The sequence below is a fragment of the Labrys sedimenti genome, from assembly GCF_034424805.1.
In the GTDB taxonomy this organism is placed as follows: domain Bacteria; phylum Pseudomonadota; class Alphaproteobacteria; order Rhizobiales; family Labraceae; genus Labrys; species Labrys sedimenti.
The window spans coordinates 168,156-224,577 of record NZ_JAXOUF010000003.1; the positions used below are offsets into that span (position 1 = coordinate 168,156).

A 56,422-nucleotide genomic window follows, 5' to 3' on the forward strand; every position below is an offset into this window, starting at 1 on the left:
GTCGTCGGACCGTAGCGTGGCATAGGTGGTAAATAGGACGCCTTCGCCAAGCCGGATGGAGGTCCCCTGCGGGAAACGCGAGAGCGGCGTGACCAGCAGGCGCTCCATGCCGAGGGCTGACCAGTCGCGCTGAGCGTCTTCGAGCAACTTGTCGGACTTCGAAATCCAGACCGCTTTGCGGCGGCCCTGAAGCCAGTTGTCGAGGATGATGCCGGCCGACTGGCGGCCCTTGCCGGCGCCGGTCCCGTCGCCGAGCATGAAGCCCCGGCGGAAGCGGATGGCATTCGGCGCGTTATCCGGCGCGGCGCTAACAAGATCGCCGGTCTCATCCACGGCCCAGGCACCGGCGAGGAATTCGCCATGGGCTTCGCCGGCATAGATGACCGTCTCGAGCTGGGCGTCGGACAACACGCCGTCGGTGACGATCGCGGTCGGAAGCGTCGGGCGATAGCTTGGCTTCGGTGGCGCGACAGACGCCATTGCGGCCGATTGCACCAAATTGGTGGGATGGGGCTGAGCGTCCGGGATGCGGATCGACTGCAGCGCATAGGATTCGTAGATCGAGTCCGACAGGCGGCCACCCTCGGGTGGCGTCCACGCCACGGTCTCATAGTCGAGCGGCGCACCCTCGATCTGCGTAGTGCGTCGGGCGGGCGCGCCCGACGCGGCCCGGGCGAGATAGCCGCGCACGGTGCGCGGCGCGGACTCGGGCGCTTCTTTCGGCAGTGTGACTGCGAGCCGTGGCGGGACATGCCGCTCGATCCAGGCGAGCAGGGTCGCCACATCAGGCGCGATACCGGCGGTTTCGGGAAAGCGGGCCGGAATTTCGGCGGGTGCCTTATCGATGACGGTCAGGCGCGTCTCGATGGTCGTGCCGTGCTTGGCATAGACCGAGCCCGCTATCGCTGCGGTGAACACGACGCGACCGCGTTCCTGAAGGCGGACGAAGCTGTCCCGCCAGGCTGGAAGCTCGGGCGAGAAATTGGCGCCGGTGATCGCGACCATCCGGCCGCCCGGCGCGAGCCGCGCCAGCGCCGACGTCATATGGCGGTAGGCGGCGTCGGCTACGCGCCCCGAGACGTTCGCCATGACCGAAAACGGCGGGTTCATGATGACAACACTGGGGATGGCGCTGCGATCGAGATGATCGTCGATCTGGGCTGCGTCGAAACGCGTGACGGTCGTTGCTGGAAAGAGAGATGCGAGCAAATCGGCGCGGGTCTCGGCCAGCTCGTTGAGGATGAGATTAGCACCGGCAATCTCAGCGAGGACCGCGAGCAGGCCCGTGCCGGCCGAGGGCTCCAGCACCCGGTCGGCGGGTGTGAGCGAAGCGGCGGTCAACGCCGCCAAACCGAGGGGCGTCGGCGTCGAGAATTGCTGAAAGGCCTGGGTTTCCTCGGACCGGCGCGTGTGGGTCGGCAACAGGCCGGCGATCTTGGCCAGCGCGGCGAGCCGTGCAGTCGGAGACGCAGCTTTGCGGAAAAGCGGCTTTCCGTATTTGCGCAGGAACAGAACGGTCGCCGCCTCGCAAGCCTCGTAGGCCGTCTTCCAATCCCAGGCGCCGCCGGTGTCGGACGCACCAAAGGCCTGTTCCATGACGGAGCGCAGGATGGCGGCGTCGATGGGCCGGCCCTGTTCGAGATGCGGAAGGAGATATTCGGCGGCGGCGAGAATGGCGGCGGCCGGCGGCGCGTGGGACGCGAGCGGGAGCGAGGCCGCCGAAGCGGGTTCCTGGATCGGAGCGTGAAGCATGGAAGATACCTCGAAAGAGCGAAAGACGGGCGAGCCGGCCCGGCGCTCTCTCTCGACCGGACGGGCTCAACCCGTCCCGGCCGACCTCTCACTCTGGTGCGGTCGACGCGCGTCGTCATCGATCCGGCTTCCGGCGGACGCGATGGGACGCTAGTCTCAGTTGGGAGAATTGGCCGCGGCGCGCCCTTCGACAGGCTCGCCGCGCCTGGCGAGGAAGGTAGGCGGCATGAAGGGAAGCGTGATCGGCATCATTGCGGCCGGATGCCTGGCAGTCGGATTCGGCGCAGGCTTCGTTCTCCGGCCGGTGATTTCGCCAGTCTCGGCATCGCCGGCCATCGCTGCCGGCGTGGCGCAGCCGAGCGAGGAAGAAGCCACGGCCGCGGTAAGGCGCCATCGCTTGTTCACCGGCACATCGCTGGAGCGGGCGACGCTGAAGCTCGGCGACTGCTCGCCTGGCGGTGTCGGACCCGGCGTGACCTGTATGACGCAGCTTGTCATGGACCCGGCGAAGACCGGTGCGGCTCCGCAGAACCGTCCGATCGGCTTCGCCCGGGTCAACGGCCAGTGGGAGGTCGCGGTCTGGTAGGGCGGCGATCGCGCTCAGGTCAGGCTTCCGGCGGACGATAAAGCTCGAAGGGGTTGCCGTCGGCCAGGTGACCGAAGGGCGTAAGCATATAGTCATCACCCTCGCGCCCCACGGCGCAGATGACGTAGCGCGTCTCGCCGGTCGCGACCTCGGTGCATTCCATGAGCGCCAGGTCACCGCTGGTCGCGGCGTTTAGCAACGTTTCGAAGTTGGTGCGGGCATGAGCGGGGATGCTCATCGGGCATCCCCGTCGGCAAGGCGGTCCGCGAGCCAACGTCCGGTGCTCAGCCACTCGACCGTCGCGCCAGTTGAAAGTTCAAGGACATGGGCGCCCCCGTAGAACCCGTCGACGACAGGGTTGGAGGCGATGGTGGCCCATTGAAACCCCCAGCGCCCGGTCAGCCCAAAGGCTTTGGCGTAGCGCGTCACGAAGGTGATCGCGAGTTGCTGGTCGGCGCTGCCCGGGTCGCGCAGCCAGAGCCGGGCCGGCCCATACTCGGGCGTCAGCGAGAGCACAAACGGCTCGGCCGGCGGGTCCTCGCGGGCGTTCTCGGCCATCAACGCGGTGTAGATGTCGAAGGCGCGCACAGCGTTCGCGGGGGTGCCGACGTCGAGGAGGCAAGAAAAGCGGGTGAGAAAGTCGGTCATGGCGGGCTCCAGAAACGAAAAAGCCCGGCGCTTGGCCGGGCTCGGGAGGGTTCGGATTGTGGTCGGGCTAGTAGCCGAACTGCCAGGACGGCCAAGATTGGCCGTCGTCGGCGGCTCGCACGGCATCGTCGAGATAGGCGGGGTCGCCCTCGACGACGATGGGATCGCGGACCGGCGTCTCGTCGATGACGGCGACGCGAGCAACGAGCCCGTCCTCGACCTCGACATGCACGGGCACGAGATATCGGAAGACGACGCGTCGGGGCGCCGGTGGGGATTGCAACTTGGCGCAGCTCCTTGGTTGGAAGGATAGGCGGAGCGACCGGAGCCGCTCCGCTCTAGCGATCACTCGGCCGCGACGAGGTGGCGTTCGTCGTCTTCGCCGGCGGGCTCCTCGTCATCGCCCGCGAGGAAGTCGGGCAGCGCAGCACCCTCATCCTCGCCGCCGGTCTGGATCTCCGGCGCGGACGCATCGGCCTCGGCGACCAGGCGGAGCGGCTCCGGGAGCCATCCGGTGTCGACCAGCAGGCGCTCGGCCTCCTTGGCCATGTCGCCCTTCTTCAGATGGTCGATGAGCTGCGCGGCCTGCTCGCCGGCGCCCTCACGAACCGCCTGGAGGATGCGGGGCTTGGTGACCCGGTTGAGATAGTTGCCGAAGGTCGGACGCCAGCCGGCCTCGACGAGATCGAGTCCGGTCGCCTTGGTCAGGCGGTCGGCTTGGGTGAGCCGCATGTCGAGAGTGTGCTGGGACACGCCACCGGCGCTGTGCGGGTTCGGCCGCTCATAGAGCGCGTTGATGCCGAAGCTGACGCAATGCGCCAGGAGCGCCATCCGGCTGGCATCGTCCAGGCCCGCGAGCCAGTCCCACAGCGCGTCGTCGTCCTTCGGGATGTCGCCCGCCCATGCGGTATGGCGATCCTGCACGGCGCGCGCGGACGGGCTGTCCTTCAGCCCATCGTCCTGGGCGGGGAAGAAGATGTGCTTCACCCCGGCTTCCATGGCGCCCGTATACATGCGGGTCATGAAGCTGTCCGAGACGAGCTTGTGCAGCAGCGCGGTCATGGCGACGTGGGGGTTCTCCGCGACGGCGTTCCGCAGCGCGAGTGTGCGATAGGCCGTTAGCTCGATCACGAGACGCTCCGGTAGCGGCTTGATGAGGTCGTCCTCCTCGTCCTCCTCGGGTTCGGCTGGCTGGCCGCCGATGGTGATGATCGCGCGCTGAACCGCGGGTTCGCCCGGATCGCCGCCAGCATCCACGCCGGCCTCGCCCTCGGGCTTGATCGGCGCTTCGTCCTCGGCCCGCACGTAACCGCGATCGATGTCGAGGCTGCCGTCATGCGCGATGCTGATGAACACGCCCGCGCGCGCGATGTCGTCCGGCTCGAAACGCACCGGCCGGGTCTCGAACGCGGCGAGAGCCGTCTCGATCTCGCCGAGGCGCTGGTCGACCTCGTCCGGCAGCTCGTCGGCGCCCTCATATTCGCCCTCAAGCTTCTGATATTCGGCGTTGAGCGCGTCGATGGTGGCCTGTTCCTCGGCCGAGATGTCGAGCGGTTCGCCTTGCAACTCGCGCAGGCCCCGCGCGGCGTCATAGGGGAAGCTGACCGCCACTTCGATCCACTTCCAGCCTTCGGCGGCGATCGTCCCTGCCGTCGCCTTCAGCTTCTCGGCGACCAGCCGGTCGAGCAGCGCGGGGTCATGCAGCCAACCGCCATCGTCGGACTGGAAGAGATCGCGCATGATGACGCCGCCAGCCGCCTCGTAGGCGTCGAGCCCGACAAACACGGCTCGCTTGTCCGAAGCGCGCACCGTTGTCTCGGTGAGCATGCGCCTGATCTGGTACGGCTCTTTCGACCAGGAGTCCTTGATCGCCTCCCAGACCTGCTCCTGGCGAACATGGTCGTTCGAGACGGTGAAGGCCATGAGCTGCTCCAGCGTCATGCCATCGTCGGCATAGATGTCCAGCAGCGTCGGTGAGACCGCTGCAAGGCGCAGCCGCTGCTTCACCACCTGAACGCTGACGCGGTGGGCGGCAGCGATATCTTCTTCGGGCGTGCCCTTGAGGCGCATATCCTGAAAGGCGCGGAACTCGTCGAGAGGATGCAGCGCGGCGCGCTCGGCATTTTCTGCGTAGGACACCTCTTCGGCGAGGATCGGATCGTCGACCGGACGGACCACGCAAGGCACGAGGGCGGTCTTGGCGAGGCGCTTCTGCTTTACCAGCAGGTCGAGCGCCCTGAAGCGGCGGCCGCCGGCGGGCACCTCGAACATCCCGGTCTCGTTGCCGTCGCCATCGACCACGGGCCGGACGTTAAGGCCCTGGATAAGCCCGCGCCGGATGATCGAGGCCGCCAGGTCCTCGATTGAGACGCCGGCCTTCACGCGCCGAACATTCGACTGGCTCAGGACCAGTTTGTTGAAAGGGATGTCGCGCGAAGACGACAGGACGATCTTTTGAGCTGCACTAGCCATCGGGATTTACTCCGCGACGGGCGGCCGAGAGCCTCTCTCTCGACCTCCAACCCGTCACGAAATCCCGGCCCTCCTCTAACTCTCTCATCTTCCACTGTCGGCCAGCGGCCGATCGGACGACTTCACGCTCGTCTTGACACCATCGCTTTCGGAGAATGTCGAGCCCGACTATAATAGTCGTCGTAGAGACTGTTCGACGTCACTTCCCTTCGTCGGGCGGGATGCCGACGCTGGAGTTGATCGGAGACCGATAATGAGCACGACGGGCTGTTGAGGACGCGCTAAGGGGATTGCGCCGTTGGTTTGCGAATCTAGTGCAACGAGGCGCTAACCTGAGGCTATCGCGGGTGGAGCGCGCCATGATCGGCGCAAATGGCAAGGCGCTGACGATGTTGGTCACGGCGCTGCAGGCTCGCGGACATCTCAAGGTCGAAGAGTTCGCCGACACGCTGGCTGTGTTCAGCGTAGTGGTTGGGGAGGATAATGACCTTGAAGGGATGCTGCTCGCCGCGTGGGCGGGGATGATGAAGGAGAGTCTTTAGCGTAGAGAATGGGCAACCGGCCACGCGAAGAGACGCCGCGCGTTTGCGCGGCGTCTCTCGATAGGACGTGGAATGTGGTCGGCGGCAGAGGCCGCATTAGCCATCCCTGCGACTGGCGCGATGGGCTGCGTAGAGCACGCGCTCGGCGGCCCGGATGCTTCCGGTCCTTCGCGCCGCCTCGGCCCAGGCGGAGATCGGGAAAAGGCCCTCGAACAGGATGTCGCGCTCGATGCCAAGGCCGAGCGGTAGGCTCACCTCGGCCATTTCCGACAGGCTGAACGATCCCAACTCAGGTTCGCCGAGATCGGCTAGACCGAACAGTGTGTCGCCGTCGGCATCGAGTTCGGTCGCCAGCCATACCCCCTCGCCCAAGGGGTTGAAGAACTTCACCACGGGGATGGGATCAGCGTCGCGATCGCGGCCGTTGGCGAGGAGCTGCTCGCGCAGCTCGGTGGTGAGAAGGATCATGCCGCCCTCCTGTCGATCGAAGGGCCGGCTTGGTCGTCGCCCGGCAGGAAGCCGAGCAGCCAGTCCGCTGCCTTGCTCGCCTGCGATGCGGCGCGGACGATGGCGCGATTGTCTTCGCGCAACACCTCCAGCCACGAGCCGATATAATCGGCATGTCTGACGGTGGGTACGATGCCGATGGAGGCGCAACAGAAGGCGGCGTTCATCTCGGCTATCAACTCTTCGAACGCGTACTTCTTGGTGCCAAAGCCGCCTGACAGGTCGCGGCCCAGCCGCGAGGCGTGGCCGCTGGCGTGACCCATCTCGTGCAGCGCCGTGCGGTGCCAGTTGATCGGGTCGTAGTAAGCTTGCGGCGGCGGAACCTGCACATAGTCGAGCGCTGGGGCGTAGAAGGCGCGGTTGCCGCCGATGCGGAAATCGATGCCGGTGGCCTGGATCAGCGCCTCGACCCGGGGTTCGATCAGGCCCGGCGGCGGGGGAGGAGTGACGATTGCGACATCCTCAGGCAGGTTCTCGCACTGCGCGCTGTTGAAGACCGTGAAGCGCTTCAGGAACGGGATCGCCTGGGCGTCTTCGCCCGTGTCTCGCGCGCGTCGTTTCTCGTCGTCAGGTATGAAGCGGTCGGCGTATACCACGGTCGTGCCGCGCTCGCCCTTGCGGACGTTGCCGCCGAGCGCGAGCGCTTGGCGGAAGGTGAGCCAGCTCTGCCCGGGAAAGCTATGTTCGATGACGGCGCCCCACAGGATCAGCACGTTGATGCCGGAATAGTGCCGGCCTGTAGAGCCGTTCCGCGGCATGGCGAGCGGCGCCTTCGCCGCCGCCGTCCCCCATGGCTGGACCCACGGGACGCGGCCGACCTCCAGCTCGGAGATGATCTTGCCGGTGATTTCGTCATAAAGGCTCGTCCGATCCTGGCCGGCGCGAGCGGATGTGGTTTTTCTGGACATCGCGGATCTCCGCGACGGGCGCCGGGAGCCTTTCTCCCAGTCCTCAACCCGTCACGGCAAAGCCGGTCCGCACTCTCACTCTAGGGGTGTTGCGGGGTGTCCCCGCAGAAGGGGTCGGTCGAGACGAAAGGCTTGGCCCCAGGGGAAGGCTTTCCCCTCCAGCGATGATTACCTCTATGTTTATCTTGTTGGGTAAGCCGAACTTCACATCTTACGACTATTATAGTCGCATCCCTAAGTGTCAGTTGAGTTGGACGGCGACCGTGTTGTTGCATATCCAGAACAAGATATTGCGGATGATCGCCAACAGCGAACCTGTGGCTGACACGGCGCGCGAACTCTGTGCCGACATTGAGACACTGATGTCTGGCGTGATCTGCTCGATCCTGACGGTCGATCAGGCCGGACTTTTGCATCCGCTCGCAGCGCCGAGTCTGCCTGCGGACTATTCTTCTGCACTGGATGGGATGATGGTCGGCCCGGAGGTCGGGTCCTGCGGCGCTGCGGCTTATCTGCGCGAACCCGTCATCATCGAGGATATCCGACGTGATCTGCGCTGCGCCCGCTCCATGGGACTCATAGAAGGCCTTGGCGTGAGCGGATGCTGGTCCTTCCCTGTCGTCAACGCGGGCGGTGACGCCATTGCCGTCATCGGCTTCTACAGCGAGCAAGCGCGCTCGCCGAGCGCTTCTGAGCGCGCGCTGGCGGACGCCTGTGTCGATCTCTGTGGTCTCGCGCTTCAGCGGCATGAGCGAGCCGTCGACCGCGAGCGCCGCGCGAACATAGACGCGCTGACCGGACTTCCCAACCGCTCGGGCTACAACGTCGCGATGGCGCAGATTCCGTGTGACGTCCCGGGGGCCTGGGCCCTCTTCATTATCGACCTCGATAATCTGAAGATCGTAAACGACACGTTCGGCCATCTGGCCGGTGATGCTCTCATCAAGGCGGCGGGGACCCGGATCGCGCGGGCGATGGCGCCGGACGTCAGCTTCCGGCTGGGCGGCGATGAATTCGCCGTCATCATTCAGAACCCCGGCTCACTCGCCGATCTGAATGCGGCGGCGGAACGCGTGCTGACAGGATTGGAGCGCAGCGCCGATTGCGAGGGGCATGCCGTGGCGCCTCGTGCGACGATCGGCGGCGCGGTTCTGGGTGTCTCCGAACGGAGTGCCATGGCGGTCAACGAGGCCGCGGATTTCGCGCTCTATCACGCCAAGGAGACCGGGCGCGGCGGCTTCGTGCGCTACTGGCCGGGAATCGGCACGCGGATCACGCGGCGCCGGGACGCGATACGCGATGTGGCCGATGCGCTCGCCGATGATCGCATGGAAACGCATTACCAACCGATCGTCGGTCTCGATACGGGCGAGATCGTCGGGCTCGAGGCGCTCTGCCGCATGCGCACCGTGACGGGTGAACTCGTCAGTGCCCTCGCTTTTCGGGAAGCGACCAGCGACGCCCATATCGCTGCGGAGCTTACGCAACGTGTTGCGGTGACGGTTGCGCGGGACATCGCCTTCTGGCGGGATCGGGGTCTGGTTGTCCAGCAGGTCGGCCTCAATGTTTCGACCGCCGATTTCTATACGGGCAGCCTGGCTCAGAAACTCGAAGACGCCTTCGGTCGCGCTGGCGTCCCGCTCGGCGGTTTGATCGTCGAAGTGAGTGAGGACGCATGTATCGGCCGAAGTGATCGCGTCGTAGCACGAGAGATAGAGGCATTGCGCGCTGCAGGCGTCCGCGTGGCGCTGGACGATTTCGGTACTGGCCACGCGTCATTGACGCACCTGTTGAATATGCCGGTCGACATCATCAAGATCGATCAGGCGTTTATCGGCCGTCTATGGCCGGACGATCCGAGCTTGGTGATCGTGGAGGGCTTGATCGATATCGCCCGCCGCCTCGGTATCGAGATCATCGCCGAAGGGATCGAGACCGAGGTGCAAGCAAGCCAACTCTGGTCTATGGGCTGCAAGATCGGCCAGGGGTACGCCTTCGCGCGCGCCGGTGACCGCGATGCGACGGCGACCCTACTTCGCCGCCACGCCAACGGCGTTGAGGGCGCGACGCCTCTTTTCGCCTATGGTTCGGCGGACAGCACGCCGCAATCAAGGCGGCGCGCCGCTGCATCGTGAACGCCGCAGTGCATCGTACGTCTAGCGAAGGCGCGCGGCGTGTCGTCGAAGGATGGATGTGAAGGCGACGAGGCCATGGCGTTCGAGCGCGTCCACGAATTCGGTAACGGATGGCGTCGTGCGCCTGAGGTTTTCCCGAGCCCGCGCGATACTACTGAGAAGGGCTTTCGGATAGGCTCGGTGCAGGGCCGAAAGGAAGGCGTCGGGCGACACTGCGGCGATTCCGTGAGGGGCGATCTGCGGAGCGGGGAAATCCTTCAGGTTCCAAGTCACGATCGTCTCGGCACCGCCAGCGATCGCGGCCGCAAGCACATGCCGGTCATCCGGATCGGGCAAGGAAAGGCTCGGGATCAGGCTCCGATGGTTGGCGACATTGGCGTCAGGCAGGACGGCTTTCATCATGTCGCGGGTGGTCTCGAAGCGCGCGACCGGTGTGCCGGGGGAATTGGCGGCCAGATTGCGTATCCATTCCGCGTGAATGTCGTCGGTCCAGCGCGCGGCAACTAAGCCATCGAAGGCGCACTGGATCAGGACGTTGCGCAGATGGAAGGGATAGAGGACGCAGGCGTCGTAGACCGCGATGGGCGGTCTAGAGGCCATGGTTGACGACAAGATCCTCTGTGTCCTCAGCCAGGGCGTCCATCGCCTTCTGGCGGGCGTCCAGCGTCTCCTTCAAGGCCAGCACGTCCTTCAGCGATGCCCGGCGGTGCTTTCCGACGTAGCGGAACGGCAGATCGCCGATGTCCATGCGATGGACGACGAGCGGACGCGAGATGCCCAGGATCACCGATGCGTCGGTCGGGCTCAGCTCTTGATCTTCCGTGAGCACGGCGACCCTCTCGCCGTTCAGCAGGCGAGACAGCAGCGTCTCGACGGCGCTGATGGCGGCCGGCGGAAGGGACAGGGTCTGCTCCCGTCCATCGCGACGCCGCACATGCAGCTCCACGTGATCGCCCTCTGCCAAGGTTGGCAGAGGCGTCACGGTCTTGCGGTCGCGGTCGGACAGACCGGCGAACTGAACCACTTGGCTGGCCATGATCGTGTCTCCTGACCATCCAATATAAGGGGTGCGGGGCTTAACTGCAATAACTGAAACCCCCATCGCGCGATCAAGCTGCAAGCAACTGCTCCGCGTCCTCGGCCGTGTCCTGTTCCGTAGCGGCGGCCTTCTGGAGGAACCGCGCAAGGGCGGCTTTCCGTGAGTCGCGGTCCAGGGCGTAGGCCGTCTGTTTGAACTCGATCCCATCCAGAAGCCCCTGAATGTAGCCCGAGATAGTGTCGGCGGCCATGATGAGCGCGGTATCGAGCGTATGGATGTAGTTGCTCGTGACCGATCCCTTCGCATGCCCCACCAGCGCGGCGATCGTGACTTCGGTGAAGCCGAGATCGTTGGCGATACTGGCGAAGCTGTGCCGCAGGACGTGTGGGGTGATGTCGGCGAGCGCGGTGTCCGCGAATATCTGCTCCCAATGGTTGGGGAAGCTCCCGAACGCATTGTCATCGCCTTGGCCGGGGAAGACGTAGGTGCCGCTCCGCTCTTTCCGGCGCGCTTCGAGATACTCTACGACAGGTAGGCCGATAGGGCGGATCGAGCTTCCTTCCTTGCTGTCGATCAGGCGGAGGCAGCTTGAATCCGTATCAGCCTCGGTCCAAGCCAAGGTGATCATTTCGGTCCGACGGCATCCGGTCAGTGCGAGCTGCCGGATGATGTCGACCGACAACTCATACTTCTCGTTGGCGGCGGCTTTGGTCAGGATGTCACCGAGCAGGCGATATTCGGCTTCGGTCAGGCGCCGTCCGCGTACATTGTCCTTCGGCCGCCGAACGCCGTGGACGGGATTGATGTCGATGATGCCTGCTTCAACCGCGTAGGTGAGGATGCCGCCGAACAGCCCGATCGTGCGGGTAGCCGTTCCGGCGCCGCCGCGTACGATGGCGCGGCCGCGCAGCTTCTTCGTCTTGACGCTGCAGCGGGTCTTGCCGGCCATAATGTCTTTCAGGGCCTTCGTGATGTCGGCCTTCACGAGGTCCTTGACCCTCCGAGTGCCAAGCAAGGGCACGATGTGGCGCTCGATGCGTCCTGTATCCGAGAGGATCGTGCTCGCCTTCTTTGGCCGGCCACCCTTACCCAGGATGAGGCCAGCCTTGAGATCAGCGACGTAGAGGTCACACAGCTCCTTGACGGTGATCGCCTTGTTGTCGAGCTGCTTCTCCTCGGCGGGATCTTCACCCTGAGCAATGCGGCCCAGTTGGACCTTCGCTTCCTGGCGCGCGCGCTCGGGCGTCCAGATGCCATGCAAACCGATGGTGAACCGACGCGAACGCTTGCCGAGGCGATACTGGATGACGTAGCTGCGCTTGCCCGACGTGAAGACGCGGAGGCCGAAGCCGGGGAGTTCGTCGTCCCAGATGACGTAATCTTTGGAGCGGCTTTCAGCGGCGTCAACGACTCTTTTTGTGAGCTTAGACATGGGCTTTCTCCGACCCAACAGCGCTCTCTCGCGTAAGCACCACGTAAGCAAGCGGGCGAAAACTGTGGCGAGACAAAGCGTACCTCCGGCGGAAGGCGAAAGCAAATTCTTTAGCGATTACAGTGAGATAGGCGGTCATCGGCGGTTCCTGGCGTTTATTGGCGGAGCCAGCGATAATCCCTCCGAAGGCAAAGGTCGCACGTTCGAATCGTGCTGGGTGCGCCATTTCTCCCTTTCGCGATGATCTGCAGCCGCTCGAGACATTCCCGGGCGGCAAGGCTTGTTGATTGCAGGCGATGCGGCGAACCGTCGGCTCAGCCCGGATTCATGGCGGCGAAGACGGTCCCGTAGCGGCCGTCCCGCTCGGCCCAGCGGCGATCGCGATCGCGTTCGACCAACACCTCGCCTCGGGGATGGTCACCTTGTTCGAGCAACTGCATCACCTCGGCGACATAGGCATCGACGGGCATCGCGCGCGGATCGGAAGCCTGCTGGCTACCGGTGAGCTCTGTCTGCACATAGGGCGGCGCCAGTTCGAGCACCTCAACGGGCACCTTGCGAAGCTGGTGGCGCAGGGACTGGAGCCAGGAATGCAGGAAGGCCTTGCTGGCGCAGTAGGTCGGGAAGTCGGCGCGCGGTACGAAAGCAAGATTGGAGCTGGTCGCCAGGATCGCCGCGTCCGCCTGTCCCTTCAGGATCGGCAGGAGCGCCGCCGTCACGCGCAACACGCCCAGGATGTTGGTCTCCACGATCGCCTCGGCATCGCCGGCGTCCCAACCGTCCGCCGCCACGTTCTCGGCGCGCGAGACGCCGGCATTGGCGATGAGCATGTTGAGCTCGGGAAAGCGTCCGCGAACCTCGCTCGCGAGGCGTGACAGGGAGCCGGGATCGGCGAGGTCGAGCGGCAGCCCCACCAGGCCGGGCCGGCTTGCCGTGATCCGGTCAAGCAGGTCTTGGCGCCGCCCCGTCACGATGACGCGGTTGCCGCGCTGGTGGAAGGCTTCGGCGAGTGCGCGGCCGATGCCGCTGGTGCCGCCGGTGACGAGGATGGTGTTGCCGGTCATCTTCATGGGTACTCCGTCTCCGTTGAGCTGGGGGCACGGAAAAGCTGCCGCCGAGCCCGCGGGCCGCGTGCGATCCCGGGCAGGCATCAAGCATCGAGGCGAGGCTGGGCCGCGCCGGGATGGATGCCCCGGACGAGTGCGGGAACGCGAAGCAGGAGAGGGATGGCATGACCGTGGCGCCCTGTTGAATCGAGATCTCCCTGCTGGGACCCTCTCGACAAAGGACGCGTTGGATGACGGTAACGCCTACGGCAGCGTCATGACTGTGGCTGCAAGCCTTCCCCTAATATGACGCGTCGCAGCGGTCAAGGCGCCTCAACGCGAGTCGCGAGCGAGGCCGTTGGTCCTGGGGTCACCAGGCGTTCGGCTCACGCACCATGTGGACGATATTGGCGGGGTTGGTAATCCAGCCCCCCTTGAACCCGTCCGGCAGGGGCTCGATAGCGTCGCAGCGGACCACGCCGGCGCGGGACAGATGGTCGGCCGCCGTGTCGAAATTGTCCGTGAACAGCTCCAGCCAGATCTCGGCCTGGCTCAGCATTGGCGCCTCGTCGAGCCACAATTTGTTGGGGCCGAGTTCGAAGCCGATGGCGGGTGCCTTGTCGGTGATCGGCTTCAGGCCGACCACATCGCGATAGAACGCCACCGTGGCCTGATATTGATGAGGTGGGACCTTCATGGCGATGTCGATGCCGCCATAGATGTTCGCAGCCATGCTTGCTTCCTTTGTCTTGTCAGGGGGATGTGCAGCGCGGCTCGCTCGCCGGCACGCCGGCCAACTCGCTGCGATAATAGCCCTCGCGCAAATTGATGCCGTGTTCGAGGAACGCCTTCAGGCAGCACAGCATCTGCGACCATCCCTCGCAGTTGATATAGGAGGCGCGCTGGCCCTGGGCGTCCTCGCGCCAGCCCGTCTCGGCAATGGTGACCAGCGTGGCGTCGTTTTCCAGCGCCTGGAAATTCATCTCGATATGAGTCTTGTAGAGCACCACGCCATCGGCGGATTTGGGCCCATCCCAGCGCAATACGATGCGGCTGTCGGCCACCACTTCGTCCACCTCGACGGGAACCTCGCCCCACCACACCACCGTCGCGCCGGTCACCAGCGGCGCGCTGGCGCCGCCCACCGTGGTGAAATAGGCGCTGAGCTTGCCGGGGTTGACCACGGCGTCGAATACCTCGCGAACCGGCCTTGAGATCCGCCCGGAGACCCTGAATTCCGGCTTCATCGCGTTTCTCCCTGTTGCAGGAGGCGACAATATGTTATAAATTTATAACATGTCAAGCGAACTCAAAGAAGACCTGGTTTTCAAGGCATTGGCCCATCCGCGCCGGCGGGCCATGCTCGACCACCTCAAGGAGGAGGCGCGCACCACCGGCATGCTCTGCGAAGCCTTTGCGGATATGGATCGCTGCACCGTCATGCAGCATCTCAAAGTGCTGGAGGAGGCCGATCTGGTCATCGTCAGGCGGGAAGGGCGCGAGCGCTGGAACCACCTCAACGCGCTGCCGATCAAGCGCATCCACGACCGCTGGATCAGCGGCTATGCCACCCAAGCCCTCACCATTCTCGACAAGCTCAAGGCCGATCTGGAGGGGTGAGCTTGTGGCCGCAGATGCGCCCGCCGGCCTTGAACGTTATCCTCAAGGCGAGCGCGGGTCGACGAATGAGCGGTCGCTCAAGACGGCGCCGTTCTCTCAGCCTGTCGGGATGCCAGGGGCAGGTCGATTTCCAGGCAGGCGCCGCCCGTGCGGTTGTTGGATGCGGCGATATGGCCGCCATGCAGGCGCACGATCTCGCGCACGAGGTTGAGACCGAGCCCCGCGCCGCGACCGTCCTGGCGCAGGCGATGAAACGGCTCGAAAATCCGTTCGGTTTCCGCAACGGGAATGCCGTCACCTTCGTCGCAGACCTCGATGCGGCCGCCGCGGTCGACGCGCACGCTGATGGTGCCACGGCGTCCGCCATGATCGATGGCGTTCTGGACGAGATTGGTCAGCGCCCGCTCGAGCGAGGTCTGGTCGCCGTTAATCAGGATCGGCCCGTCGTCGGCCTTGAAGTCCATCTCATAGCCGGCGGCAAAGGCCAGGGGGGCGAGATCGACGATCACCCTTTGGGCGAGCGCGGCGAGATCGACCGCCGTCGTCGGCCTGTCCTGCTGGTCCAGGCGCTGGAAATCGAGCAATTGCCCCGTCAGCACAGCCAGCCGATTGGCATCTTCCAGAAGCCGGCTTTTCTCCGCACCCGACGGCAGCGAAGCGATGCGGGTGGTCAGGATGGCGATCGGCGTTCGCAGCTCATGTGCCGCGTCCGCGAGAAAGCGCTGATGCCGTTCATAGCCATTGTCGAGGCGAACCAATGCGTCATTGACGGCCTTGACCAGAGGCAGGATCTCGGCGGGCACGCCAGACAGAGGCAGACGGACGCCGCGCTGGGCGATGTCGATGCGCTCGGCCTGCATTGCCGCCGCGCCGAGCCCCTTCAGCGCCCGTCGCACCACGATCGGTGTGACGATCAGGGTGACCAGCGCCATCAGCACGAAGAGCGGTCCGATCACGGTGGCCGAACTCAGCGATACGCCCCAGAACAGATGTTGCCAGGACATATGGCCTTGCGTGCCCGTGAGGATCTGCACGCGGCCGGCGGCGCTCTCGACCCATTTGAGCACGGCATCCGGCTTGTCGATGCCGGGCTGGTCCTCGCCGAGCCGCATCTGCTGGATAAGGCCGATGTCGGCCACGATCGCGGCGTAGTCGGCGGGAACTGTGCCTTCTTTCAGTTCCCGGCCCTGCTTGTCTCGGATGACGAACCACAAATCGGGGGCATCCTCCCGCAATCGTGCCAAATCGCCGGTTTTCGCCAGAGCGAGCCCACCATCCGCCTGGCGGACCACGGCATCGCGAAGCACATCAAGGGCACTGTCTTCATAGGCATCTACAATGCGTGCCGTACCCCAGACCGCAAAGACCAGGATCACCACGATGAGTGTGAGCATGACGGTCTGGAAGGCAACCAGCCGTTTGACCAGGCGCCAGCGCAAAGAGGGCGGGGCGGTGGCGATCATGGCGTCTCGCGCAGGAGATAGCCGACGCCGCGAATGCCGTTGATGGTGACGCCGGCGTCGGCGTCGGCAAGCTTGCGGCGCAAGCGTGAAACATGGGTATCGAGTGCGTTGGACTGGATTTCGTCATCCATGCCGAACACCGCTTCCATCAGGAAGGAGCGCAGCACCATGCGCCCCGTGCGTCGCACCAAGGCTGCCAGCACCAGCAGTTCCCGCCGTGGCATTTCCAGCGGGATGCCGGCAACGCTGGCCTCCTGATGAGTGAAGTCGAAGCAGAGCCGCCCAACCCGCACCACGTGGGACTGCAGATGGGCGGGGCGGCGCAGCAAGGCCCGCAGCCGTGCCAGCAATTCCTCGAATGCGAAGGGCTTACCAAGATAGTCATCGGCGCCGTGTTCCAGCCCGGCGACACGATCGGGCAGGTCGCCCCGGGCGGTCAGCACCAGTACCGGCAGGGCATTGCCGCTGGCGCGCAAGGTGGGAATCAGCGACAGGCCGTCACCGTCCGGCAGCTGACGATCGAGCAGCATGGCATCATGCACGCGATCGGAGAGCACGCCTTCGGCGGCGGCAATGCTCGAGACATGGTCGACGATCATGTCGTGGCGAACCAGGGCGGAGCGCAAGGCCGACACCATCTCCGGTTCGTCCTCTACCAGCAATACCCGCATTGTCCGTTCCGCCTTTTCTGTTCCGTTCATATCATTTCGCGCAGAAGCACATTACGCCGCCAGCATTGCATCAACCTTGCAGAGAAATCTCGCGCCCCCGGCGGACAACGGACCGGAAGCGCCCCGGCGACAGGCTCCCGCAACCCAGGCATGGGACCAGTTGGTAATCGATTCGGTCACCTGAGAACCCATCGGAACCCCCTCGGCCGGTCGATCGCCCGTTCATTGGGAACGGGAACAGTCCTCATACCGTGGATGACCCGAGAATGTTATCGAGATTGATCGGCCGACCCGTCGCGCAGAGCTTCGATCCCGCCGAGCCTCTCCTGCCCAAGGGAGATCATGATGCCGGTTTCTGACGCATTGCCATTCTTCCGGGCCTGGATCAGCAACCCGCTTCGCGTGGCTGCCGTGGCTCCCTCCGGCAACGCCGTGGCCTCCCTGATGACGCAGGAGATCACGCCAAGGACCGGGCCGATTCTGGAGCTTGGCCCCGGCACGGGCCCCTTCACCCAGGCTCTGCTCGAGCGGGGTGTGCCGGAGCAGAACATCACCTTGGTGGAATATGACGCGACCTTCGCGCGCCTGCTCGGCCGCCGCTTTCCCCTGGCCCGGGTGTTCCACATGGATGCGGCGGAACTGGCAACGACCAGTCTCGATGTCGGCGCACCGGTTGGCGCTGTGATCAGCGGGCTCGGCATCCTGGCGATGCCTTCGGACAAGGCTTCGGCCATTCTCACCGGCGCTTTCGCCTGCATGGCTCTCGGCGGGGCCTTCTATCAGATCACCTACGGTCCGCGCTGCCCGGTTAGGCGGGAAATTCTCGACGGCCTGGGCCTCGAGGCCGAGCGTACCGGCTGGACCATACGCAATCTTCCACCAGCGTCTGTCTATCGGATCAGGCGGCGCCGGTCCCTACTGCCGTCCGGGCTGTGAACCGGTCATGGAGATGTCTCCCGCCATCGTCGCGATGCTCGGTTTCGGCCTCGCCGGCATTACCTGTCTGGCCATCGCGGAAAAATTCCTGCCGGTCATACCTTCCTACATATTGCTGATGTTTCTGGGCATGGCAGCGCGCGATGGCCCCGCGCTCGCGGCCATGGTGATCGCCACCACGGTCGGGTCGACGATCGGGTCCGTGGGCTGGTATGGATTGGGCCGAACTCTCGGCCCGCACCGGGTGGAAACCCTGGTGGCCGCCTACGGACGTTTCGTTCTGCTGCCGCTGCCTTTGTATCTGCGTCTGGTCGAGCGCTATCGGCGCAATCAGTTTTGGGCAACCCTGGTCGGCCATACGATTCCGACCGTCCGCGTCTATCTCGGCCTGCCTGCTGGTGTATTCCGACTTGAACTGCGTCGGTTCATCCTGGCGGCCCTGCTCGGCAGTCTGGCCTGGAATATCCCATTCCTGAGTTTGGGCTTCATACTGAAGGGCAGCGACCGTGATCCCCTCAGTCTAGGCCTTCTGGTCGCAATCGTGCTCGTCGGCGGTGAGTTCGCCATCCTTTGGGGAGTACGCCAGGTGCGACGGATGGAGCGCGTCCGGCTCGAACGGCTCGATGAGATAAGGCGTAGGGCGGATCATGACCGGCCAGCCCCTGCCCGCGACGGGCGCTCTTAAAAAAACGCAGCGCCGGCGATCATGCAAGGCTCCTGCAATTGAGGGCCCGGAAAGTCGGTGTCGCTCCCTGCCAGCCCCCGCGCTGCGGAGGGCTGTTGCAGCGTTCCCGAATGCGATGATGATTGCCCCTCCTTCACGGCGCCCCGCCTCCCGCCGATCATCCCTGGTCACCGCACGCCGGTCACACCTGGTGGTGTTTCTGGCGCTGGCTTGCCTGCTTGCCGGGTGCGCAGCACCGGATACGCGGCCAACCAATACACCGCTCGGACTCGTCACGGGCTCCATCCCGGCAAGCAGCCCAGCGCGGGGAGGCGATGTTGCAATCGTGCTCACCATTTCCGGTGGTGGCGCCCGTTCGGCCTCTTTCGGCTACGGCGTGCTCGCCAGCCTCGCCCAAACGCCCTCGACCGTCGCCGGCCGTAGCCTGGCCGATGATGTCGCCGTGGCGGCGGGCGTGTCGGGAGGCGCCATGCTGGCTTCCTATTTCGCTCTGCATGGGCCGGCGGGATTGCCCGGCTTTCGGCGCGATTTCCTGGCGCGCAATGCCGAGGCCTCGCTGCGCACCAGCCTGAGCCCGACCAATCTGCTGCGCGGTTATCGCGGCGGCGTCAACGATCGCAACGGCTTGCCGCCATGGCTGGATGCCAATCTCTATCATGGCGCCACGCTGGGGATGCTGGATCGACCTGGCCGCCCCCGATTGGTGATCCATGCCACCGACCTCTACAACCGTGCGCCCTTCATCTTCGACCGAACATCCTTTGCCGCCATCTGCAGCAATTTCGACGATTACCCCCTTGCCTATGCGGTGGCGGCATCCGCGGCGGTACCCGTTGCCTTTGCGCCCATCACGCTGCGCAATTATCGTTCGAGCTGCCCGGCCGATGCCGAGGTTGTCCCGGCAGCCGGCGCAAAGGCGGACATCCGTGCCCAATCGTTGGTTGAGCAGCAATATCGGGAGGCGCTCGATCGCTATCGCAGTGCCGGGGATCTCAACTTCCTCAAGCTCTATGATGGCGGGCTCGTTGACGGCATCGGCACGTCGGCGCTCCTGCATCTCCTGAACCGGGGGGCACCTGAACCGCTGCCGGCGGAGACGGCGAGCCGGGTTCGGCACCTGCTGTTCATCGTCGTGGATGCCTCCACCCGTCTTGGTGGCAATCTTTCCGAGACGTCGGACAGCCCCTATGCCAAGGACGCGATCGTGGCGGCGACCGATGCCCTGATGAACATTCCCAATCTCCAGAGCTTCGACGAACTACGCCGCCGCCTGCCGTCCTGGCGGCGGGAACTGATGAGATGGCGTTGCCGCGGAACAACTCACCTCACCTGTCGCGACCTCGATGTCGCGATCATCCGGGTCACCCTCGCGGATGTTCAGGAGCCTGCCATGGCGCGGCGAATCCTCGCCTTGCACAACACGCTCGCCCTCAAGCCCGAGGATACGGTCTTCCTGAGCGATCTTGGCAGCAGCCTTCTCGCCCGGCAGCCCGGCTATCAGCGTTTCCTGGCACGTCTACGCCGGCGGTCGAATTCGGTTGCTCTCGCAAGCACCGATGCTGATTTGTCGCCGTGACAACCCTCATGACCTCGTTGTCGCCCGGCTGAGGACCAGGGCGACGACGATGGCTGCGATGGCCGCCACAATGACGAGCAGGCCGGCCGATCGCCAGCCATAGGCATCGATGAGCCCACCCACGGCGACCGACCCCGCCACTTGGCCGAGGCTGCTGCCTTGCATGGCGAGGCCGACCACGATGGGAGCCAGGGATGTGGCGGGCGCCACGACAGGTGCGGAGGACAGCAATGTCGCCGGGATGATGCCGCCCACGGCCGAGAACAGGATGCACAGCAGCAGCGTCGGGCCGTCCGGAAAGATCTGCAGGAACACGCTGGGCGCGGTGATTCCCATCACCAGGCTGGCGCCCGCGATCAGGATGGCGCGGCCGGCACCACGTGAAAGGAGAAAGCCTGCCGCGAGATTGCCGATGATGTTCGATGCGCTTGCCAGGGCGCTCAGCATGCCGGCGGCACCGTAACTCAAGCCCATATGCTGCATCAGCAGCACAGGCAGGAAACTGAACAGGGCAAAGAACATCAGGCTGTAGAGAGCAAAGCACAAGGCAAGCAGTGGGGCCCCGCCGGCCGTCACCACGGCAAGGACATCCCGGCCGAGGTGCTGCGGCGGAGGCGCACTCGACTGCTGTCCGCCCGGCACGGTGAGCAAGGCCGCCACGATAGCAAGGCATGCGATGATCGCACCGGACCACCAGATGGCACGCCAGTCGCTGAAAAGCGGGCCGGCGAGCATGGCGAGGGCCATGCCGGCCGGCATGAAACAACTCCACACGGCAAAAGCGAGATCGCGCCGCCCGACCGGGCAGATCCGGTTCAGGATGGCGGGACCTGCCACCGTGACCATCAGGAACCCGAGGCCTTCGACGATGCGTGAAGCGACCAGTGCACCATAGTGGGAGGCAAGGGCACCGAGGCCGCTGCCGGTTGCGATGGCGCCCAGGCCCAGCAAGAGCACGCGGCGATCCCCGAAACCTGTGATGATCGCACCCGTCGGTACGCCGCCAACCAGGCTGAGCAAGGCAAAGATCCCGGCCAGCCAGCCAATGGCGCCAAAGGTAAGGCCGAGATCGGCCTGCAGCATGGGCGTGGCGATCAGCGCCTTGCCGACCTGCAGCGAGGCTGCGATGCCGCAGGCGACCACCACCACCATGGCCGGCCAGGCCGTGGTGGTGCTGGGCAGCGGGATGGTCGTGACCATCAGGCCGCCTCCTGGAGCCGCGCGGCAGCAAGGGCCCGGGCGAGATTGGCGACATGGCGCCCCTGGAAGCGCGCGCCGTCGAGTTCGTTGGCGCTGGGTTCGCGATTGCCGCCGCGACCGTCATCGGCCAGCGTCGAAGCGCCGTAGGGTGAACCGCCAGTGATCTCGTCCATGCGCGACTGGCCCTGGAAGGTATAGGGCAGGCCTGCAACCACCATACCCAGATGCAGCAAGGCGATATGGGTGGACAGGATCGTGGCCTCCTGCCCGCCATGTTGGCTGCCGGTGGAGGTAAAGACGCTGCCGACGCGCCCGACCAGCGCGTTGCGCGCCCACAGCCCCCCGGCTTGATCGAGAAAGTTCTTCATCTGCGCCGCCATCATGCCGAAACGTGTCGGCGTGCCGAAGATGATGGCATCATGGTCGGCCAGTTCGGCAACGTCGGCAATTGCTGCGCGCTGGTCTAGCTTGTAGCCGGCGCGGATGGCGACGGCGTTGGGCACGATTTCCGGCACCCGTTTCACCATGGCGCGTGCGCCGGTTTCACGCACGCCTTCGGCCACCGCATCCGCCATGGTCTCGATATGGCCGTAGGAGGAATAGTACAGCACCAGCACGGACGTCATCGTCAACTCCTCGTCATTTCCTGGATGGCGGGAGAATGGCATTTCTGGCTTATCGATCGGAGTGATATAATTGGCATCAAACTGATCGAAAGAATTGATCATGATCGATGCTCTTACCTTGGATCAACTGCGCACCTTCGTGACGGTCGTTGACAGCGGCAGCTTCCGCTCTGGGGCTGTCAGGCTCTCGCGCGTCCAATCGGCGGTGAGCCATGCCATCGCCAATCTGGAGGCCGAACTCGGGCTGGCCCTGTTCGATCGCACCGGTCATCGCCCGGTGCTGACCGGCGAGGGCAAGGCGCTGCTGGCCAATGCCCGTGACATCCTTCTGCGCGTCGACGCCATGCGTGCCCGTGCCCGAGGATTGGGCGAGGGGGTGGAACTCGAACTTTCGCTGGTGGTGGACACGCTGTTTCCGGTTGCCTGGGTCGGCGAGGCGCTCAGGGTGATGCGACAGGACTACCCTTCTGTCGCGATCCGCCTGGCCTTCGAGCCCCTGGGTGGCCCGCTCACGGCCCTGCTGGCCGGGCGCAGCACGCTGGCTGTGATCACCGGTGAGAATTTCCGCGATCCGCGCGTGGTGCTGCAGGGCCTCGCCTCGATCGAAATCGTGGCGGTTGCCGCGGCGGGACACCCGCTGGCCACTCGGATCGACGAGCAGGCGATCGAGGTCGCCGAACTCGCCGATCATCTGCAGATCGTCCAGGTGGATCCAACCACCCTGACACAGGGGCGGGATTTCGGCGTGTTGTCGCCGCAGACCTGCCGCGTCGGCAGCCAGGACACCAAACACGCCATGATCCTGGCGGGATTGGGGTGGGGGCGCCTCCCCTCCTGGCAGGTGGAACGGGATCTGCGGGAAGGCCGTCTTGTGCGGCTGCACACGAAGGATCTGGGTCGCCATGCCAAAGTGGGCACGCAGGCCTATCTCGCCCATCGTCTCGATGAGCCGCTCGGGCCGGCCGCCCGCGCCTTCGGCAGGGCGATCGAGCTCATTGCCGCAGCGTAGGGCATCATGCCGAAAGGTGGCTGTCGGCTTTCGGCAAAAACGATGCGGCAGCCATAGGCCGTGGCGCCGGCATCGATTCCGGAGCCGGATTCGATGTGGCAATGCCTGCCGAAACGGCAGCCTGTCAAATCAGCGGTATGTACATATTCACGACAAGAACTATCAGTGTGTGCAGGCTGTTTCAGTTTGAATCATTTGTCGGATTGCCTATGCCGCGTCCCAAGTTCATTGTGCTGCTCCAGGGACCAGTCGGCCCCTTCTTTTCCGAGCTTGCGCAATCGCTCGTGGCGCGTGGCGACAGAGTCCTCAAGATCAATTTCAATTTCGGTGACCGTATCTATTCGAGGCGGATTCCGTTTGTCATGTTTTCCGACAGCCTGTCGGCATGGCGGGGCTGGTTCTCGCAGTTCCTGCTTGGCCAGAAGCCGGACAAGGTGATCCTGTTCGGCGATCAGCGGCCCTATCACCAGGTGGCTGTGGCGCTGTGCCGGGAGCTGGGCGTCGATGTGTGGTGCCTGGAGGAAGGGTATCTACGCCCCGATTACGTGACCGCCGAACGAGAGGGCAACAATGCGGCTTCCCTGCTGCCGCGGGTCCTGTCGGCCTATGACCACAGCAAGGCCGCCCCCGTCGAGGCGCCGGTGACGATCCCCGCCACCAGCTTCAAGCCCATGGCTTGGTGGGCTTTCAAATATTACCTGGCGATGTCGGCCGGCAGCCTGGTGTTTCGGCAATATTCCCATCATCGCGAGCGCTCCCTATTGGGCGAGGCGATGCTCTGGAGCCGCAATGCCATGCGCAAATACACCGATCGCTGGAACAATGCTAAAAAGATCATCGACCTCGTTGACAATTTCGACCGTAAATATTTCGTCGCTGCCTTGCAGGTGCATGATGACCTGCAATTGCGGGTTCATGGCGCAGGCTGGACCATGGAGCGCATGATCGAGGCCACGATCCGTTCCTTTGCCAAGCATGCCCCGTCTGGTACCCGCCTTGCCTTCAAGGCTCATCCGCTCGACCGTGGGCACCGGCCCTATCACCGCTTCGTGGCGCAACTTGCCAAGCTGGCGGGCGTGGCCGATCGGGTCTCCTTGATTGACGACGGGCCGACCGGGCTGTTGATCCGCCATGCCCGTGGCATGATTACGGTCAACAGCACAACGGGAATTCTGGCGCTGCAGCGCAATTGCCCGGTCTTCGTGCTGGGGAATGCGCATTACGCCATAGACGGCCTTGTTGCCCATGGTGGCGAAGACAAGCTGAAACAGTTCTGGAGCGCGCCTTTCCTGCCCAACGCGGCAGCAAGGGATGCCTTCGTCAGTCATATGGTGGCGGAGACGCAGATCAACGGTTCCTATTATCTGAGCCGTTACTTCGATCTGACCATCCACAACCTGATTGCTCGTATTGACGACAATGTGGTGGAATTGCCGAAGAAAACCCCTGCGCGTGTGCCGAAATCGGCTTGAAATCGCTCTATGGAAGTCTGAGGACAACCAGTCCTGTCAAGCCTCCGAAGCGAAGTGCGCTTAGACTGAAACGCTTTTTTGCTCTCGCGTCTTGGTTCGGCGCGTCTTCGCAGTTCTTGACGATTCCGTCACATCGCAAGGCGTCTTGAAGTCCGGCGGCGAAGGGCCTGCATCTGGACGGGCGGCGCGGCAACGCAATGGCTTGCAGCCCTTAATTAAGCCGGCTTATAAGACAGGCTAGCGCTGCCTCATCGGTCGTTGCAGAGCCGGCAAAAAAACGGGGGCAAACCTGCCCCCGTCGATGCAATGAGATCTGAGCAGCAGCGCGTCGGATCAGAACTTGTAGTTCACACCCAGACGCACGGCGTGGAAGTCCGGCGAGGCCTTGGAGTGAAGGGTGCCGCTGCCGCGCACCGTGTAGCTGCCGAAGTTCACATACTGATATTCGATGCGGCCCGAGAGATTGTCGGTGAAGGCATATTCGAGACCGGCACCGGCCGTCCAGCCCACCTTGGTATTGCTGTCGCTGAACGAAGCGCCGTCATAGCTGAGCTTGTAGTCGATGTTGCCATAGGCCAGACCGCCGGTGGCGTAGATCAGGAAGCGGTCATAGGCATAGCCGATGCGCGGACGCAGCGTGCCGTACCACTTGATGTCCGAGCGGGCACGACCGGGAGCGCCGGCGACCACACCATGCACGGTGTCCTTGATCTGGGCACCCTGGAAGTCGGTTTCGATACCGACCACGATGTTGTCGAACTGGTAGTTATAGCCGGCCTGCAAGCCGCCAAGGAAACCCTTGCCCGTCAGCTTGCCGATGTCGCCGAGGAAATCCGGATCGTGGATGCCGACCGTGTCGCGGCCGCCGAAAGCATAGCCGACGTTCGCACCAGCATAGAAGCCTGTCCAGGAGAACGGCAGGACAACCGGTGCCACAGGCTCAACAGGTGCGGGCGCGAGATCGGCAGAGAAAGCTGCCGTCGACGAGAGCAGAAGAGCAATTGCTGCTGCAGAGATTCTCATATGCATCACTCCTAAAGGCGAAATCACCATGCCAGCTTTCGAAACACGAGTCTGTAGCTTTGATGCAACAGGTATTTGGAAAATAACACGTTCAATTGATAGGAACCATAAGGTGCACGACCGATTTGAGTTTTTGCACGATAAGATGATTTGGCAATGATCACAAAGAAATTTTATGCAAGCCTGATGTTATATAGTAGAAAATAGTATCGCGAATGGGGAAATGTCGTTAAGTTAGAGAGTGTCAGTCGGCGGTTCGCCTCAGGCGGGACTCCTGCTGGCGAAGTTGTTTTTTGAGACTGCATGCTCGAAGTGATCCCGCACGACATCGAGGGCTTGCTGCACATGATCCCGCCAGGTGGGGAGGGCGGCACGGGTGCTGAGCTCGAAGCGGTCCGAAGCCAGTGCCGTCACCGCACCCATCCATTGCGGCAGGTCGATGGGATCGACCAGGCTGATGCCATGATGGCCTGCGAGTTCGGCCACCTCGCGATGGGCGGGAATGTCGGAGGCGATCACCGGCACGCCGAGGGCATTGGCTTCCAGGATCGGCAGTCCGAAACCCTCTACCAGTGATGGCTGTACCATGCCGTGCGCGCCGGCGATCAGGGAGGCGACGGCGGGGTCGCTGAGGTCGGCGACTTCCACGACATGGCGGGCCAGCGGGGCGGCGTGGGTCAACAGGTCCAGGACCTGGTCGACCTTCCAGCCCCGCCGTCCTACCAGCACCAGGCGCGGACAGGCCGCGCCGAGCTTCTCGGCAAGACGGCGCCAGAGCAGCAGCAGCAAAGCATGGTTCTTGCGCGCCTCGATGGTGCCGAGGCAGACGAAATAGGGGATCTGCGAAGAGGGCGGGCGCAGGGCGCTGCGCGTAAGGAATTCGTTTTCGACGGCCAGCGGCACCACCACCACGCGCGGCGCGGCAGGCCGATGCTCGCCGCGCGGGATGGCCGCCGCCAGCCAGGCGGTGAAGCGATCGCGCGAATAAGCCGAGTTGGCGATGATCAGGTCGGCATGCTGCAGCAAGGAGAGCATGCGGCGATGATGTTTGGCGGCCTCGCCTTCACGGCAGAACTCCGGGAAGTCGACGGGAATGAGGTCATGCAGCATGGCGACGATGCGTGCCCCGCGCCGCTTCATTTCCTGAATTTTGAGAGTGTTTTCCAAGCCCGAATGGGAAGTATTGAGATAGACCGATCCGCGCAGATTGAGAGGCAAGTCTCGCGTACCGAAGACTTGCCGCATGCCGGTGAGCGCTACCCGTGCGGCGGAAGGTTCCGTCCGGCTGGCTTCGGCCAAGCGCCGGCAGCCGCGTTCGGAGGCCCACACCGGCCTGGCGAGATAATCGGCCAGATCGGTGTAGATCCGATCCTTTTCGACATCGGCTCCTTGCCAGGCTGAATTTTCCGTGGGCGGGAGAAGCTTGTCGACGCGCCGCAAACCGTTGAAGCCCGGCATCTTGGCGACGAAGGAGACCTCGCCGGCCAGATCGGGCAGGAGCCGGATATAGGCGGCATCGACCCGATCGATGCCGGTGGGAGTGGTGCGGATGAGCCGGCGCAGATGCCGCGATACGTCAAAAAGAAACTGCATTGCGGGGCCACCAACGTATGATTCGGCGCAAGGGGCTGGTTTTGCCGGCGGGAGCCTGGCGCGCTGTGCTCAGCCAGTTCACCGCATCTTCGGCTTCCATCGGCAGCCCCCGGACGGGGTGCAGATAGCTCGGATAAAGGATGAGGGCGGCAGCCACCAATTCATCGAGCGTGCGGCGCCGCGTGCGGCGGGGTATGGCGACGCGGTCGGTCGTCAGGCCCCAGCCGGCAAAGAAGGGGGCTCCGTGGCAGGTCACGGGCTTGTTCCGCAACAAGGCTTCGAACCCCGCCAGCGAGGTGCGCACATGCACTTCGTCGGCAAAATCGATCCAGGCCGCGGCATCCCCCGACACCGCCAGATGATCGGCCAGGGCGCCGGCGGTGGTCGGGTCGCTCAGGCCGGGCCGTTTGCCGGCCACCAGATCGGGATGCTCCTTGAAAATGATGAAGGCGTCGGCGCATTCGCAGCGGACGGCACGCAGAAAGTCGAGATTGCTGGCCTGGCTGGGCAAGCCGAGCCTGAGGGATTGGTCATCGGGCACCTGCCCGGCCACCAGTACGCGCCGGCGTCCTCCTGCTTGCCGATGGACCTCGTCGGGCACATCGCTGCGCAGATTATATTTGGTCAGGCCCGCCTGCAGGATCGCCTGGCGCAGCCGTGTGGCGCGCTCGGTGAGGTCGGCGGGAAAAGTGCCGGTCTCCAGAAGAGTCTCGAGATCGCTGGCGGTGGTTGCATCATAATAGATGCCGCTCGCATCGAAGCACAGCGAGATCGGGACGGTGCCGGGAAAGCCGAGTCCGACCGATCTGAGGAAGCCGTCCTCGACCGCGATCACCGCCGCCGCGCTGGCGGAAGAGGGCGACAGGCCCCAGCTGAGCTGGCGCGCCTTGCCGGACGCCGTGGCGCTGAAGCGAAGCGTGGCGCCCGGGGCGGTGCAATAGCGCCGGAGTATCGGCCGTTTGTGCAGTTTGATGGCGACAGCCTCGGTCTCCCCGCGCCACCGGTCGGCATGGGCACGCCAGCCCTGCAGCCTTGCGATCGCCTGTTCAGGGCCGGTGGCGCGGCCGGTGATCGGATCGGCGTAGAGTGGGTAGCGGATCAGGGCAGCGTCGACGAGGTCGACGATGTCGAGCCGGTTCCCGACCCGCGCGTGGCGGCGAGCCAGGGCCTCGCGCGCGCCGGCCAGCACCGGCCGGTCCTCGCTCAATCCCCACCCCGCATAGAAGGGCACGCCATAGCACCGCACCGGCAATCCACGCAGAAGGGCGTCGAAGCCGAGCTGGCTCGACACGGTCCAGACCTCATCGACTTCATCGAGCACGGCGTGGGGCGAAACAGCATCGTCGAGCCGGCGCAGATGGGCGGCGGCCGCGAGGCCGGCGAAGCTGCCCTGGGCCCGGCCCGCCATCACATCCGGGTGCGAGCGGATGATGATCTCGGCGTCCTGCAACGCAAGGGCATCGGCCAGCATGGCGGCAAAGCTCGTCCTGTCGGCGCAGGCGCCGGCAATCGACAGATCGCCTGCGACCTGCTCGACCAGCAGGATGCGGCGATGCCCGCGCGGCCCGAGCTCCAATGGCCTGTCGGGCAGATGGTTATATTTGGTCAGCCGCCGATGCACGATCTCGTCACGTAGGGCGGTGGCGCGTGGCCGGGTCTCGTGAAAATTCCCCAGTGCCAGTTCGTGCTCGAGCCGCGACGGCGTGCGGGCGTCGTAATAGACGCCGAGGTCGTCCATCACCACCGAAACAGCCGCCGCCCCGGCCTTGCCGAGGCCGACGGAGCGCAGGAAGCCGTCCTCCAGGGTGAAAAAGGGGCGGGCCAGCCGGGCGGCTGCATGTCTGGCCCAGCGGGCCGGCAGCTTGCGGCCCCAGCCGGCGACGGCGTCAACTCCACGTCCCGCCTGTTCCAGAGCCACCAGCCGGTACTCCGGCAGCAACTCGCCGAGATCCGGGAAACGCAACAGCGTGACCAAGGGCAGGCCGATGACGCTGCCGGGGCGTGGCAACCAGGACCGATCCATCAGCATGACCCCGGAGAAGGCATGGCGAACCTGGCGTGCAAGGCGCCGGAGATGGAAGGCGGTCTCGAAGATGGTTGCAGGGGCGCCTGCATCAGAAGATCCATGGCCTGGATCGATGACCTTGATCGGGAGATGGACCTGCAAGACGCGGCGTGTCGCCGTTCCAAGCGGAAGGGAGCTGCACAGGCTTGCGGAAACGATGACGGCAAAGAGAGGTGCCCTAATACTAAAGGAGTAATCTTTGTGTCGTCGGCAGACTTTGAGCCGTTATGGTTCTCAGTCGCGGTGTCCCTCTGGGGAGTTCGAGCAAAAACCTCGTCACCAATTATCAGTATATTGTAAGAATTCCTTTTTTTACTTTTGATAAAAGTGGAAAAAATTAGGTGGTGAATTAAAGTGAGTTTCTCACAAGAGAATCTGATGTGTAGATTTCGTGACGATATGGTTGCCGGCGGCGGCGCAATTTCTGTTGCATTATCACGGAAATTTTGCAAATTGGCGCGGGCTGCCATGCAGCCTCCTTCGGTTGGCACTGCCAGAGCCCTCCGCCAATCCCTATGGTTCCTACTTACCTTTCGGGAGACCGAAACGGAAGTGAAAATATAGGAGCGATGGAAAGCGTGGAGTGTGGGTTAGCCCGAGCGAATGAGGTCTCCGTGGTGGGCTGGATGGAAGTCGATTCGGGTCCGGAGTCGTGACGTTCATTTCATCGGCACTGGCGAGAAAAGTTCGGCGGAAGCGGATGTTTGGACAAATGTTACCTCTTTCTGACTAGAGATCTTTACCACGAAAAGCATCAAGACTTGTTCCGGTCCGTCAGTGATGGGAAAAAAGATATGGTGCCGTTGAAAAGCGAGTGATGCCGAAGTGTTGCGTATTCCAATCATTCTCCTGATCACCACCAGCCTTGCGGCGTGTTCTAGCCTGCCGAATGCTGGTCCCACGGCCAAGACCATTCTGAGCCGTCAGCAGAATGGCGGTGCGCAGTCGCGCGGCGTCGCCAGCCCCTATTCCATCTTCGACGTCAACGCCGGAACGGTCGCGGTGCTGTCGCGGCATCGCCCGACCGGCTTCCTTGGCAGCTTCGCCGCAGGTGGCCCGCCGTCGAGCGGGACGCTGGGTATCGGCGACATGGTGTCGGTCTCGATCTTCGAGGCGAGTTCGGGCGGCCTGTTCGGCACTGCCGATGCCACCGGCAGCGCCGGCAGCAAGAGCGTGCAGCTGCCCGCCCAGCAGATCGATCGCGGCGGGCGCATCAACGTGCCCTATGCCGGCAGCGTCGTCGCCGCCGGCCGTACGCCGGCCCAGGTCGGGCAGGCCATCGTCAGCGCCCTGTCCTCCAAGGCGATCGAGCCGCAGGTGCTCGTCACCCTCACCCAGAATGCCGCCAATCTCGTCACGGTCTCCGGTGAGGTCGGCCAGGGCGGCCGCTTCCCCCTTGCCGTCAAGGGCACGCGCGTGCTGGACGCGATCGCCCTCGCCGGCGGTCCACGGGCCGCAGCCCACGACCTCTTCGTCCGCCTGACGCGCGGTTCGCGCACGGGCGTGGAAAGCCTGACTTCCCTGGTCTCCAATCCGCGTGAGAACATCTATATGCGCGCGGATGATCAGCTCTTCATCTATCGCGAGCCGCGCACCTTCACGGTGCTCGGCGCCACCGGCAAGAACGACACCATCGAGTTCACGAGCGACAGGGTCACCCTCGCCGAAGCCATCGGCAAGTCTGGTGGCCTGAACGATTCGCGCTCGGATGCCAGCGGCGTTTTCGTGTTCCGCTATGAGGATGCGGCCGCCTATCGCGAACTCAGGGGCGGCGTGGCATCCGGCGGCTATCGCTCGGGCAGCGTACCCGTGGTCTATCGCCTCGACATGAAGAACCCGGGTTCCTTCCTGTGGTCTCAGCGCTTCCTGATGCGCAACAAGGACGTGCTCTACATCTCGAACGCACCGTCGACCGATCTCGCCAAGTTCCTGCAGATGATCGGTGGGGGCGTGGGCATCGTCAGCGCCGGCGCCAATCTCTCGTCGATCGGGCGCTGAGTCCGCCGTCTTACCGACAGGTCCTTCTTTTGCACGCCTCGCCCGAAAGGGCGGGGCGTGTTTGTCTTGGAGGCGAGGACCCGTTTGCTGCCAGGCCGCAAGGCATGCGCACGCCATTCGTGCGATAGGGGACTTTCGACAAAGACATGGCGATCCGGACAGCCGTCCCGCATGGGTGTCACCGGCTGTCGGCGGCAATGCCGTCGGATGTGCCCGGGTAACCCGGCAATGGCAAGACTGCCGCCAGATCCTGCGAATTCCGGCGGCGAGGCTGCTCGCGGCTTCTGGAAAGTGTTCCCGCCCGTCAGTAACCGACGGTGAAGCGCGCCCGGCTATGGGCCGGCTTTTCGATCTCGTCGGCCAGCGCGATGGCATAGTCCTCGAAGGAGATGCTGCTGCCCTTGTCGTTGGTCAGAAGCTGGTCGCCACCCAGGCGGAACTTACCGGTACGCTCGCCCGGCACGAACAGGGCCGAGGGGGAGAGGAAGGTCCAGTCTAGCTCCTTCTCGCCGCGCAGAATGGCGAGGAATTCGGCGCCCTTGGTAGCCTCTTCCTTGTAGATGGCGGGGAATTCGGGCGTCGACACCAGGGTAACACCGGGCGCGACTTCCAGGCTGCCGGCGCCGCCCACCACCAGATAGCGCTTCACGCCGGAGGCGCGCACCGCCTCGATCAGGGCATGGGGATCGCTCGCGCTGAAATGCACGCTCGAAACAACGGCGTCATGGCCGGCGAGCAGCGTGGCCAGGCCGGCCTTGTCGTGCACGTCGCCCTTGCGGGCCGTGACCTTCGGATTGGCCGGCACCTTTTCGGGGTGGCGCACGATGGCGGTGACCTCGTGGCCGCGGCTGACGAGTTCGGCGAGGATGCGCGAGCCGGCATTGCCGGTGGCGCCGATCAGGGCGATTTTCATCTGGCTTTCCTTTCGGTTGAAGAGTTCTTGGCGTGAGGCGGGGCGGTCAGCCCCATTTCATCTCGCCCTTGACGACCTTGGCGCTCAGGTCGAGCGAGTCGAGGCCGCCGAGCTTGGGATAGAGCGCCTTCATCGCCTCGATCAGCGCCGCGCTGTCCTTGGCCTTGTCGGCCTCGCGGTTGAAGGCGGCGATATAGTCGTGGGTAAACTTGACGGCGGCCAGGCCCTCCGGCGCGCCCTCGGCGTGATGGGCCGGCACCACGATCCCGGGTTTGCGGGCGGCGATGGCGTCGAGCGCCCGGATCCAGGCCTCGCGGGAAGCGGCATCGGCATTATCGGCCAGCCAGACATGGCCGCCGGAACTGACCAGCACGCCGCCGAACACGGCCTTGAGGCTGGGCACCCACAGATAGCGCCGGTCATGCATGTCCGGCACTTCGACGATCTCGATGCGATGGCCCTCGAGATCGAGTGCGGTGGCCTCGGACGGGGCGGGGATCACCACCTCGACCAGGCTGCGCGGACCGTTGTCGCCGAGCTTGGGGCCCCAGACATCGAGCTTGCCCTGCACGCTGGCCTTGATCGAGGCCACCGTCACCGGCTTGGCGATCACCTTGGTGGCGGGGAAGGCCTCCACCACCGGGCGCAGCGAGAAATAATAGTCCGGGTCCGGGCAGCTTACATAGATGGTGGTCAGCGTCTTGCCGCTCGCCTTGATGGCTTCAGCCAGCTTGCGGCCGTCCGAAAGGGTGAAGCCGCCGTCGAGCAGGATGGCTTCCTTTCGGCCCGTCAGCAGCACCGGCATGCGGGAGAACCCCGCCTCGTCGGCCTGGAAGGCGCGCCAGGCGAGCTTGCCGCCGGCGGCATCGGCCGAGGCCTGGGGGAAGAGGGCGCCGGCGCCGAAGAGGGCGGTGAGCTTGATTGCGTCGCGTCTGTTGATCACGGGGCGTGTCTTTCCGGTCGATGCCGTCAGGCGTTGAGGTGGGAAACGAGATTGTCGAAACTGCCGAACAGGGCATTCGAGGCGATCAGCCGCTGCTGCCCGTAGCGCTGGGCGACGAGGGCCGGCACGCCCTGGGCGCCGAGGCTGGCCATCAGGGCTCGCCCTTCGACGATGCGGGCGCGGTTGGCGGCGAGTAGCGCTTCGTCGGGCGTGGCGAGGCGGTCGGCAGCGGCCGTGAAGCCCGCGTCGCGCAGGATGGCGACGAGGCAGGCCAGGGATGTCGTGTCGCGGCCCTCGACATAGCGCCCGGCCTGGAGGACCGCGAGGGCGTCGAGTTCGCGCTCGGGTTCGGCCAGGACCACGGCGGTCAGCGCCAGCGTGGCCGGCCCCGAATCGAACAGGCTGTCTTCGGCGTCCAGCACCTGATTGCGATAGGCTTCGGTAAAACGCTGGCCGGTGAGGCGTTCGATGCGCTGGTCGTTGGACCAGGCATAGGCGGCAAAGCCCGCATCCATCGGCCGGGCGCCCGACCCCGTGAACAGGCCGGTCGGGACAGGGCTGACGGCGACGCCGGCGGCGCGCAGGCGCTGCAGCATCGGGGCAGCGCCATAGCACCAGCCGCAGAGCGGATCGAACAGATAGGTCACGACTTGCCCATTGGCAGTCTGGCTGGAAGGAAGCGGCGTGGACATCGAAATTTCCCTGCCGCGAAACATGGCCTGCCGATTTCTCGAGAAAAATCCCGAACAATTTGACAGAGTGTCTGATTGAATCGGACAATAAGGGTGATCGAACTTGCGTCCCCTTCGTCCGCCATCAGCAAGGGGGGGGAGCAGATATTCAGGTGCAGGAGGCCTATGTCCGAGCTTCTCAATCTCAACCGGCTGGCCTTCTTCACCGCGGTGATCGAGACCGGCTCCTTTACGGCGGCGGGGGAGAGGCTCGGCGTCGCCAAGGCGGTGGTCAGCCACCAGGTCGGCAAGCTGGAGGAGGAACTCGGCGTCACCCTGATCCTGCGCACCACCCGTCGCCTGCAGGCGACGGAGGCGGGGCGCGTCTTCTATGATCGCGCTGCCCTGATCCTGCGCGAGGCCGAATCCGCCTTCGGGGAGATTTCCAGGAACGCGGCGGAGCCGACCGGCACTCTCACTCTCGCGGCGCAGATCGACTATGGCGGGGCGGTGGTCGCGCCCGCCATCGCGGCCTTCCGCGAACGCTATCCCCATATGCGGGTCGAGGTCGCCTTCGACGATACGGTGGTGGATCTGGTGGATGCGCAGGTCGACGTCGCCGTGCGCGTCGGCTGGCTCACCGATTCCTCGAACCAGGCCCAGCGGCTCGGCACCTTCCAGCAGCATCTGGTCTGTTCAGCGGCGCTTGCCGCGCGCCTGCCGGCCGATCTCGACCCCAAGGGGCTGGCGGGGCTGCCCTTCGTCGCCAACCATGCCTTGCGCATGCCGACGCGCTGGCTGTTCTCGCGAGGGGACTGGGAGCGGGAGACGGTGGAGGTCACCGCCGTCGTCGATGCGGACAAGACGCCGACTTCCTACGCCATGGTGCTGGCGGGGGCTGGCCTGTCGGTGTTTCCGGATTTCCTGGTCGCCGGCGACATCGCCGCGGGCCGGCTCGTCCGCCTGCTGGCCGACTGGACGCTGCCCGCAGGCGGCATCCATGTCGTCTACCCGGCCGCGCGCTTCCGCCCGGCCAAGGTGCGCTTGTTCGTGGAGATCCTCAAGGGTCTTGAGCGGGCTCGGAGTAAGCCCTGAGGATTGCGCCGCTCATGCCCGCGCTGGCTTGTCCTCGGGCAGGATCATCTGGCTGGGGACGTTGGCGCCGCCCCGGGCCAGGGCGTAGTAGACCACCGAGGTCACCACCAGGCTGACGATCCAGGAGATGTCGGCATCGTCGAGCATCTTGGCAATCGGCCCTTCATAGAGCGCCTGGTTCAGGAAGGGGATCTGGATCAGCACGCCGAAGAGGTAGCAGCCCAGCGCCGTCCAGTTATAGGCGCCGTAGCGGCCCGAGGCATCGTAGAGGGCGGGAACGTCCACCTTCTCCTTGGAGATCAAATAGTAGTCGACGAGGTTCACCGCGCTCCAGGGCACGAACACGGCCAGCAGCAGCAGCATGAAGTTCTTGAAGGCCGAGAGGAAGTGGGCGCTGGCGAACAGGGCGATCGCCACAGAGCCGGCCACGAACAGCACGATATAGGCCATGCGGGCCGCCTGCGAGACACTGCGCTGGCCGGCATAGGCGCTCACCGTGGTGAGCAGGGTCATCGAGCCGCCATAGGCGTTGAGGCAGTTCACCGTGAGCTTGTTGGTGACGATGACGATATAGACCAACACGGCCACGCCCGGCCCGGCGAGCTCGCCGAGGAAACCGACCTGGTTGGCCAGGAACTTGCCGCCCAGGGCCGCCACCACGGCGCCGAAGGTCATGGCGATCTGGGCGCCGATGGCCGAGCCGAGCAGGGTCGACCAGAAGGTGACCGAAGCGGGGGTGGAGGAGGGCAGGTAGCGCGAATAATCGGCGACATAGGGCGCGAAGGTCAGCTGCCAGCCGGCGCCAAGCGCAATGGCGAGCAGGAAGGTCGCCATGGTGAAGGGCTTCTGGCCGAAAGCGTCGGCGACATTGTACTGCCCCAACAGTTTGAAGGTGAGATAGGCAAAGCCGAGGATGCCGACCACCGTGGCGATCCGGCCGATGATGTGGATGAGATTGTAGCCCACCACCGCGACGATCACCGTAATGACGCCGAAGGCGACCATGCCGAAGGCCGGGTTCTCCACGCCGAACATCAGGTTGATGGCCTGGCCGGAGAGCACGGTGCCGGTGGCGGCGAAGCCCAGATACATCACCACGGTGAGAAGGAGTGGCAAAGTGGCGCCCTTCACGCCGAACTGGGCACGCGAGGAGATCATCTGCGGCAGGCCGAGCCGCGGGCCCTGCGCCGAATGCAGCGCCATCACCGCGCCACCGAGCAGGTTGCCGATGGCCAGGCCGATGATGGCCGTGAGCGCTTCGGCCCCGAACACGATCGAGAGCGCGCCGTCGACCACCGCAGTGATCTGCAGGTTCGCGCCGAACCACAAGGTGAACTGGTTGAAGGGGGAGCCATGCCGCTCGCCCTCCGGAATCCGGTCGATCGTCCGCTTCTCGATCGCGCCCGTCTCTGCCGCCATGCCGCCCCTCCCAAGAGCTGATGTGCAAACGCTATGGTATAATATGTATATACAAGTTATTTCAATGCGCGCGAGAAAAGGGAGAGTCAAGGGGGATTGTGCGTGGGTTGTCGCGCGGAGAAGCGGAGGCCGGCAGCGCTTGGCACGCAAGGACGGCCTTCAGGACATGCACTCGTGGAGCGAAGGTCCGGGCGGCCGTCAGCGCCGGCGGGCGACGACAAAGGGGCGGTGATCGTTGCCCTTGCCGGCGTGGTTCTCGCAGGCAAGGACCTCGAAGCCGGCGGCGGAGATCTGCCGATCCAGCTCGGCTTCCGTGAACACGCCGGCATAGGGGGCGAGGCCGATCAGGCGCATTGCCGGCAGCAGGGCGAGCCGGATGAGCACGTTCATTTCCCCGACACAGGGGGTTTTGGAGATGAACAGGCCTTCCGGCGCCAGCAAGGCGTGGATAAGGTGCAGCGTGCCGGGCAGGTCGCGGACCAGATGGAGATAGTTGAAGCCGAGCACGGCGTTGAACGGCTCGGCTCCGGGTGCGAGGGCTTCAGCCGTCGCGGCGCGGAAAGTCAGCGCCGGGACCGGAGCGGCGGCGTATTTTTCCTCGGCGATCGCGATCATGCCGGCGGAAATATCGGTGGCGAGATAGTCGCGCACGCCATCAGCGAGCCACAGGGCTGTCGTGCCCGTGCCGCATCCGAGTTCCAGCACCCGGTCGCCCGGCTGCAGCAGGGCCCTTGTCCGTTCCAGCGTACGCTCATAGCCGGCCGGGTCCGCGACCGGGCTGGCCGCATAACGGCGCGCGGCGCGGTCCCAATAGTGCGCACTGTCGACGGTTCCGACCATGCTGCCCCTCTCTGCGCCCCGATGGAGCACAAGCGCGGTGATTTGAAACGGCCGATCGTGGCGGAAGCGAGGTGGGGCAGCCTTCAGGCCGGCTATATCCTCCCGGCAGGCACGACGCTTCCCTGCCGATCTGGAGATTGGCGCGCCGAACCAGATTTCCAATCAGGAGATCCGGGCCAATCGGCCCTGGCGGCCGGGAACGATAAAACGAAGAACGATGTCTACGCGATAGCTCTCCAACATTAAGGTCGCCGCCGACGTCCATCCCTGGTGGGAAGTTTAATGGTTGATCATAAGTTGTAGAACTGCAAAACTGGGCGATATTTCCATGTTATACTTGGCAACCATGTCATCGACATACAATCCTACCCGTCGGAACCGTAACATCGGGACGCCCAAGCAAGGCTACGGACAAAATAATCGGATGGTCATTCCGCAGCTTTTCGCTTCGAAACACGGGAGCACTGCGCAGATCGGCTCTCATGAAAAACTGATCCACGAAGTGAATGGAAGAAAGGTTACATTCATCGTCGAGCATCCTAATAGAGGCTTCCTACATGCCTGCTCAGTTGAAGACGTGCTGTTCATGCTTTCACACATTCCCAGTACCGATTGGGTGGGCCTAAGTACCTTTGTCTTTCGGCAGTCGACTCGAAAGACGCGAATAATAAATCCTGCATGGGGGAGGCTTTATTATCTTGCTGAGTTCACATTCAGTCCCCGGCGTGGCCGTTGGAATGGGCCTGCAATATTTCTGGAAGCTTGCAAGGTCAGTGATATATTTAAATGGCCCATTAGTCTGGGTCGGGAAGACCGGAATGAACTCGAGAGGCTTCGCGCCGATGGTCATGGCATCGAGCGGATAGGTCGAAATCATATAATCTCTAGCCGAATTGAGGCTGTACGCTCCACACAGCTATATCGAACCCTTCTGCATGAGATCGGGCACTGGGTTGACTGGTTGGAACAAGTAGAAACGCGGGACGGAGATTTTAGCGAGCTTCTCGACCTATATTTTGCTCGGCCTAAAAGTGAGCGTGAGGCATTTGCTGATCGCTACGCGGATCATTGGCAGGAAATCCTGCGCAACAAAGGAATTATACCGTTCGATAGGAGGGGCTGAGGCGTGACAAACGAGAATGTCGAGCACGGGGCGTTCCAAACCACGGCCGTGCCGGCGAGTTCCACGGGCGCAAGCTGGCCCATTCTGAATGGCGCAAGTCTGCAAGACATGACCAGGCTGTATCGAACAGGCGCATGGAGGCGTTGGTTTACTGTGCTTCCTGGTGGCGGGCGCTAATACCGCGCGAGGGAGGCAATCAGTGAACGAACCGAGACATGGTTGGCGGGCCACGCCCGACGAAGATGAGCACTACGTATACGCTATAGCTCTCTAACGCCGCACGGTGCGACTACTTCCAGTGCTAATTGTCGCAGTTCATCAGCGGTTTTGGCCATTTTCTGAGTGGCCGGGTCTTGGGATTAGACAACCAGCGGCTTTTGGAACCCGAACATGGGATAGGAGCCAATCGCTAACGGTAGCGATTGGCTCCGTTTAGCGTCGCGGGGGAACGCCCGCGCGTTGGTCTCGATATTCCTTGGTGTGAACGTCGCCGTTCATGGCGTCATAGCCTTCCGGGCCGCTGCGAAGACGTCGCGTGCGGACGTTGTCCCCGCTACGTGCTCTGTTCCCTCGACGCCGAGGTCCATCCATCCCGCATTCACGGCCTCGTACATTTCTTCGGCAGGTCCGCTGTGGCCCTTCGGGATGCCGAATTGCTCTAACGCTTCCGCCCACCCTGCACGCGGGATTGCAAAGGCTTTCACGTCGAGATTCAGGACTTCGCCCAATTGCTCCGCGACTTCATCAGCAGTGACCATCGAACCAATCTCGACGATGCGCTGCCCTGACCACGCTGGCCCGGTCAAAAGGGTTGCGAACTCCGCGCCGATGTCGTTCGTCGCGACCATGGTCGATTTCCGGTTTGTCGGATTGTAGAAGACCGGTAGCGTTCCGCCCTGCGCGACCTGCAGGCCGAAAAGAAAGTTTTCGAAGAATCCGCCTGCGCGCACAAATGCGACTGGCGATATCAGGTCGCGAAAACCTTGCTCCAGAAGCGACAAGGCCGTGATCACCCCATGCCCGCTGGTTCTGTTCGCACCCATTGACGAAAGCGCAACCACTCGCGGCGGCGCTGCCTTGGTGAGTGCCTCGACATAGTTTGCAATCACGCCCTTTGCTTCCTTGTAATCGGGCGACGGCGCCCAGACCGGAGGCAACATGACGAACGCGCCTTCGACGCCTTTGAGCGCTCGCTCGATGGCTGCCGAATCATTCCAATCGCCGTCAACCAGCTCCACGCCCTGGTTCGCCCAGTTAACCGCCTTCTCGCGATCGCGGACCAGTGCGCGCACCTTTTTGCCTTGCGCTAGCAAATGCCTTGCCGTCGCGCCGCCCACGTTTCCCGTGATTCCCACTACTAAAAACATGCGTTTTCTCCTGATGTTGAGGGACAGAGCACTGCCCCGGTTGGTTCAATGAACGAGCGGTAGAATGGCCCGGATACGGGGATCGCGCAGATAGAGGCCGCCCCAAGTCATCGCGCCCAGAAGCAGAGAAATGATTTCCGGCGGCGACCCCAGCTCACCGATGCGGACATGGGCGCAGATCGCGCCTCCCAAAAAACCCGTCACCAGGATCGCGCCGAGGACGGCGGTGGCCGGGATGGCGTAGAGGATGGCGCAGGCGAGTATGAACGGACCGACAACTTGGGTCAGATCCATCGCGAACCCGGTTTCCTGCAACATGCTCGCGATCTGCGCCGGCGCGAAAAGCTGAATAGTGCCGTCTGCCACCAGAGCGATAACGACAAGCGCGCTCATTATCCGGCCGGCCCACAGGGCACGATGCAACGTCACAGCTTTCGGCACCTGATGCAGTTTCATGGTTTCGGACACTTTCTCCGATGGAGACCTCATATTCCGGAGGCTACTGTGTCTCTCATGTATGATAAACAACGCCAAAATGAACGCACTGTTCTTTCTGCGTGAAATAATATTAAGGCGTGAAAATGCAAAATCTAGAACCCATCCTCATATTCATAACGGTCGCCGAAATGGGGAGCTTCACCCGCGCGGCCGATAGCCTAGGCATCCAAAAGGGGCGGGCCTCCACGGCGGTCCGGAAGCTGGAAGAAGATGTCGGTGTTAGGCTCCTGCACCGGACGACGCGCAGCGTGCAGTTGACGGAGGACGGGCGCGCATTTCATTCCCGTGCCCGCGATCTGCTTGCTGAAGTCGATGACCTGCACTCGATGTTTGCAGGCGATCGCGTGGCACTCCGCGGGCGTTTACGGGTCGATCTTCCGACCGAGGTGGCGCGCACAACGATCGTGCCGGCCTTGCCTGACTTCATGGCCGCTCACCCCGAGCTGGAGCTGGAAATCTCGAGTACGGATCGACAAGTCGATCTGGTTCAAGAGGGGTTCGACTGTGTATTGCGGCTTGGCCCCATCAGGGACGAAACGCTGGTTGCCCGCCAGCTTGGCCTGTTGCGTATGGTGAACGCTGCCAGTCCCGCTTATCTGGCGCGCTATGGCATCCCTCGATCGCTAGAAGATCTCCAGCGTCAGCAGCATCGGACAGTTCATTTTTCGACGATGCTGGGCGCAAGACCCCATGGATGGGAATATCCAGACGGCGACAGCTACGCGACGCTTCAGTTGCCAGGTGCGCTGCACGTCAACAGCGCGCAGACCTACGACGCTGCTGCCCTCGCCGGCCTTGGCCTGATTCAGGCGCCGCTCTTGGGGATTGGCCAATACTTCAGGAGCGGAGCGCTTGTGGAAATCATGCCCGATTTTCGTCGCCGGGCGCTCCCCGTGTCCCTCATCGTAGCACACCGGAGCAATCTGTCGCGCCGAGTGCGCGCATTCATGAAGTGGATTGAAGAGGTGCTGACGCCATATCTGGAATAGCAGGACGAGATCTTAGTGCTGCCCTCGAAATCAACGTCCTGAAGTTGTGCCGGCGTCGACGGTCCAGCGAATGCAACACTGTCGGATTATCGCAACCCCTGCATCGGACGACAACAAACGGCCGCTATCAGGAGCCGTCGATGCCCGCCAAACGGCAAGAACTAGGCGATTCCCGCCCTTGCAGCAGGTCGGCGTGTTATTGGAAATGCTGTTGGCCGGCCATGCGGCAATCGGCGGTGAATGAGTAGTTATCGCGCAGAATATCGCGCCATGGCGTAGAATCGGCGGGGCTGGCGGGCCACGCCCGACGAAGATGAGCACTACGTCTACGCTAGCCTCCCAAGCAATGGGAGCAATCGCCGTCACTCAATCTCTCTTCCCACTTGCCGTGTTCGACACCTTCCGGCTGAAGATTGCAGCGCCTGCGAGGAATAGAACCGCCGTACCGAGGTTCCACCCGAGAACCATCGCGGTGGCATCAAGCGGATGGAACATCGACAGGGCCGTCGCGGTGATCGCCGAGACCGCGAGGCTTCCCATCAGAATGACCGATGTGGGCCGTAGTGCCGCCGCGTAGCGCAGCATCGCCAGCATCAGCAGCGACAGAGGCAGGCTGGTCAGCACAAGCGTGGCGAGGCAACCGGATGCGGCCTCAACGGTGACTGCGCCTGGCGGCACAGGCACCCAGCCCGCGAAGCACTGATAGCCGATCGTCGACAGCCAGACGACGAGCGCCGGGGCGGGCAAAAGAAGCCATCGACGGGACCGGTCCGGCAAGCTGACGAAGAAAGTGGCGATTGTCGCAAGAACGCCGGTCATGAGCGACGAGATCATGTTGATGGCGAACACGGCATCCTGCATGCGCTCGGTAAATTGCGGCCGCACACCGTGGCTGACCGTCATGAGGCCCATGATCACGGCGGCAAGAAGGAGCCATCCAACGGCGCGAACCAGCGGTGGACGAAGGCGTCGGACCGGTGGGGCGTTGGTGGCGAGGGAGCGGATCAGATCAGACGTGTCCATCAAGAATCCCTCCGATCCGAGAGCAAGGTCCGCAAATTGCGGAGCGCCCGATGGGTCGCCATTTTCAGCGACGCGATGGACAATCCTGTCGCATCGGAGGCTTCCTTCAGCGACATTTCCTTCAGCTTGAGGAGATCGACAGCCGTCCTTTGGATCGGCGGCAGGCCACCGAGGGCCTCGTTCAGGCGATGCTTGTCGAGCACATTCTCGTTGTCGTCGGACGCTGTGGCGGTTGCCTCATGCTCGGCGGTAAGCGGCGCCTCGCGTAACGCCTGCCGGCCACGTCGACGCAATCGATCTATGGCGCGACGATTGGCGATGCCGACCAGCCAGGGACCGAACGGCCGTGCGGGATCGTAGGTGTGCCGGATCGAATGAAGGGTCAGCAATATGTCCTGCACTGTATCTTCGATGTCCCAATGGTCCTTGTGCCATCGCCTGACCAGTGACCTGAGATAGGGTGTAATCTCCTGGAGAAGGCGCAGGTAGGCGACCGTATCGCCGTCCTGGGCGCGCGCCATGAGAATTGTCCAGTCGAGATCACGCGAAGAAGCAGCCTCCGAATCCCGCGGCGTGCGCTTCGCTTTTTCTCCTGTCGCCTCGCCATCCGAGGCCACCAGTGTCAGACGCCGCCGCCCATCATCTTGCATCGCGCCAACTCCCGAAGGCTGCGGATGCAAGCAAACAATCGCCCTGGGACCCGATATGGAGGTTGCGGTCCATTATCATCTTGCCCCCGGCGAACAAAATCGAACATCGCGTTTAGAGATCCAGCGGTCAATGGAGACTACACCAGGACCAATGGCCAGGATACTTGTTGCCAAAGCTGTCCAGTACAAGTGGAAATTGGCCCAGCCGTCGGGAAACACCAACTGGATCACGCCCGTCATGACCAGCAGGCCGAGCGCGGCAAGGCGCGTTCCGAGACCGATGATCAGCAGGGTGGGAAGCACGATCTCAGCGATCGCCGTTGCCAGCGCTAACTGGTCAGGTGCTGGAAGCGCATACTCTCCCCCGAAGACATGCAGCTTGAACTGCTCCTCGAACAGGAATTGTGTTCCCAGCGAGAGGGACAGGAAGCCGTCCCATCGCGTGAGGCCGGAGCGAAGGAAGGGAAGCGCCAAGGCAATGCGCAACAACGGAGGCGCGATGTGCCGCGCAATCGCTTCGATCCGGACAAGCACGTAACGGACAATTGCAGCAGCTCCGCCCAGCGGTGTCGGTCTCGTGTTCATGCAACCTCCATCGATGGGGCCGGCTGCATGTTGTAGCCGACGATCATGTTTGCCTCGACCATGCCTCGCAGCGCATCCGCGAGATCGAAGCGCGGGTTGGCAATCAGCGCCTCTTTCGCGGCGTCTACGATTGATGAACTCGCCTGCAGGGCCTCGATGAATGCAGAGGCGCCCGCCGGCAGACGCCGAATCTCGACCTCCGCCTCGGGACGAACGACAAGCGCGTCATCTTCGCTGTCGTCGAGATCGATACTGCCGACGCTGTTGCCGTCGGTGTTTGCCTGCCAGATGCCCACGATGGGAAAGACAGATCTTACGGTGCGGACGGACGGATGCAGGACGAGCCGCAGCGCAGGGACATCGCCCGGCGGCACGCGACCGAGGGCGGACGACGGCAGCGGCGATGCTTCGGCCGCGTGATAGGCCTCGACCCACGCCCGCTCGAGACGCGCGACATCGGGGAGATAGGCAAGCACGGCGGCAGGCTCGAAGCGCCCGATGAAGGTGGGAAAGCCGGCGCCATAATCGAGCATGATCGGGGAGGCCGGCGGCTCCGTCATCACGTACAGTCGCGCCATGGCGGCGAAAAACTCCTCGCCGACCAGGCGATGAACCACCGGATAAGCGGCCTTCAGGGTCTCGATCAGCCCGACGACGACATTGTTGCGATAGACGGCGAAACGCATCTCGCTCGGCCGTCCGTCGGGACCGACCAGACCGGCGGGAGCCGGCTTGTGCGGGTCAAGGAGCGCCCTGACGAAGTCAGCCTGTCGGTCGGCGAACCCGCCGACGGCGGAATTTGTACCAATCGAGCCGATCATGGGCGATCTCCTCGATGGGGACGCTGAACGACGTTGGTCCAGAAGGCGCGAAGGCTGTCGACGCCGCCGGCCGTCGAACTCCAAAGGGTCGCGTCGCCAACCAGCAGCGTGCCGGCAAACGTGTCGGGCTTCGACTGCAGCAGTGCGTCGAAAGAGGTGCGGCCGTCAGCCGTGAAGGGATGGGGCGGAGCCGCAAGATCGATCTTCTGGCGCGCCAGCACGTCGAGTTTCGTGATCGCCTCGCCCATGCGCTCGAAGTGCGGCAGGTGGGGGTGAAGATTGAAGGTGCTCACGCCCGAGAGCAGATGAAGGCGGTCAAGAGAGGCATCGGCGTCGATTGGCGATGGCCTGCCATCCGGTTCCGAGGCGGGGCGCAGTCCGAACCTGTTATGAACGGGGACATCCAGGCCGGCGAGCAGAGAACGTCCGAAGCCGCCAAATCCCTGTCGCGGCGGAATGGTCTTGTCGCCATGATGTAGAAAGTCGGCGACTTGCCGCGCGACTACCTCCTCATGCGAGTCCGCCTCTTCTTCGCCGATGTCGTGATGCGGGCCGACGAATAGGAGGTGATCCGGCGCGGAGAGAAACGAGCGGACGAAATCGATTTCGACCTGGCTCGCCTGCTGATCGGTCCGCAGCGAGTCGAAACTGATGATAAGGAGCGTGTCGATGTCTTCGAGGACCTCGGACCCGAGCGGGACGAGCCGGCCATCGCCGCCGACGCGCTCAATCTCGACAACCGGATGCCCGGTAATCGCTTCTCCCAGATTCGCGAACGCAGCGAAGTTCTGCTTCATGATGTGATCGAGGAAACCCGCGATGCCCTGCTCGAAGCGTGACGGATCGCTCAATTCCTCGAACCGTGGAAAGAGCATACGGCGGCTCTCGAAGAGCGCCGGAAACCGGTTCTCGATGATGTCGAGCGGAGCTCCGGTCTCATCCGGCCGGCTCCAAGCATAATAGATCGCAACTCTCCGCGCCAGCATATGAGCTCCTCCGAGAATTAGCGTGCGTGGATCAGGGCGGGTGCCCGGCGCTGCACGCGATCGATGTCGACCATCATCAGTTCGGCGCGCTCCGCCTCGGCCTTCAGTGTCGGCCAATCAGGTAGGTTCGCGTCCCACTCGATCAGGGTGGGAACCGGACCGATGCGCGCGATCGTATGGGCGAACAGCCCCCAGACGATTTCTTCGACCGGTCGGTCATGGGCATCGATCAGGAGGGGACGTCCTTCCTCATCGGCGTCGGGCGCGAAGCCGGCGAGATGGATTTCCTGCACATGGGAAAGTGGATAGGCGTCGAGGTAGGCGATCGGGCTCCATTCCTGATTGGTGCAGGCAACGTGGACGTTGTTGACATCCAGCAGCAGGCCACAGCCGGTTCGCCTTACAATCTCGGCAATGAAGTCGGTCTCTGACCAGGTACTCTCGATGAAGGCCAGATAGGTGGATGGATTCTCCAGCAACATCTGGCGTCCGAGCACGTCCTGCACCTGGTCGACATGCTCCACGACGCGCACCAGAGTCTCGTCCGTATAGGGCAAAGGAAGCAGGTCGTTCAGGAAGCCGACGTCATGGCTGGACCATGCAAGATGCTCCGAGAACAGCGCCGGGGAATAGCGATCAATCAACTGTTTCAGGCGCGCCAGATGGCCCTGGTCCAAAGGCCGATCCGCGCCGATCGATAGGCCGACGCCGTGCAGCGAAAGCGGATAACGCTCGCGGATCGCGGTGAGGTAGCGATGCGGCGGCCCGCCCGCGCCCATGTAGTTCTCGGCATGGACCTCGAAGAAGCCGATATCGGGGGACTTCTCCATGATCGTCCGGTAGTGCTCGGCCTTCAGGCCGACGCCGGCGCGTTTCGGCATCGTTGTCTGCGAGGATTTGAAGGTCCGTTCTGGCATGGCGTTCACCTTGACCGTTTCAGGGGACGGCCGGGCCTTTGAGGCCCGGCCGAGCAGCAATCAGGCCTTGGGCTTGAGGCTGCCCATTCCGTTCGGCGTGGAGACGGTCGTGCAGGTGCCGGTCGGCACCAGCTTGAACGCATTGCCCTGATAGTTGGCGGTGCTGGTGCCCGCGCAGGTCGTGCCGGCGCCCGCATAGCAGTCGTTCTGGCCCTTGAGCGCGACGCCGAAGCAGGGCTCGACCTTGCCGGATTTCACCTTCACGGTGTTGTCGGCCTGGATTTTCTTCTGCTGTGCCGAGAAATCCTGCGCACTGGCGGGAGCGACGGCAAGCGTGCCGAAGGCAGCCGCGAAGGCACCGGCTACCAGCGTAGACATCAGACGATCGGACATGTTGGTTCTCCTGAAAGTTAAGCCAGCACATCCGTTGTGGCTGGCGGGATGGCGGCCGCTTTGGCGCGCCTGTAAGGTGGTTCGTTGTGATGTCCTCCGAGGTAACCCTGCTTCGGAGGAATTTTTGTCAGGCGGTCTGAGCGCCTTGATCGGGCGAGTGACGTTGAGCAGCCGCTTCTGGTTATCGACGGCACATTCCGCTGGCCGACCGCGAACAGCGGTTCAGGTGGAAGGGCCCTTTGAACTCAGAATCCCGTCCCGCTCAGGCTGCCGGCTTCGACGCGACCACCGCGCTCGGATGCAGCTCGGGCTCGGCGGCCAGCAGTTCGGGGACGGTCGCGAAGATCTGGCCCGCGGCGCTGCCAGACATGTGGGCGCTCAGGCTTCCTTCGCTGTCGAAGAGGTCCACGAGGAAGATTTTGTCCGCGTCGGCGTTCGAGCGCAGGACGAGCCAGAGCGTCGTGCCGGCTTCCGCCTCGACCGCTGGCAGTGCGGCGGCGATTCTGTTGGCTGCTTCCTCGCCCAGGCCAGCCTTGGCCTTGAACACGACGACACCTGCTACTCTTGTCATGGATGCGTTCCTTTTCGTTGTTTGGAGTGCTCGCCTGTCAGGCTTCACGAATGAAGGTTCGCTATGGAGCCCGGAGAGGTAACGCGACAATCAGACGATCAGGCTGGTTTGGTCTTTCGCTTCATGAGTCAGGAGACCACCTCGGCTCGCTCGCCGGACCGGTCGCCGTTCCCGATTCAGATTTCGATTGCCTGCGCACTCGCAGATCTGCGGCTGGCCAAGACGCGACGCTGCGATCAAGCCCAATCATATCGGGCTGTAGCGTAGAATCGGCGGTTCGCTGAGCCGCTTGGTGTCGTGCGGCGATCGGCGGAGATCAACGGCTTTGGCGTACCAACGTGGCCATGTCGTACTATCGGCGGGATGCCGGCCATGCGGGGTATGGCGCGGTGGGATCTCGGAGCTTCGGATCGCGCGCCTGTCCAGCGTTGTCCACGCTAACGGGTTCGAGGGACGGGAGCACAGGAATCGGTGGCTTTTTTAACCGTCTTGGGCTACTGCTTTGAAAGCTTATATCGAGTGTTGGGCGCTTGACGCACATTCAAGTATAGCGAGGCCGAATCGAAGAAAGGAGGCGAGTATGTCCACGAAGCATTTTCTTGCTCTCCTTAATTCGCACATCGACGGGGATGAGGACCAGTTCCTCTCTATAGCTCTTCAGGTCGCCGCTCAGGAAGCTCGTCAGGGGCGCACCGACGAGGCCGACAAATTGAAGCGTCTTGTTCAGAAAGCCCGCGATCAGCACCGGGTCGGGAAGCCGGCCGGCGGGCAAACGCCGATCCCGTTGGCGCGGCCGCGTGGCGAACTACAGGGACTGGTCGAGAGCGCCTATCCGAAGGTCACGCTGTCGAGCATGGTGCTGTCGGATGACATCGACAAACGCCTCGCGCGCATCCTGCGGCAGCAGCAGGAGCGCGTGACTCTGCGCGAACATGGTCAGACGCCGGCGACTCACATGCTACTCGTCGGCCCGCCTGGAACCGGCAAGACCATGACGGCCTCGGCATTGGCCGGTGAACTGCACCTTCCGCTCTTCACTGTCCGCCTGGAGGCCTTGTTCAGCCGATTCTTCGGTGAGACGGCCGGCAAGATGCGCCTGCTGTTCGACCAGATCGCCCAGACACGCGGCGTCTATCTGCTCGATGAGTTCGACGCGATTGGTGCTCGCAGGGGCGATCCCAACGATGTGGGCGAGATTCGCCGTGTCCTGAACTCCGTTCTAGCGTTCATGGAGGAACCGAACTCCACCGACAGTCTCGTACTGGCGGCGACAAATCATGTCGAGATTCTGGACGAGGCTCTGGCCCGACGATTCGACGAAGTGATCGAGTACACATTGCCCGATGCGGCCTCTGCTCGGGCCATCGTCGAGCGCCGCCTTGGTAAGTTCAAGTTCGCCGCTAAATCGTGGGCGGCGCTTGAAACGGTGCTGGAAGGTCTCAGTCAGGGTGAACTGGTGCGGGCGGCGGATGCCGTCGTCAAGGATGCCATCCTTGAAGGTGCACCCAAGGCTTCGCCCGATGCACTTCGCGGCGCCTTGGAGAACCGCCAGACGCTGAAAGGAAAGTTCCGTCGTCAGTCCGGCCGATAGGCAGGCTCCACCGATCGGATCGAACGGAACGCGCATGAATAAGTAGGGACATATGGCGGAGCCTGATAATTACGACACGAGAAACCGTCCGCATATCCCGATCGATCTCTTCCGTGAGACAGCGGCCTACACCTATCCGGCGCGCAATCAGGATCGTAAGCCGCTTCGCGGTAACTATGCTGCGCACGCCGCCCGGCTTCTCGACCAACTTGGAGCTGCTCTAGGCGAAACGCCACAGGCCGGGGCTGATCTCCGTCTGTCTGTCCAGGGTCTGAAGCAAGGAACGATCGTCGAGATTACGACGGTTCCGCCTGCCGAGGATTCCCGAACCAAGGCCGTCAAAATTCCAACGGCGCTGGAGTTTCCTACGCAAGACGTGGTCGTGCTTCGTTCCGAACGGAACGCTGATCGCTCGGAAAGCGCCTTGCTCTTCGTGCCCGACGATGCGCGGAACTTTCTGCAAGGCCGGATCGCCGACTACGGTCGCGATCCAGGCAATCAGCGTCGCCCCGATGTCGAACGCTTCGAGGTGATTGAGGAAGTCCGCGCGATAGACACCGGCTCGCTGTTCACCGGCGAGGTGGACCTGACGGCACCGGACATCATGTGGTGGGAGCTATGGGTCCGCCAGCCGGTCGCGTTAGCGGATCGCATCGCCAATGCCGCACGCGCTGCGAACGTCGATGTCCATGGCGACCGCCTCCTTTTCCCTGACACTACGGTCCTCTTCCTTCATGCGTCCGCCGCGAACGTCTTGGCCTTCGCGACAAGGGTGCCAGGCGCAATCACGGAAATTCGCCGTGCAACGGGGACGATCGAACCGTTCCTTGATCGTGGCGCGACAGGCCTTGGCCAGCACGAATGGGCCGACGAACTGGCGCAACGGGTCGAGGAACCGGCAGCAGGTACGCCCGTCGTCTGCACGCTCGACACCGGCATTGCCGCCGCCCATCCCCTGATCGCCCCCGGCCTTCGCGGCGCGTGGGCTTACGATGCGGCCTGGGGGGCCGACGATGATCAGCCGAATGGCGGCCACGGTACACCGTTTGCGGGCCTCATCCTCTATGGCGACCTCGAACCGCTCATGAATGACGCGCGCCCAGTGGTGCTGACGCACGGCGTAGAATCGATGAAATTGCTGCCGCCGCACGGCTTTCCACCCACCAAGCCGCCCAGCTATGGCGTCGTGACGCAAGGCGCGGTCAGTCTGGTCGAAGTCGAGCGTCCCGACGTGCTGCGTAGTTTCTGTATCGCGACCTCCGCGACGGATTTTCCTCCGAGCCGGCCGTCGACCTGGAGCGGCGCGATCGACCAGATCGCCGCCGGGGCCATGCCTGGCGACACGGACGATAAGGTGCCCGCAGCCGGGCGGCCCAAACGCTTGCTCGTCGTAGCAACCGGAAACGTGTCGGGTGGAATGGCAATAGATGTTCTGCCGTCCCAGCCGCTGGAAGACCCTTCGCAGAGCTGGAACGCCCTGACCATCGGCGGTTTCACCCGAAAGGAACAATCACCAGCGCCGCCGCCCGTGCTGAATGCGGCCGTCCCGGCCAATCATCGCAGCCCATTCAGCCGCGGATCGCAATCCCTTCCCGACGACCTGACACCCATCAAGCCCGAAGTTCTGTTCGAGGCCGGCAACATGATGTCCGACGCCACAGGATTTTGTGGTTGGGACCCGTCGGTATCACTCCTCTCGGTGGGGTCGGATGTGGCGACGGAGCCGCTGGTGCCGTTCTGGGCAACCAGTGCGGCGGCAGGCATGGCGGGTAACTTCGTCGGCCGGTTGCAGGCGGCACGGTCCGATCTCTGGCCCGAAACGCATCGTGCGCTCACGGTGGATTCCGCGCGCTGGCCGGAACCAATCCGCAAGAAGTTCATCGGACGCGGCGCGCATTGGAAAACCGGCTCCAAAGCTCAGAAGCAGCAGCATCTTCGCGAGTTCGGGTATGGCGTGCCCGATATCGAGCGCGCGATCATGTCAGCACAGAACGATGCCACTTTGGTTGCACAGGCCGAGATCCAGCCATTTGCCATCGGCGCGGACGGCAGGACCGGCGTGTTCAACGAGATGCACTTCTATGATCTGCCTTGGCCAAGGGCCGCGCTGGAGGAACTCGAAAACGAAATCGTCACGATGAAGGTCACGCTATCCTACTTCATCGAGCCGAACCTGACCGGTAAGGCCGCGACAAGGCCCGATACCTATCGCTCCTTCGGTCTCCGCTTCGATATGAAGAAGCGCACCGAGACAGACGCCCGCTTCCGCAGCCGCATTTCCGCCAGCCAAGCGAAGGACGGCACAGAGGCCGACGGCGAGACGAGTTGCTGGCTGCTGGGGCCGAAGGCCGTGCAAGCCGGTTCCTTGCATTGCGATCTCTGGCGCGGGCGAGCTATCGACTTGGCTGGACATGATGCCGTTGCCGTCTATCCCGTCGGCGGTTGGTGGAAGTCGCACATCGGGCAGAAGCGCATTGCCGACAAGGCACGCTATGCGATGGTGATCTCGATTTCCGCACCGGGACATAGCGTCGATCTCTATTCGGAAATCACCACGCTCGTCGAAGCGAGGGAAATCGAAGTGCTGCTCGGCTGAAGCTGTTGACCTAAAACATGCACAGTCCGGACGATTAACCCTCTAATACCGCCTGCGGGAGCACACACGACGAACTCAAACGGGGGCTTAAATGGGTTGAAGGCGGTTGGGATGAAGGAAGCGGGTTCCGCCGGCGTCTACTGTCGGCAGCTCAAGCTGGTGGCGTGAATTTCTTTTGCGGCGCAAGGATCATCAACGTGTGCGTGGCGCGCGTGAGCGCAACGTACCAATCCTTCCTGTTCATATTTGGCGAATGCACGACGACAGCATTTGCGAACTCCAGCCCTTTTACCAGCAACGTGCTCCCAACGCTGCGATAAGCAATATGACGTCCCGCGTGGCGGATACGGTTCTGAACCTGCCAAATGGCATCGAGAAGATCCGGGCTTTCACCTGCAATCTTCATTCTAAACGCCGACTGCATTGCAGAGAGCATTTCCCGCCTAAACACATAGCTGGTCGAGCGTACGCTGAAGCCTTGGATCAGCGCCAAGCAAATGTCGTCCCCGGCGCCCTCTTGTAGGGCAAGCCCGATGTCGATCAGAGGCCCGAACTTCGCCGTTCCCAGGGTTCCGCCCCCCTTTCGCGATGCCACGGCCTTGACAAAGTCCGAGCGACCAACCCCTGACATACATTGTTCAAGCATGTCGAGCGTACCGTCGAACCGCTTCGAGCCGGAGTTAGCTTTGAGCTTTTTCGCTGCTGCGTACAGGCTCTTGCATTCGACCGGTTCGATATTCGAGAAGCCCTGCTTGGCCAACCGTTTCGCAATCAACGCTCGGCCGGCGAGATTAATCGGGTCGCCAATGACAACAAGATTGCCGTCACGCGCCATGGCCGACAGACATGTTCCAACGATCTTGCCTTGGCGCGGGCCGTCCTGATCGGGAAGCCATTCCCACGTGACACATGCTGGTGTTTGGCGGAAGTCAAGCGGCTGGCCAGCTTCAAGAGCGGACCGGGCCCTTTCGAGCCAGTCCGCCATCTCTACGTTGCCGTGCTTGTGCCAGCGATGCGGCTTGCTCAACGTCCGCACTAGCGGAAATCGTTGAAAAACCTCTGTTTGCCAATCAACAGGCGTCTGCCCGTTGAAGTCGAAGATCGCCTGTAGCGGATCACCAAATACACATACTGGCAGCACCGACGACAGCGCAGCGACCACGTTGTGCTGGAGGGCGCCGCAATCTTGGTATTCATCGACGAATAGACCACAATAGGATGCGCGTAGAACCCGGCTCACTGCACCGCTCGCAATCAGTTTGATTGCCGAGCCATACACGGAGGCCCAGTCCTGTTCGCCCTTCGGCTCGGTAATCGTCAATCCCGATCGGGCAGGATATGACGACCCGTAACGAAGACACCAGCCGGCGATCGTGTCGATGGCGAACAGTGTCGTAGATACACCGTTGTCCTTGAGCCGCTTGCGCAATGCATCAACGCCGGCATGTGTATGCGTCAGAATCAGGCGGCGACCGCCGCCCCGCGCCGCCGCTTTGACGATCTGTTCAGTTTTTCCGCATCCCGCCGCCGCGACCACGCTGGCGGCCTGCAATGAGCAGATGACTTCCGCCAAATCATCATCAGCCTCGTCATGCATCAACCCACCCACGAATGATCGCGAGGTGCTGTGCCAGCGGCGTGGCGGAAATCTTATCGAGGCACGGATAAATCAGCGTTGCGACATGCTCGCCATAGGTGATGCCTTTGAACCAAGCCTTTTTCTTCGCCGTCGCTCCGAGAACGATGCGTAAACCATCGGATTCGAGAGACGCGGGCAGCGTGAGGTCAGCTAACGAGGGGATCTGAGCCGTTTTGCACGCAGCATTCGTCGTGGCGATGATGCTATCGGCGCTGTGGCATTCAGCGGCATAGGCGACCAATGCCCGCAGCGTGTCCCATGGCACATCCAGAAAGATGCGTTCGTCGGTCGAGCAATCGCCAGGCCACAGGAGAACTGTCCCGCCAGCCGCCTCAGCCTTGGATACCGATGCGGCCGAGGGCGGCTCATCAGTGTCCAGCAAAGCAAGGCACTCGTATCCGAGATCTAGCAAATGTTGAGCGAGGGTCACGGCCCTCGGCACGCCCCCACCGTCGATCGCCACCACACCACGCAAGGCGAAGGAATCCTTGCCGCTGCTAGCCCAGCAAACGTCCAGTCCTCGTAACAAACCGCACTCGGTTCGGCCTTCACCCACTAAGATGCGGCGCGCGAGGAAAGACTCAGGCGATCCGCGCAAATGTCCTTGGGCGACATCTGTGGTCTCGGCAGTTAGTGCAACCGATCGTACCTTCGTTTCACCGTTATGGGATCTCACGGCGTGGATGTCCTGAGCACGAAGTTCGCGGATCACGACCTCCGAATGCGTCGTCAGAAAGATTTGCGGCGTGATGACGGTGCCGGCAGCCTTTGCCGACTGATGGTCGTCATCGTTGACGGGTGGCGCTAAGAGGTATTTGAGCAGCCTCGCGATACGATGCGGTTCAAGGCCGTGTTCGATCTCATCGACCATCGCGATATGGGAGCCGCTCGCGTTGTGCTGAAGCGCCGATACGATCAGGCGCGACGAGCCTGTCCCGAGCGTTCGGAGCGGCAGATCTCCATCATGGAGCGCAACGCCGCCGGATGTGATCGCCGAACCTTGTATGTCTAGTTCGGCAGTGAACGCCTCGCGAACTCTCACAGCGAAATGCTTGCCCAGCATCTCCGCACGCGCGGTTGGCACCGCGAAAACATCCTTGTTACTTGTACGAAAGGCAGCTCGGGCAGCGCGGCTCGCGGCCGCGAGTTGCTCACTCATCCGCCCCCCTTCGCCGATGCGGTTGAGGATGGACTGTCGGCCCCAGCCTAGATGGCGTTCCGCATAGGGGCCAAGCCTGGTAGTCGCTAGTTCCCTCGCATCCTTGAACCTCAAGGACGGAGGATCGGCGTCTTTGCTCAGGCGCTCGTTAAAGATCGACCATCGACCTTCAAGCGACTTTGCGTCAATCTCAACACGAATGGACAGGGCTTCGGAGAGGCCATCGGCTGGCTCGTCAAAAAGCGTCCGCGTGCTTTCGTCCCAGCCGCGAAGTTGAAGACCATAGCGATTGTCCGTGCAAAATTCGTCGGGAATGCCGACGAGCGTGACGGTCACCGTAATAGAATTCGTAAAATCCAGATTGTAAAAATCAGCATCGTCACCGAGGTAGTTCGTCCGCGGATTCAATGTCAGCTCAATGGCATCGAGCACAGTGGTTTTCGTGGAATCGCCTGGGCCGATCAAGCAATTCATCCCTGGCGACGGACTCCAGTCGAGGGTCTTTATCCCTCGGAAATTTCGTATTTCGACATGAACGATCCGCACGACAACCTTTCCGACGCTATGCGTCTTCTTCGCCTGAGCGAGAGGTGTCGCCCAGCGCCAACGGCCTTGGCGCTGTGATCTCGAAAAGAGGGGTCTTGCCGGCCGACGCTTAGTTTCCTCACTGCACGGGTGGCAATCGCCCACCGAAGCATTTCAGTGGATTCTGTACCTGCGGCCTGCGTTTCCTATCCCTTCGCTGAACAACCGACGGCTACAGCATTTTCCCGCAACGCTAGAGTCAGAAGTGATTCTCTGCAAGCACACCTCAACCGGCATGAGCACCACGAGCGTTAATGATCGCGAGTCTTGGTTGGCGACGTAGCGTCGGGGTCTCAATAGCTGCGGAGACCAGCGGTGATCGGGATGCACGGTTCTCCGGTTTATCGGCTTTGCACATCCTGATCTGTTCCTTGTGCCCGGCTCCCGCTGACGCTCACGCCGGGCGGGTTGCTTGGGGGCGCTGCCCCCTGGCGCGGGCAAGGGTGAAGCGCGGCAAGCCGCGCCGGCCGGGGTGGTCTCCCCGACCTTCCGCGCGGATACGATTTTCAGCACATCCGTAACTCTGGAAATCCGCTTGTGCAGGCCGGGTGATCCCCCTCCACCCCGGCCGCCCTGGCCCTTGCACCCCCCGGTCTCGCCGACGGGCAGGGTTGCAGCGCAGCGCTGCGCTTCAACCCAAGCCCATTAGGAGCAAAGACCATGACGACCATTGCAATCGAAACCACCGCCACGCCCGCCGCGGAGGTTTTCATCCCGCTCAACAAGCTCAAGAAGCATCCGAACAACGCCCGCAAGACGCCGCACAGCGAGGCGTCCATCGAAGCGAAGGCGGCGAGCATCCACGCCAAGGGCATCCTGCAGAACCTCGTGGTGGAGCCGGAGCTTGACGCCGAGGGAGCCGCGACCGGCTTCTATCTCGTCAGCATCGGTGAAGGCCGTAGGCTGGCGCAGTTGCTGCGCGTGAAGCGCAAGCAGATCAAGAAGACCGAGCCGATCCGCTGCGTCATCGACACCGTGAACGACGCCAGCGAAATCAGTCTGGACGAGAACGTCACCCGCGAAGACCTTTCGCCCGCTGATCAGTTCGAGCGCTTTCGCGAGCTTTCCGAAACACGCGGTTGGGGCGCAGAGGAAATCGCGGCCCGGTTCGGCGTGACGGCCCATGTCGTGCGCCAGCGGATGCGTCTGGGCGCTGTCAGCCCCAAGCTGATGCAGGTCTATCGCGACGGGGATTTGACCCTGGAGCAGTTGATGGCCTTCGCCATCGTGGACGATCCGGCCCGGCAGGAGCAGGTCTATGAGAACCTGTCATGGAACAAGGAGCCCTCGACCATTCGCCGCGACCTGACCCGGATGCACATCGCGGCGACGGATCGCCGTGCCATCTTCGTCGGCGCGGAGGCCTATACAGAAGCGGGTGGCGTGATCCTGCGCGACCTGTTCACCGAGGATCGCGGCGGCTTCTATGAAGATGCCGCGTTGCTGGACCGGCTTGTCATCGAGAAGCTGGACGGGATCGCGGAGAGCGTGAAGGCCGAGGAAGGCTGGAAGTGGGCGGTTGTCCATATCGACTATCCGCACGGCAACGGCCTGCGCCGCACCTATCCGCATCCGATAGAGTTGTCGGAGGAAGACGAGGCAGCCCATGCCACCGCGCAGGCGGAATATGATGCGCTGACTGAGCAATATGACAGCGCCGAGGAACTGCCCGACGATGTGGATCAGCGGTTCGGGGAGCTTGAAGCCGAGATCGAGCGCATCGACGCTCTGCGCCATGCCTATGATGGCGACGAGATCACGCGCGGAGGCGTGTTCGTCATCCTCTCTCATGACGGAGAAGCCCGCATCGAGCGCGGCTTCATCCGGGCCGAGGACGAAAAGCCTGAAACCGAGGATGGTGCGGACGGTGAAGGCGGCGGCGTGATCGACGGCGTTCGCGTCAACGGCGATGGCGAGATCATCGAGGATGGCGACCGTGACGAGGATGGCAACCCCGGTTCCGCCCTGGAAACGGAGGACGAGGATGCCGGGGATGCGGGCAAGCCACTGTCGGACCTTCTCATCCGTGATCTGACCTCGCACC

The 56,422-nt window shown here is 63.3% G+C and carries 52 protein-coding genes (2 of these 52 only partly in view); 15 read left to right on the forward strand and 37 right to left on the reverse strand.

Features of this window, described 5'->3' with window-relative positions; translation table 11 throughout:
- Window positions 1-1,752, reverse strand: the beginning of a protein-coding gene (locus U1R88_RS12390) for a strawberry notch-like NTP hydrolase domain-containing protein (RefSeq protein WP_322431486.1). The gene continues 2,571 nt to the left of window position 1, outside the view; 1,752 of the gene's 4,323 nt are visible here — the first part of the coding sequence; its start codon is at window positions 1,750-1,752; its stop codon lies off the left edge, out of view.
- 226 nt (window positions 1,753-1,978) lie between these two features.
- Between U1R88_RS12390 and U1R88_RS12395 the strand changes: the two genes are divergently transcribed.
- Window positions 1,979-2,338: a hypothetical protein gene (locus U1R88_RS12395; protein WP_171131262.1), complete on the forward strand. Its 360-nt coding sequence runs from the start codon at window positions 1,979-1,981 to the stop codon at window positions 2,336-2,338.
- Window positions 2,339-2,357: 19 nt separating this feature from the next.
- Here U1R88_RS12395 and U1R88_RS12400 read toward each other — a convergent pair whose 3' ends face one another.
- The 4 genes from U1R88_RS12400 to U1R88_RS12415 form a co-directional block, all read right to left on the reverse strand.
- Complete coding sequence (locus tag U1R88_RS12400; RefSeq protein ID WP_322431487.1) at window positions 2,358-2,576, reverse strand: DUF6117 family protein; 219 nt, start codon at window positions 2,574-2,576, stop codon at window positions 2,358-2,360.
- Entirely contained in the window at window positions 2,573-2,986 is a 414-nt protein-coding gene (locus tag U1R88_RS12405; protein WP_322431488.1) for a hypothetical protein, read from the reverse strand. The genes U1R88_RS12400 and U1R88_RS12405 overlap by 4 nt, the downstream gene beginning before the upstream one ends.
- Before the next feature lie 67 nt (window positions 2,987-3,053).
- A complete protein-coding gene (locus tag U1R88_RS12410; protein ID WP_322431489.1) occupies window positions 3,054-3,269 on the reverse strand; it encodes a hypothetical protein in 216 nt (71 codons plus the stop codon).
- Between the two features lie 62 nt (window positions 3,270-3,331).
- The gene (locus tag U1R88_RS12415) at window positions 3,332-5,458 is read right to left on the reverse strand and encodes a ParB/RepB/Spo0J family partition protein (RefSeq protein WP_322431490.1); all 2,127 of its coding nucleotides are present in this window, start codon (window positions 5,456-5,458) and stop codon (window positions 3,332-3,334) included.
- A 359-nt stretch (window positions 5,459-5,817) separates the two neighbouring features.
- On the opposite strand from U1R88_RS12415, the gene U1R88_RS12420 reads away from it, so the two are divergent.
- A complete protein-coding gene (locus U1R88_RS12420) occupies window positions 5,818-6,000 on the forward strand; it encodes a hypothetical protein (protein ID WP_171131252.1) in 183 nt (60 codons plus the stop codon).
- A gap of 96 nt (window positions 6,001-6,096) precedes the next feature.
- On the opposite strand, the gene U1R88_RS12425 is transcribed toward U1R88_RS12420, so the two are convergent.
- Both U1R88_RS12425 and U1R88_RS12430 read right to left on the reverse strand, forming a co-directional pair.
- The gene (locus U1R88_RS12425; RefSeq protein WP_171131250.1) at window positions 6,097-6,468 is read right to left on the reverse strand and encodes a DUF2958 domain-containing protein; all 372 of its coding nucleotides are present in this window, start codon (window positions 6,466-6,468) and stop codon (window positions 6,097-6,099) included.
- Window positions 6,465-7,415: an ArdC family protein gene (locus tag U1R88_RS12430; RefSeq protein ID WP_171131248.1), complete on the reverse strand. Its 951-nt coding sequence runs from the start codon at window positions 7,413-7,415 to the stop codon at window positions 6,465-6,467. Before U1R88_RS12430 ends, U1R88_RS12425 begins: the two co-directional genes overlap by 4 nt.
- 263 nt (window positions 7,416-7,678) lie before the next feature.
- On the opposite strand from U1R88_RS12430, the gene U1R88_RS12435 reads away from it, so the two are divergent.
- Window positions 7,679-9,550, forward strand: a complete 1,872-nt coding sequence (locus tag U1R88_RS12435) for a bifunctional diguanylate cyclase/phosphodiesterase (RefSeq protein ID WP_322431491.1) — start codon at window positions 7,679-7,681, stop codon at window positions 9,548-9,550.
- Between the two features lie 21 nt (window positions 9,551-9,571).
- Here the strand turns inward: U1R88_RS12435 and U1R88_RS12440 are convergent, their stop codons facing one another.
- From U1R88_RS12440 to U1R88_RS12465, 6 genes are all read right to left on the reverse strand, one after another.
- Window positions 9,572-10,150, reverse strand: coding sequence for a PIN domain-containing protein (locus U1R88_RS12440; RefSeq protein WP_171127211.1), 579 nt, complete (start codon window positions 10,148-10,150; stop codon window positions 9,572-9,574).
- Window positions 10,140-10,586, reverse strand: a complete 447-nt coding sequence (locus U1R88_RS12445) for a MerR family transcriptional regulator (RefSeq protein ID WP_168073943.1) — start codon at window positions 10,584-10,586, stop codon at window positions 10,140-10,142. The genes U1R88_RS12440 and U1R88_RS12445 overlap by 11 nt, the downstream gene beginning before the upstream one ends.
- Window positions 10,587-10,659: 73 nt before the next feature.
- Window positions 10,660-12,021 carry a tyrosine-type recombinase/integrase gene (locus U1R88_RS12450; RefSeq protein WP_171128051.1) on the reverse strand — a complete coding sequence of 454 codons (1,362 nt, stop codon included), beginning with the start codon at window positions 12,019-12,021 and terminating at the stop codon, window positions 10,660-10,662.
- A 314-nt stretch (window positions 12,022-12,335) separates the two neighbouring features.
- Window positions 12,336-13,091, reverse strand: coding sequence for an SDR family oxidoreductase (locus tag U1R88_RS12455; protein WP_322431493.1), 756 nt, complete (start codon window positions 13,089-13,091; stop codon window positions 12,336-12,338).
- Window positions 13,092-13,437: 346 nt separating this feature from the next.
- Entirely contained in the window at window positions 13,438-13,800 is a 363-nt protein-coding gene (locus U1R88_RS12460) for a VOC family protein (protein WP_322431494.1), read from the reverse strand.
- A gap of 19 nt (window positions 13,801-13,819) precedes the next feature.
- On the reverse strand, window positions 13,820-14,314 hold the full coding sequence (locus tag U1R88_RS12465; RefSeq protein ID WP_322431495.1) for an SRPBCC domain-containing protein: 495 nt from the start codon (window positions 14,312-14,314) through the stop codon (window positions 13,820-13,822).
- Window positions 14,315-14,363: 49 nt separating this feature from the next.
- Between U1R88_RS12465 and U1R88_RS12470 the strand changes: the two genes are divergently transcribed.
- Window positions 14,364-14,687 (forward strand): ArsR/SmtB family transcription factor, encoded by a 324-nt coding sequence (locus U1R88_RS12470; RefSeq protein ID WP_322431496.1) that lies wholly within the window; start codon window positions 14,364-14,366, stop codon window positions 14,685-14,687.
- Between the two features lie 77 nt (window positions 14,688-14,764).
- Here the strand turns inward: U1R88_RS12470 and U1R88_RS12475 are convergent, their stop codons facing one another.
- Together U1R88_RS12475 and U1R88_RS12480 are read right to left on the reverse strand one after the other, a co-directional pair.
- A complete protein-coding gene (locus U1R88_RS12475) occupies window positions 14,765-16,150 on the reverse strand; it encodes a sensor histidine kinase (RefSeq protein ID WP_322431497.1) in 1,386 nt (461 codons plus the stop codon).
- Complete coding sequence (locus U1R88_RS12480) at window positions 16,147-16,821, reverse strand: response regulator transcription factor (RefSeq protein WP_322431498.1); 675 nt, start codon at window positions 16,819-16,821, stop codon at window positions 16,147-16,149. The genes U1R88_RS12475 and U1R88_RS12480 overlap by 4 nt, the downstream gene beginning before the upstream one ends.
- 345 nt (window positions 16,822-17,166) lie before the next feature.
- Here U1R88_RS12480 and U1R88_RS12485 point away from each other — a divergent pair, with 345 nt between their 5' ends.
- The 3 genes from U1R88_RS12485 to U1R88_RS12495 all read left to right on the forward strand — a co-directional run bounded on the left by U1R88_RS12485 (window position 17,167) and on the right by U1R88_RS12495 (window position 20,018).
- Window positions 17,167-17,757, forward strand: coding sequence for a class I SAM-dependent methyltransferase (locus U1R88_RS12485; RefSeq protein ID WP_322431928.1), 591 nt, complete (start codon window positions 17,167-17,169; stop codon window positions 17,755-17,757).
- A gap of 7 nt (window positions 17,758-17,764) precedes the next feature.
- A complete protein-coding gene (locus U1R88_RS12490) occupies window positions 17,765-18,442 on the forward strand; it encodes a DedA family protein (RefSeq protein ID WP_322431499.1) in 678 nt (225 codons plus the stop codon).
- Window positions 18,443-18,767: 325 nt separating this feature from the next.
- Window positions 18,768-20,018: a patatin-like phospholipase family protein gene (locus U1R88_RS12495; protein WP_322431500.1), complete on the forward strand. Its 1,251-nt coding sequence runs from the start codon at window positions 18,768-18,770 to the stop codon at window positions 20,016-20,018.
- Window positions 20,019-20,024: 6 nt separating this feature from the next.
- Here U1R88_RS12495 and U1R88_RS12500 read toward each other — a convergent pair whose 3' ends face one another.
- Window positions 20,025-21,218 carry an MFS transporter gene (locus U1R88_RS12500; RefSeq protein ID WP_322431502.1) on the reverse strand — a complete coding sequence of 398 codons (1,194 nt, stop codon included), beginning with the start codon at window positions 21,216-21,218 and terminating at the stop codon, window positions 20,025-20,027.
- Window positions 21,218-21,844, reverse strand: a complete 627-nt coding sequence (gene wrbA, locus U1R88_RS12505; protein WP_322431503.1) for an NAD(P)H:quinone oxidoreductase — start codon at window positions 21,842-21,844, stop codon at window positions 21,218-21,220. The genes U1R88_RS12500 and wrbA overlap by 1 nt, the downstream gene beginning before the upstream one ends.
- Before the next feature lie 100 nt (window positions 21,845-21,944).
- Between wrbA and U1R88_RS12510 the strand changes: the two genes are divergently transcribed.
- Window positions 21,945-22,853, forward strand: a complete 909-nt coding sequence (locus U1R88_RS12510) for a LysR family transcriptional regulator (protein WP_322431505.1) — start codon at window positions 21,945-21,947, stop codon at window positions 22,851-22,853.
- 101 nt (window positions 22,854-22,954) lie between these two features.
- Complete coding sequence (locus tag U1R88_RS12515) at window positions 22,955-24,325, forward strand: capsule polysaccharide biogenesis protein (protein ID WP_322431507.1); 1,371 nt, start codon at window positions 22,955-22,957, stop codon at window positions 24,323-24,325.
- A 333-nt stretch (window positions 24,326-24,658) separates the two neighbouring features.
- On the opposite strand, the gene U1R88_RS12520 is transcribed toward U1R88_RS12515, so the two are convergent.
- From U1R88_RS12520 to U1R88_RS12530, 3 genes are all read right to left on the reverse strand, one after another.
- Complete coding sequence (locus U1R88_RS12520) at window positions 24,659-25,348, reverse strand: outer membrane protein (RefSeq protein WP_068292809.1); 690 nt, start codon at window positions 25,346-25,348, stop codon at window positions 24,659-24,661.
- A gap of 261 nt (window positions 25,349-25,609) precedes the next feature.
- Entirely contained in the window at window positions 25,610-26,941 is a 1,332-nt protein-coding gene (locus tag U1R88_RS12525; protein ID WP_322431509.1) for a glycosyltransferase family 4 protein, read from the reverse strand.
- Window positions 26,925-29,108 (reverse strand): capsule polysaccharide biogenesis protein, encoded by a 2,184-nt coding sequence (locus U1R88_RS12530; RefSeq protein WP_322431510.1) that lies wholly within the window; start codon window positions 29,106-29,108, stop codon window positions 26,925-26,927. The genes U1R88_RS12525 and U1R88_RS12530 overlap by 17 nt, the downstream gene beginning before the upstream one ends.
- Window positions 29,109-29,831: 723 nt before the next feature.
- On the opposite strand from U1R88_RS12530, the gene U1R88_RS12535 reads away from it, so the two are divergent.
- Window positions 29,832-31,004 (forward strand): polysaccharide biosynthesis/export family protein, encoded by a 1,173-nt coding sequence (locus U1R88_RS12535; RefSeq protein WP_068292814.1) that lies wholly within the window; start codon window positions 29,832-29,834, stop codon window positions 31,002-31,004.
- 304 nt (window positions 31,005-31,308) lie between these two features.
- Here the strand turns inward: U1R88_RS12535 and U1R88_RS12540 are convergent, their stop codons facing one another.
- The 3 genes from U1R88_RS12540 to U1R88_RS12550 are packed head-to-tail and all read right to left on the reverse strand — an operon-like array spanning window position 31,309 to window position 33,552.
- The gene (locus tag U1R88_RS12540; protein ID WP_322431511.1) at window positions 31,309-31,917 is read right to left on the reverse strand and encodes an NAD(P)-dependent oxidoreductase; all 609 of its coding nucleotides are present in this window, start codon (window positions 31,915-31,917) and stop codon (window positions 31,309-31,311) included.
- 46 nt (window positions 31,918-31,963) lie between these two features.
- Window positions 31,964-32,860 (reverse strand): MBL fold metallo-hydrolase, encoded by an 897-nt coding sequence (locus U1R88_RS12545; RefSeq protein ID WP_322431512.1) that lies wholly within the window; start codon window positions 32,858-32,860, stop codon window positions 31,964-31,966.
- A 26-nt stretch (window positions 32,861-32,886) separates the two neighbouring features.
- The gene (locus U1R88_RS12550) at window positions 32,887-33,552 is read right to left on the reverse strand and encodes a DsbA family protein (protein WP_322431513.1); all 666 of its coding nucleotides are present in this window, start codon (window positions 33,550-33,552) and stop codon (window positions 32,887-32,889) included.
- Between the two features lie 165 nt (window positions 33,553-33,717).
- Here U1R88_RS12550 and U1R88_RS12555 point away from each other — a divergent pair, with 165 nt between their 5' ends.
- Window positions 33,718-34,626, forward strand: a complete 909-nt coding sequence (locus U1R88_RS12555; RefSeq protein WP_322431515.1) for a LysR family transcriptional regulator — start codon at window positions 33,718-33,720, stop codon at window positions 34,624-34,626.
- 12 nt (window positions 34,627-34,638) lie between these two features.
- Here the strand turns inward: U1R88_RS12555 and U1R88_RS12560 are convergent, their stop codons facing one another.
- The 4 genes from U1R88_RS12560 to U1R88_RS12575 form a co-directional block, all read right to left on the reverse strand.
- A complete protein-coding gene (locus tag U1R88_RS12560) occupies window positions 34,639-36,045 on the reverse strand; it encodes a purine-cytosine permease family protein (RefSeq protein ID WP_322431516.1) in 1,407 nt (468 codons plus the stop codon).
- A 198-nt stretch (window positions 36,046-36,243) separates the two neighbouring features.
- Window positions 36,244-36,885: a methyltransferase domain-containing protein gene (locus tag U1R88_RS12565; protein ID WP_322431517.1), complete on the reverse strand. Its 642-nt coding sequence runs from the start codon at window positions 36,883-36,885 to the stop codon at window positions 36,244-36,246.
- Window positions 36,886-38,502: 1,617 nt separating this feature from the next.
- Window positions 38,503-39,375, reverse strand: a complete 873-nt coding sequence (locus U1R88_RS12570) for an NmrA family NAD(P)-binding protein (protein ID WP_322431518.1) — start codon at window positions 39,373-39,375, stop codon at window positions 38,503-38,505.
- A gap of 45 nt (window positions 39,376-39,420) precedes the next feature.
- On the reverse strand, window positions 39,421-39,843 hold the full coding sequence (locus tag U1R88_RS12575) for a DoxX family protein (protein ID WP_322431519.1): 423 nt from the start codon (window positions 39,841-39,843) through the stop codon (window positions 39,421-39,423).
- A 113-nt stretch (window positions 39,844-39,956) separates the two neighbouring features.
- Here U1R88_RS12575 and U1R88_RS12580 point away from each other — a divergent pair, with 113 nt between their 5' ends.
- Window positions 39,957-40,862, forward strand: a complete 906-nt coding sequence (locus U1R88_RS12580; protein ID WP_322431520.1) for a LysR family transcriptional regulator — start codon at window positions 39,957-39,959, stop codon at window positions 40,860-40,862.
- A gap of 366 nt (window positions 40,863-41,228) precedes the next feature.
- Here the strand turns inward: U1R88_RS12580 and U1R88_RS12585 are convergent, their stop codons facing one another.
- The 8 genes from U1R88_RS12585 to U1R88_RS12620 all read right to left on the reverse strand — a co-directional run bounded on the left by U1R88_RS12585 (window position 41,229) and on the right by U1R88_RS12620 (window position 46,808).
- On the reverse strand, window positions 41,229-41,885 hold the full coding sequence (locus U1R88_RS12585; RefSeq protein ID WP_322431521.1) for a DUF1109 domain-containing protein: 657 nt from the start codon (window positions 41,883-41,885) through the stop codon (window positions 41,229-41,231).
- Window positions 41,885-42,535 carry a sigma-70 family RNA polymerase sigma factor gene (locus tag U1R88_RS12590; protein WP_322431522.1) on the reverse strand — a complete coding sequence of 217 codons (651 nt, stop codon included), beginning with the start codon at window positions 42,533-42,535 and terminating at the stop codon, window positions 41,885-41,887. The genes U1R88_RS12585 and U1R88_RS12590 overlap by 1 nt, the downstream gene beginning before the upstream one ends.
- Window positions 42,536-42,610: 75 nt before the next feature.
- The gene (locus U1R88_RS12595) at window positions 42,611-43,120 is read right to left on the reverse strand and encodes a DoxX family protein (RefSeq protein WP_322431523.1); all 510 of its coding nucleotides are present in this window, start codon (window positions 43,118-43,120) and stop codon (window positions 42,611-42,613) included.
- Complete coding sequence (locus U1R88_RS12600; protein WP_322431524.1) at window positions 43,117-43,941, reverse strand: HvfC/BufC N-terminal domain-containing protein; 825 nt, start codon at window positions 43,939-43,941, stop codon at window positions 43,117-43,119. Before U1R88_RS12600 ends, U1R88_RS12595 begins: the two co-directional genes overlap by 4 nt.
- A complete protein-coding gene (locus U1R88_RS12605; RefSeq protein WP_322431525.1) occupies window positions 43,938-44,816 on the reverse strand; it encodes a hypothetical protein in 879 nt (292 codons plus the stop codon). The genes U1R88_RS12600 and U1R88_RS12605 overlap by 4 nt, the downstream gene beginning before the upstream one ends.
- A gap of 128 nt (window positions 44,817-44,944) precedes the next feature.
- Complete coding sequence (bufB, locus tag U1R88_RS12610) at window positions 44,945-45,808, reverse strand: MNIO family bufferin maturase (RefSeq protein ID WP_322431526.1); 864 nt, start codon at window positions 45,806-45,808, stop codon at window positions 44,945-44,947.
- A 96-nt stretch (window positions 45,809-45,904) separates the two neighbouring features.
- Window positions 45,905-46,237 (reverse strand): BufA1 family periplasmic bufferin-type metallophore, encoded by a 333-nt coding sequence (locus tag U1R88_RS12615; RefSeq protein WP_322431528.1) that lies wholly within the window; start codon window positions 46,235-46,237, stop codon window positions 45,905-45,907.
- A 262-nt stretch (window positions 46,238-46,499) separates the two neighbouring features.
- Entirely contained in the window at window positions 46,500-46,808 is a 309-nt protein-coding gene (locus U1R88_RS12620) for a putative quinol monooxygenase (RefSeq protein ID WP_322431529.1), read from the reverse strand.
- Window positions 46,809-47,388: 580 nt separating this feature from the next.
- Between U1R88_RS12620 and U1R88_RS12625 the strand changes: the two genes are divergently transcribed.
- Entirely contained in the window at window positions 47,389-48,399 is a 1,011-nt protein-coding gene (locus U1R88_RS12625) for an AAA family ATPase (RefSeq protein WP_322431530.1), read from the forward strand.
- 52 nt (window positions 48,400-48,451) lie between these two features.
- Window positions 48,452-50,995, forward strand: a complete 2,544-nt coding sequence (locus U1R88_RS12630) for a S8 family peptidase (RefSeq protein ID WP_322431531.1) — start codon at window positions 48,452-48,454, stop codon at window positions 50,993-50,995.
- 151 nt (window positions 50,996-51,146) lie between these two features.
- On the opposite strand, the gene U1R88_RS12635 is transcribed toward U1R88_RS12630, so the two are convergent.
- The gene (locus U1R88_RS12635; protein ID WP_322431532.1) at window positions 51,147-52,592 is read right to left on the reverse strand and encodes a UvrD-helicase domain-containing protein; all 1,446 of its coding nucleotides are present in this window, start codon (window positions 52,590-52,592) and stop codon (window positions 51,147-51,149) included.
- The gene (locus tag U1R88_RS12640; protein ID WP_322431533.1) at window positions 52,585-54,339 is read right to left on the reverse strand and encodes an ATP-dependent nuclease; all 1,755 of its coding nucleotides are present in this window, start codon (window positions 54,337-54,339) and stop codon (window positions 52,585-52,587) included. The genes U1R88_RS12635 and U1R88_RS12640 overlap by 8 nt, the downstream gene beginning before the upstream one ends.
- 699 nt (window positions 54,340-55,038) lie before the next feature.
- Here U1R88_RS12640 and U1R88_RS12645 point away from each other — a divergent pair.
- Window positions 55,039-56,422, forward strand: the 5' portion of a protein-coding gene (locus tag U1R88_RS12645) for a ParB/RepB/Spo0J family partition protein (RefSeq protein WP_322431534.1). Its footprint extends 653 nt past the window's final position; the window shows 1,384 of its 2,037 coding nt (coding positions 1-1,384); the start codon lies at window positions 55,039-55,041; the stop codon falls past the right edge of the window.

Excerpts from the sequence above, each read along its gene's own strand:
- U1R88_RS12395 (WP_171131262.1), top strand. The coding sequence starts at position 1,979 with ATGAAGGGAAGCGTGATCGGCATCATTGCGGCCGGATGCCTGGCAGTC.
- U1R88_RS12400 (WP_322431487.1), bottom strand. The coding sequence starts at position 2,576 with ATGAGCATCCCCGCTCATGCCCGCACCAACTTCGAAACGTTGCTAAAC.
- U1R88_RS12405 (WP_322431488.1), bottom strand. The coding sequence starts at position 2,986 with ATGACCGACTTTCTCACCCGCTTTTCTTGCCTCCTCGACGTCGGCACC.
- U1R88_RS12415 (WP_322431490.1), bottom strand. The coding sequence starts at position 5,458 with ATGGCTAGTGCAGCTCAAAAGATCGTCCTGTCGTCTTCGCGCGACATC.
- U1R88_RS12420 (WP_171131252.1), top strand. The coding sequence starts at position 5,818 with ATGATCGGCGCAAATGGCAAGGCGCTGACGATGTTGGTCACGGCGCTG.
- U1R88_RS12425 (WP_171131250.1), bottom strand. The coding sequence starts at position 6,468 with ATGATCCTTCTCACCACCGAGCTGCGCGAGCAGCTCCTCGCCAACGGC.
- U1R88_RS12430 (WP_171131248.1), bottom strand. The coding sequence starts at position 7,415 with ATGTCCAGAAAAACCACATCCGCTCGCGCCGGCCAGGATCGGACGAGC.
- U1R88_RS12440 (WP_171127211.1), bottom strand. The coding sequence starts at position 10,150 with ATGGCCTCTAGACCGCCCATCGCGGTCTACGACGCCTGCGTCCTCTAT.
- U1R88_RS12445 (WP_168073943.1), bottom strand. The coding sequence starts at position 10,586 with ATGGCCAGCCAAGTGGTTCAGTTCGCCGGTCTGTCCGACCGCGACCGC.
- U1R88_RS12450 (WP_171128051.1), bottom strand. The coding sequence starts at position 12,021 with ATGTCTAAGCTCACAAAAAGAGTCGTTGACGCCGCTGAAAGCCGCTCC.
- U1R88_RS12455 (WP_322431493.1), bottom strand. The coding sequence starts at position 13,091 with ATGAAGATGACCGGCAACACCATCCTCGTCACCGGCGGCACCAGCGGC.
- U1R88_RS12460 (WP_322431494.1), bottom strand. The coding sequence starts at position 13,800 with ATGGCTGCGAACATCTATGGCGGCATCGACATCGCCATGAAGGTCCCA.
- U1R88_RS12465 (WP_322431495.1), bottom strand. The coding sequence starts at position 14,314 with ATGAAGCCGGAATTCAGGGTCTCCGGGCGGATCTCAAGGCCGGTTCGC.
- U1R88_RS12470 (WP_322431496.1), top strand. The coding sequence starts at position 14,364 with ATGTCAAGCGAACTCAAAGAAGACCTGGTTTTCAAGGCATTGGCCCAT.
- U1R88_RS12475 (WP_322431497.1), bottom strand. The coding sequence starts at position 16,150 with ATGATCGCCACCGCCCCGCCCTCTTTGCGCTGGCGCCTGGTCAAACGG.
- U1R88_RS12480 (WP_322431498.1), bottom strand. The coding sequence starts at position 16,821 with ATGCGGGTATTGCTGGTAGAGGACGAACCGGAGATGGTGTCGGCCTTG.
- U1R88_RS12485 (WP_322431928.1), top strand. The coding sequence starts at position 17,167 with ATGCCGGTTTCTGACGCATTGCCATTCTTCCGGGCCTGGATCAGCAAC.
- U1R88_RS12490 (WP_322431499.1), top strand. The coding sequence starts at position 17,765 with ATGGAGATGTCTCCCGCCATCGTCGCGATGCTCGGTTTCGGCCTCGCC.
- U1R88_RS12500 (WP_322431502.1), bottom strand. The coding sequence starts at position 21,218 with ATGGTCACGACCATCCCGCTGCCCAGCACCACCACGGCCTGGCCGGCC.
- wrbA (WP_322431503.1), bottom strand. The coding sequence starts at position 21,844 with ATGACGTCCGTGCTGGTGCTGTACTATTCCTCCTACGGCCATATCGAG.
- U1R88_RS12510 (WP_322431505.1), top strand. The coding sequence starts at position 21,945 with ATGATCGATGCTCTTACCTTGGATCAACTGCGCACCTTCGTGACGGTC.
- U1R88_RS12515 (WP_322431507.1), top strand. The coding sequence starts at position 22,955 with ATGCCTGCCGAAACGGCAGCCTGTCAAATCAGCGGTATGTACATATTC.
- U1R88_RS12520 (WP_068292809.1), bottom strand. The coding sequence starts at position 25,348 with ATGAGAATCTCTGCAGCAGCAATTGCTCTTCTGCTCTCGTCGACGGCA.
- U1R88_RS12525 (WP_322431509.1), bottom strand. The coding sequence starts at position 26,941 with ATGCAGTTTCTTTTTGACGTATCGCGGCATCTGCGCCGGCTCATCCGC.
- U1R88_RS12540 (WP_322431511.1), bottom strand. The coding sequence starts at position 31,917 with ATGAAAATCGCCCTGATCGGCGCCACCGGCAATGCCGGCTCGCGCATC.
- U1R88_RS12550 (WP_322431513.1), bottom strand. The coding sequence starts at position 33,552 with ATGTCCACGCCGCTTCCTTCCAGCCAGACTGCCAATGGGCAAGTCGTG.
- U1R88_RS12555 (WP_322431515.1), top strand. The coding sequence starts at position 33,718 with ATGTCCGAGCTTCTCAATCTCAACCGGCTGGCCTTCTTCACCGCGGTG.
- U1R88_RS12560 (WP_322431516.1), bottom strand. The coding sequence starts at position 36,045 with ATGGCGGCAGAGACGGGCGCGATCGAGAAGCGGACGATCGACCGGATT.
- U1R88_RS12565 (WP_322431517.1), bottom strand. The coding sequence starts at position 36,885 with ATGGTCGGAACCGTCGACAGTGCGCACTATTGGGACCGCGCCGCGCGC.
- U1R88_RS12570 (WP_322431518.1), bottom strand. The coding sequence starts at position 39,375 with ATGTTTTTAGTAGTGGGAATCACGGGAAACGTGGGCGGCGCGACGGCA.
- U1R88_RS12580 (WP_322431520.1), top strand. The coding sequence starts at position 39,957 with ATGCAAAATCTAGAACCCATCCTCATATTCATAACGGTCGCCGAAATG.
- U1R88_RS12585 (WP_322431521.1), bottom strand. The coding sequence starts at position 41,885 with ATGGACACGTCTGATCTGATCCGCTCCCTCGCCACCAACGCCCCACCG.
- U1R88_RS12590 (WP_322431522.1), bottom strand. The coding sequence starts at position 42,535 with ATGCAAGATGATGGGCGGCGGCGTCTGACACTGGTGGCCTCGGATGGC.
- U1R88_RS12595 (WP_322431523.1), bottom strand. The coding sequence starts at position 43,120 with ATGAACACGAGACCGACACCGCTGGGCGGAGCTGCTGCAATTGTCCGT.
- U1R88_RS12600 (WP_322431524.1), bottom strand. The coding sequence starts at position 43,941 with ATGATCGGCTCGATTGGTACAAATTCCGCCGTCGGCGGGTTCGCCGAC.
- U1R88_RS12605 (WP_322431525.1), bottom strand. The coding sequence starts at position 44,816 with ATGCTCTTTCCACGGTTCGAGGAATTGAGCGATCCGTCACGCTTCGAG.
- bufB (WP_322431526.1), bottom strand. The coding sequence starts at position 45,808 with ATGCCGAAACGCGCCGGCGTCGGCCTGAAGGCCGAGCACTACCGGACG.
- U1R88_RS12615 (WP_322431528.1), bottom strand. The coding sequence starts at position 46,237 with ATGTCCGATCGTCTGATGTCTACGCTGGTAGCCGGTGCCTTCGCGGCT.
- U1R88_RS12620 (WP_322431529.1), bottom strand. The coding sequence starts at position 46,808 with ATGACAAGAGTAGCAGGTGTCGTCGTGTTCAAGGCCAAGGCTGGCCTG.
- U1R88_RS12625 (WP_322431530.1), top strand. The coding sequence starts at position 47,389 with ATGTCCACGAAGCATTTTCTTGCTCTCCTTAATTCGCACATCGACGGG.
- U1R88_RS12630 (WP_322431531.1), top strand. The coding sequence starts at position 48,452 with ATGGCGGAGCCTGATAATTACGACACGAGAAACCGTCCGCATATCCCG.
- U1R88_RS12635 (WP_322431532.1), bottom strand. The coding sequence starts at position 52,592 with ATGCATGACGAGGCTGATGATGATTTGGCGGAAGTCATCTGCTCATTG.